The organism is Achromobacter sp. LC458 (assembly GCF_001005835.2).
Lineage (GTDB): Bacteria > Pseudomonadota > Gammaproteobacteria > Burkholderiales > Burkholderiaceae_B > Achromobacter > Achromobacter spanius_B.
In genome coordinates this window covers 1-57,671 of the sequence record NZ_LBHW02000010.1, presented here as the reverse complement: position 1 = coordinate 57,671, position 57,671 = coordinate 1, and the positions used below count along the sequence as shown (strand labels likewise).

Here is a 57,671-nt window from a genome sequence, read left to right as displayed (position 1 = left end):
TGCTGACATTCTCGCGCCGCGCGGCACAGGAAATGGACCGGCGCGTGGGCTCGGTGCTGCAACGCGTGATGAACCTGCGCGGCTCGCAACAGGCGCCGTCGTTGCCTTGGGCAGGCACCTTCCACGCCATCGGCGCGCGGCTGCTGCGCGACTGCGCACTGCGCATCGGCCTGTCTGAAGCCTTCACCATCCACGATCGCGGCGACGCCGAAGACCTGATGGGCATGGTGCGGCATGAACAAGGCTTGTCATCCACCAAATCCCGTTTTCCCTTGAAGGGCACCTGCCTGGCGATTTATTCGCGCGTGGTCAATAGCCAGACGCCGGTGGCCGACGTGCTGAAAACGTCATTCCCCTGGTGCGCACAGTGGGAAGAGGAATTGAAGACGCTGTTTCGCGGCTATGTGGCCGCCAAGCAGGACCAGCAGGTGCTCGACTACGACGACCTGCTGCTGTATTGGTCCGAGATGATGACCGACCCGGGCATCGCCGCCGATGTCGGCGCGCGCTTCGACCACGTGCTGGTCGACGAATACCAGGACACGAACCGCCTGCAATCCGCCATTCTGCTGGCCATGAAGCCCGACGGGCGCGGCCTGACAGTGGTGGGCGATGACGCGCAATCCATCTATTCGTTCCGCGCCGCCACCGTGCGCAACATCCTGGATTTTCCGTCGCAGTTTCCCAAACCCGCCCGCGTCATCACGCTGGACCGCAACTACCGGTCGACCCAGCCCATCCTGAACGCATCGAACGCCGTGATCGGCCTGGCCACCGAACGCTACGCCAAAGACCTCTGGACCGATCGCGTCTCGTCGCAACTGCCCGAACTGGTCACCGTCAGCGACGAGGCCGGACAGGCGCGCTGGGTCGCCGACCAGGTGCTGGCGCAGCGCGAGGGCGGCGCCACGCTCAAGTCGCAAGCGGCGCTGTTCCGCACGGCCAGCCATAGCGCCGCGTTGGAACTGGAACTGACCCGGCGCAACATTCCTTTCGTCAAGTTTGGCGGCCTGCGCTTTCTGGAAGCCGCGCACGTCAAGGATCTGCTGTCGCTGTTGCGCTGGGCCGAGAACCCGCGCGGACGCATGGCGGGTTTTCGTGTCGCGCAGTTGATGCCCGGCATCGGCCCGGCCACCGCCGGCAAGCTGATGGACGCCATGGCGGCCAGCCCCGAACCGCTGCGCGCGCTGCGCGAGTTCAAGCCCGGCGCGGCGGCCCAACAGGAATGGGGCGCGTTCGCCGACACCTATGCGGCGCTGTGCGACCCGGGCCTGCGTTGGCCCGCCGACGTGGACCTGGCGCTGCGCTGGTACGCCGGCCAGCTTGAACGCCTGTACGACGACGCGCGGGTGCGCAAGACCGACCTGGACCAGCTGGTGCGGCTGGCGGCGGGCTACCCGTCGCGCGAACGCTTTTTGACCGAGCTGACCCTGGACCCGCCCGACGCCACCAGTGACGAATCCGGCGCGCCGTCGCGCGACGAGGACTACATGATCCTGTCCACCATCCACTCGGCCAAGGGCCAGGAATGGAAGGCTGTCTATGTGCTGAACGTGGTCGATGGCTGCATCCCGTCCGACATGAGCACCGGCACCGCCGAAGAGATCGAAGAAGAGCGGCGCCTGCTGTATGTGGCCATGACGCGCGCCAAGGAACGGCTGCAACTGATCGTGCCGCAGCGCTTTTACGTGCACCAGCAGACGGGCATGGGCGACCGCCACGTGTACGGTTCGCGCACGCGCTACATCACCAACGCCATGCTGCCGCTGTTTGAACACCTGCCTCGGCCGCCCGCGCTGGGCGACCTGCCTGCCGGCGCGCCGCCCAAAGAGGCGCAGGCCCCGGCCATCGACGTGACCCGGCGGGTGCGCAACCTGTTCTCATAGCCTGCGCTATCATCAGCCGATGCCATAAGTTGTGCCGCAGGGCTCGCATTGCCAAAGGGTATCCATGTCTGCTGAAGAGAATTTCGCCGACGTCCACAAGGGCGAGGTGGTGGCGTCCATCGCCTATGTGAACGGCCGCCGCGACCGCGAAGTGCCCATCGATGAAGTCGGCCAGCACATCGGCCGGTATAGCAGCCAGAACACCGACCAACTAGGCGGCCCATCAGACGGCAAATCAGGCGGGCAATCAGGCGGATTAAGCCCCGGCCAACCGCCCGGCATGCTGTGGATCGGCCTGCGCAACCCCACGCCCGAATTGCTGGCCCGTGTCACCGGTGAATTGGGCGCTTGTGGCAAGAACCAGGAAGAGATGCTTGAACCGCATCGGCGGCCCAAGATCATCGATTACGGCAACATGGTTCTTATCGTGACCATCACCGTCGAGGTCGAGGCCGAACGGCCTGTCTTCGGCGAAACCCAGCTCTTGATCGGCGACGGCTTTCTGGTCACCGTGCGGCGCGGCGCCACGGCGGCGCACAGCCCGCTGCGCGAACGCCTGGAAGCGTCGCCCGACCTGCTCAAGCGCGGCAGCGACTACGTGGCCTCCGAAGTGCTGGACTGGCTGGTCGACCGCTACGTGGCGGCGGCGGGCAAGATCGAAAGCGTGGTCGAAGGCGCCGAACAGAAATTGCTGATCCGTGGCGCCAAGGATTCCGATATCCGCAGGCTGTACCGCCAGCGCCGCGACTTGCTGCGCATTCATACCGTGGTGTCGCCGATGGCGGAAATATGCCGTCGGCTGGCGCGCGTCGAGATGTCGGCCGTGGACGAGCATGCTCGCCCGTACTTCGGCGAGGTCGCCGACCGCGTGCTGCGCGTGGACGAGCTGTTCAACGCGTTGCGCGAATCGCTGGCGTTCGCCTTCGAAGCCAGCCTCATGATCGGCCAGGCGGCGCAGAACGACACGACGCGCAAGCTGGCGTCCTGGGCCGCCATCCTGGCTGTGCCCACCGCGATTGCCGGCATCTATGGCATGAACTTCGAATTCATGCCGGAACTGAAGTCGCCCCTGGGCTATCCCATCACGCTGGGCGTCATCGCGTCGATCTGTTCGGTGTTGTACTGGCGGTTCCGCAAGTCCGGCTGGCTATGAAAGGCGGGCCGGGAACAGCGCGCAACGCAGGCCGACACGCCAGCCCGGGCGGCAGGGGCGGCGAGAGGTCCAGCAAGGCAAGCGACCGGGACATTTTCCGCACGGTCGATTAACGAAAAACCGGGCCGCCTGTGGCACACTTGCCGCGTTTCTTACCTGGAGGCCGGCCGGTGCGTGGCAAACCCCCATTTCGCGGCGGCGGCAAGCTGACCGCCCTGATCGTTGCCTTGATTCTTGCGGCGGCGGGCGCCATCGTCAATTGGCTACAGCCGTCGGGGCAGGGCGATTCGCCCCGCCCGTCACGTCCGCCCTCGGCCGATGGGCGCTCGCCTGCGGCCGACGGCATTCCGCCCGGCAGCTACACGCTGACCGGCGCGATCGTCAACGTGGCCGATGGCGACACCGTCACGCTGCGCGCGCGCGATGGCCAGCGCCGCATCCGCATGGACAGCATCGATGCGCCTGAAGAAGGCCACGGCGCCGACCAGCCCGGCCAACCCTTTGCCGAAGCGTCCCGCAAGAATCTTGCGGATCTGGTCGCCGGCAAGACGCTGACCGCCCAATGCTACGAACAAGATCAGTACGGCCGCGACGTCTGCGCGCTGATTCTGGATGACGGCCGCTCGGCCAACCGTTTGCAGGTGCAGTCCGGCTACGCCTGGGCCTACACCGCCAGGCGCGGCGATTACCTGCGCGACAAGGCCATGACGGGCTTGCAACGCCAAGCCCAGGACGCCAAGCGCGGCTTATGGGCCAAAGAAGGCGCCATGCAGCCCTGGAAATGGCGCTATGACTGCTGGCGCCAGCGCCAGTGCGGGTGATGAGCGGCGGTCGCCGCCCCGTGCACCCGCTAGGGCATGCCTGGGTACTGGCTGCGTCCCGCCTTTGCTATCCTCTGTCGCAACGTTTTGAAGGGAAGGTTTCCATGCTTGCAATGAAGCGGCTCAGGGCGACAGCCATGCTGATGTTGCTGGCGCTGGCGGGCTGCTCTCAAGAAAGCCCCATCAACAGCCCGTATCCGTCCGGCGCCGAAAGCCAGAACACGCTTTATTCCGCGTTTGTCCAGCGTTCGCCCAAATACCTGGACCCGGCAAGCTCTTATTCCGGCGACGAAACCCCTTATACCTACAACATCTACGAGCCGTTGTACGGGTATCACTACCTGAAGCGGCCGTACGAGCTGGTGCCACGCGCCGCGCAGTCCATTGATCCGCCGCAGTATCTGGACGCCCAGGGCAAGCCCTTGCCCGCCGATGCGCCGGGCGAACAAATCGCCGAAAGCATCTACGACATCAAGATACGCCCGGGCGTGCGCTACCAGCCGCACCCCGCGTTCGCCCGCAAGACCGACGGCAGCTACGACTACTTCCCGATTTCCGAAGACGACCTCAAAGACAAGTACTACATCCCCGATTTTCCGCGCACCGGCACGCGCGAACTCACGGCGGACGACTACGTCTATGCGTTTCGCCGGCTGGCGAGCCCGCGCGTGGTGTCGCCCATCTATTCGGTGATGGCGGACCACGTGGTAGGCATGCAGGAATACGGCGACCGGCTGCGCAAACGCGACCGGGACTTGCGCCGCGATCTGCCCGGCGGTGGCGCCGCCTCGTGGCTGGACCTGCGCGACGCCGACGGCTTTACCGGCATCCAGGCGCTGGACCCGCACACGCTGCGCATTCGCGTCAAAGGCAAGTACCCGCAGTTCAAATACTGGCTGGCCATGACCTTCACGGCGCCCATCCCCTGGGAGGCCGACCGCTTCTACAGCCAGCCGGGCATGGCCGCGCATGACCTGTCGTTGAACACCTGGCCGGTCGGCACCGGCCCGTACATGATGGCGGAATCGTTGCAGAACCGTCGCCACGTGCTGGTGCGCAACCCCAACTTCCACGGCGAAGCCTACCCCTGCGAGGGCGCACCCGGCGACAAGGAAGCCGGCATGCTGGCCGACTGCGGCAAGCCCACGCCCTTTATCGACCGCGCCGTGTTCAGCCTGGAAAAAGAAGCCATCCCGCTGATCGGCAAATTCATGCAGGGCTATTACGACGTGCCGCAAATCGAACGCGGCGAATACGGCGTGGCCATGCTGGTGGCGGCGGGCGACAGCCAGGACAAGGCCAAGCAGTACCGCGAACACGGCATCCGCCTGCCCACCACGGTGGAAACCGCCAACTGGTACATGGGCTTTAACTGGCTGGACCCGGTGGTGGGCAAGGGCGACACGCCCGAGCAGGCGGAAAAGAACCGCAAGCTGCGCCAAGCCATCAGCATCGTGTTCGACTGGGAAGAATTCGTCACCGTGTTTGAAAACGATCAGGCGTCCGTGGCCCAAGGCCCGGTGCCTCCCGGCGTGCTGGGCTACCGCGATCCGCCTGAGGGCGTGAACCCGGTGGTCTACGACCTGGTTGACGGCAAGCCCGTGCGCAAGTCCGTCGACGTGGCCAAGCGGCTCTTGGCCGAGGCCGGTTACCCCGACGGCCGCAACGCCAAGACCGGCGCGCCGCTGGTGCTGTATTACGACGCCATGCAGGGCGGCGGGTCGAACCCGCGCTTTGACTGGATGCGCCGGCAGATGGCCAAGATCGGCGTGCAGCTGGACGTGCGTTCCACCGACTACAACCGCTTCCAGGACAAGATGACGCGCGGCGCCGCGCAGATCTTCCTGTGGGGCTGGAACGCGGATTACCCCGACGCCGAAAACTTCCTGTTCCTGCTGTACGGCCCCAACGCCAAAGCGCGTGGGGGCGGCGAGAACGCGGCCAACTACCAAAGCCCGGAATTCGACAAGCTGTTCGAACAGATGAAGTTCCTGGACGACGGCCCCCAGAAAGAACAGCTGATCGCCAAGATGGTGGCGGTGGTGCAGCGGGATGCGCCGTGGATGTTCGGCTATTTCCCGATGTCGGGCGGCGCCTATCAGCAGTGGGTCGGCAACGCCAAGCCCACGCAGATGGTGCGCAACACGCTGCAATACATGAAGATCGATCCCGCGCTGCGCCAGCAGAAGATCGATGAATGGAACGTCCCAAGATGGTGGCCGATCGGCCTGTTCGTGCTGCTGTTGGCGCTGGCGATCTGGCCTTCGTACGTGGCGCTCAAGCGCCGCGAACGCCAGACCGCCTTCGGCCCGGCGGTCCGCAAGGAGCATCAATCATGATCGGCTATGTGATTCGCCGGCTGCTGTATGGCGTGCTGATCCTGATCGGCGTCAACCTGTTCACCTTCATCCTGTTCTTTGCCGTGAACACGCCCGACGATATGGCGCGCCTGGCCATCGGCGGGCAGCGCGCCAGCCAGGACGCGGTGGAAAAATGGAAGGTCGAACGCGGCTACGACAAGCCGCTGTTCTTCAACGAGCGCGCGCAAGGCACGGCGCAACTGACCGACACCATCTTCTACCAGCGCTCGGTGCCGCTGCTGGCCATGGAATTCGGCGCATCGGACAGCGGGCGCGACATCGGCCGCGAGATCCAGACGCGCATGGGCCCCAGCCTGGCGCTGGCCGTGCCCACCTTCATCCTGGGGTTGTTCGTCAGCATCGTGTTTTCGTTGACGCTGGTGTATTTTCGCGCCACGCGGCTGGACTTTTGGGGCGTCGTGGTGTGCGTGCTGCTGCTGTCCATTTCCAGCCTGTTCTACATCATCGCGGGGCAGTGGGTGTTCGCCAAGCTGATGCGGCTGGTGCCGTTCTCGGGGTTTTCGGGCGGGCTGGACGTGGTCAAGTTCCTGGCGCTGCCGGTGCTGATCGCCATCGTGTCGCGGCTGGGTCCCGAGGCGCGCTTCTACCGCACGCTGTTCCTGGAAGAGATCGGCAAGGACTACGTGCGCACCGCGCGCGCCAAGGGCCTGGCCGAACGCGTCGTGCTGTTTCGCCACGTGCTGCGCAACGCGATGCTGCCCATCCTGACCAGCACGGTGGCCGCCTTGCCGCTGCTGTTCATGGGCAGCCTGATCGCCGAGTCTTTCTTCGGCATCCCGGGCCTGGGCAGCTACACCATCGACGCCATCAACGCGCAGGACTTTTCCGTGGTGCGCGCCATGGTGTTCCTGGGCGCCGCGCTCTATATCGTGGGGCTGATCCTGGCCGACATTTCCTACACGCTGGCTGACCCCCGCGTTCGATTCGAGTAGCCGCCATGCCCAAGATCGTCTTCCTTTGGACCGACATCGCGCTGTGGCTCATGGTGCTGGGTGCGCTGGCCTATGTCTGGCACGTGCGCCGCAGCCCCAACCTGCGCGCCACCTGGGGGCGCGTTGCGCGTGACACGCCGGCGATGTGCTCGGCCGTCATTCTTGCCGCCTTCACCGTGGTGGGGCTTCTCGATTCCGTGCACTATCGGCCACAACTGCCGCCCGCGCCGGGTGCCGCCGCCGACGCCGCGCCCATCTACGCGCCCGTGGTCAAGTCGGCGCTGGACGGCTTGTTGGCCGGCACGGTGTTGACGCAGCCCGAAAGAAATTACTCGCAGCCGTTGGCAGTGAAGCTGTTCCTGAAAGAAACGATGCTGGTCAACGACAAGCCGGTGCGCGATTTTCCGCGGTTGCGCGGAGCCGCCACGCATGTGACCGATCCGGATACCCAGCACGTGCCTGACGTGTTGACGCGCCTGGGCTGGGGCATGGCCGGCGGCTTGGCTGTTGCGCTATTGTCCGCCGCCGTGTTGTTTGCCTTGCTGGCGCGGCGCGCCCAGTCGGCCAGGCAGGCGGCGCATATGCTGCTGGGCGGCGATTCAGACGTGCCCTGGCGCGCCATGGCCATCACCTTCACGCTGCTGTGCCTGACGGCCGGGGCGCTGGCCGGCCTGTCCAGCGGCTACCACGCGCTGGGCACCGACCGCATCGGCAACGACGTGTTGTGGCAGGCGCTTAAAAGCATTCGCACGGCGCTAGTCATCGGCAGCCTGACCACCATCGCCATGCTGCCGCCCGCCATCATCTTCGGCATCGCGGCCGGGTATTTCAAGGGCAAGGTCGACGACGCCATCCAGTACCTGTACACCACCATCACGTCGATTCCCGGCGTGCTGCTGGTGGCCGCCTGCGCGCTGATGATGCAGGTGTATATCGACAACCATGCCGACCTTTTCGACACCTCCGTCGCCCGCGCCGACCTGCGCCTGTTCCTGCTGTGCATGATTCTTGGGCTGACCGGCTGGGCGGGCCTGTGCCGCCTGCTGCGCGCCGAAACCCTCAAGCTGCGCGAACTGGAATACGTGCAGGCGGCGCGTGCCTTTGGCGTGTCGCACTGGCGCATCATGACGCGCCACCTGCTGCCCAACGTGGCGCACCTGGTGCTGATTACGGTAGTGCTGGAATTTTCGGGGCTGGTTCTGTACGAGGCCGTGCTGTCCTACCTGGGCATCGGCGTGGACCCCAGCATGAATTCCTTTGGTTCGATGATTGACGGGGCGCGGCTGGAAATGTCCCGCGATCCCATGATCTGGTGGAGCCTGATGACCGCATTCCTGTTCATGCTGGCGCTGGTGCTGGCGGCCAACCTGTTTGCCGATGCGGTGCGGGATGCGTTCGACCCGCGCACGCGCCGCTACAAACCCAGCCGCATGGCGCGCCTGGGCGGCTGGTTTGGCCGCCGCCAGACGCTGGCCGCCGAGCCGCGCCCATCGAAGTCCGGAGAAGCCCCATGAGCCAGGATTCCATCTTGCTGGACGTGCGCGGCCTGGATGTGGACATTGCCGGGGAATCCGGCATGACGCATGCGGTCAAGCGCCTTGAGCTGGCCATTTCCCAACGCCAGACCTTCGCGCTGGTGGGCGAATCGGGCTGCGGCAAGAGCATGACGGCGCTGGCGCTGTTGCGCTTGCTGCCCGACGCGGGCCGCATCGTGGGTGGGCAGATCGACCTGGATGGCCAGGACCTGAACCGCCTGCCTGAAAGCGCGATGCGCGGGGTGCGCGGCGGCCGCATCGGCATCATTTTCCAGGAGCCGTCCACCAGCCTGAACCCGGTCATGCGCGTGGGCGACCAGATCATCGAAACGCTGACGGCGCATACGCCCCTGCGCGGCGCGGCGGCGCGCGCCCGCGCCATCGACTGGCTGCGCCGCGTGGGCATCCCCGAGCCCGAGCGCCGCGTGGACGACTACCCGTTTCAATTTTCGGGCGGGCAAAAACAGCGCGTCATGATTGCCATCGCCTTGGCGGCCGAGCCGCTGTTGTTGATCGCCGACGAACCCACTACCGCGCTGGACGTTACCGTGCAGGCGCAGGTGCTGGACTTGCTTGCCGATATCCAGCGCGAAATGGGCATGGCCGTGATGTTGATCACGCACGACCTGGCCGTGGTCAAGAACGTGGCGCATCACGTCGCCCTGATGCGTGGCGGTGAAATCGTGGAAAGCGCCAGCGCCGAAGAATTCTTCCGCGCGCCCAAGCATCCGTACGCACGGCAGTTGTTCGAAGCCATTCCCACGTTCGACAAGCGCGGCGCGCCGCTGTCCCAGCAAGGCCGCGAGGCCAGCGCGGGCAAGGCCGAGCGCGCCCGCCCACGCGCGCCCGGTAACGCGGGCGACCTGGTGCTGGACGTACAAGACCTGAAGGTGCACTACCCCGTGCGCAAGGGGCCGTTGCGGCGTGTCGTGTCCTGGGTCAAGGCGGTGGACGGCGTCACCTTTACGCTGCGCGCGGGCGAGACGCTGGCCTTGCTGGGCGAGTCCGGTTGCGGCAAGACAACCACCGGCAAGGCGCTATTGCGCCTGATCGACGGCGCGCGCATTTCGGGCCGCGCCATGCTGCAAGGCAAGGACTTGCTGAGCGCCGACCGCCGCACGCTGCGCGACCTGCGGCAAGACATCCAGATCGTGTTCCAGGACCCTTATGCGTCGCTGGATCCGCGCATGCGCGTGGGCGATATCCTGGATGAAGGCCTGGCATCGTTACGGCGCTCAATGAGCCCGCAAGCACGCGCCGCGCATGCCGCGCAGTTGATTGAACGCGTCGGCTTGCCGGCCAACACGCTGACACGCTACCCGCACGAATTTTCGGGCGGGCAGCGCCAACGCATCGCCATCGCGCGGGCGCTTGCCGTCGAGCCCAAGGTGCTGATCTGCGACGAACCCACGTCCGCGCTGGACGTGTCCGTGCAGGCGCAGATCCTGGACCTGCTGCGTGAACTCCAGGACGAGCTGGGCATCGCCTACCTGTTCATCACGCATAACTTCGGCGTGGTGGAATATCTGGCGGACCGCATCGCGGTCATGGACGGTGGCCGCATCGTCGAGCTGGGCGATGCCGATACCGTGCTGCATGCGCCGCGCCAGCCACTGACCCAGCGCCTGCTTGCGGCGGTGCCGCGCTTGCAGTTCGGCTCATAAAAAACGCGCCCTGATCCGCAAGGATGCAGGGCGCGTGGCAGGCTGGCGTCCGGGCAGGACGCCAGCCGCGTCACAGCTCGTGATGGGACGTCGGCGTTTCCAGCCAGACCAGCGTGTCGTGCCGCAAGGCGCGCACGCATTGCGCCAGGAAGGCATGCACGGTTTCCAGTTCGGTGGTGTCGTAGCGTCGCGCCATCAACATCACCGCGTCAGCGACCCACTGGCGTTCCTGCGCCAGATGCTGGCACTGTTCTTCGACCGGCCGGATCACGATCATCCGGCGGTCCAGCGGGTGGCGGCCACGTTGCACATAACCTGCCGCCTCCAGCCGGTTGATCAAGGCGGTGGCGCCGCCCGAGCTGATTCCCATCAGCTGTGCCAGTTGCCCGGTGGGCAAGGCGTCGAATTCCATCACTAATTCCAGCGCTTTCAGATCCGCCAGGGGGATGCCCAGCTTGTCTGCCAGGGCCGACTGGCACGCGGCGTTGTACACCGAGAACTGTCGACCCAACATCAGGGCGATATCGTCGAGCATGCCTGGGCGCAATTCATTCGTGCGGGATTCTGGCATAACAGTCACATGCTCATGGTGGGCGATCGTTTCTTGTTGCAGCATGATTTCGCTCCTAGGCGGATCAGTTGTTTACTTCTTGGCCAAGCCGCCGAGCAAACCGCCCAGCAACCCGCCGTTGGCAGCGCCACCCGAGGTGCCGCCCGCCGTTGAACCGCCGGTCAAGCTGCTGGTGACACCACCCAGCAAACCGCCCAGCAGACCCCCGTTACTTGCCGTGCCGGCACCCGCCGCACCGCCGGCTGCCGCACCGGCCGCGCCACCCGCACTGACGCCCGCACTGGCGCCCGTACCTGTCGTCGCACCGACCGACACGCCACCCGCCACGCCGCCGAGCACGCCACCCGCCACGCCGCCGAGCACGCCACCCAGCAAGCCGCCGCCGACCGCGCCGCCCGAGGCGCCGCCCGCCGATCCACCCGTGGCGCCGCCGGTCACACCACCCAGCAAGCCGCCGAGCAATCCGCCGTTGGCCGCGCCGCCCGCCGTTCCGCCCGTCGCGCCACCCACCGCACCCTTCACGCCGCCCAGCAAGCTGGTCACCGGTGCCAACAAACCGTTCACGCCGCCCGCCGCGGGCGTTCCGCCCACGCCACCGACCCCGCCGAGGATGCCGGTGATCGGGCTGAGCAGGCCGCTCGTACCGCCACCGGTCACGCCGCCCGTTATGCCGCCTGTTACGCCGCCCAGGCCCAGGGCGCCGGTCACCGACGCCACCGCGCCGGTCGCGTTGGCCAACGTGGAGCCCAGCGGATTCGTATTGCCCGGCGTGGCGTGAACCAGACCGCCCGCGCTGGCGACCGCGCCGCCCAGGCCCTGCAACACGCCGTTCAGGCCGGCCGTGTTACCCGGCAACGTACCGCCCGCGCCGGCCAGCGTGCCGCCCAGGCTGGTCAACAGGCCGGCCACCGGGGCGCCCAGCTGCGTTTTCGCGCCCACTTGCTGCGTCAGGTTGGTCACCGTGCCGGCGATCGGCGCAACGTTCATGTCAAGCGCGGCCCCAACGCCGCCCAGCGTCGGTTGCAGGCCCAGGGGCAGCACGTTGTCCACTGTTTTGCCAACATTGGACAGGGCCGGTTGCAGGACGGGGCTGGACGGGCCATCCAGCAGGCGCCCCGTCACGCCGCCCGCCAGTTGCATGACCGGATTGAGCAAGCCCCCTTGGCCACCCAGGCCGTCCGTCAGGGCGCCCACGGCGTTGGTGGCGTTGCCCAGCATCGTCGTCAGCGGCATGGGATTGGCGGGGTCCGCGTTCAGCAGATCGCCCGCGCCGCCTACGGTTTTGCCCAAACCGTCCACCAGACCACCCAGGCCGGAGCTCAAGCCTCCGGGCAGGCCGGCGCCCTTGATCGACGTGCCCAAATCGCTCACTGCGCCGCCTACTTGCGTCGTCACGCCGTCCACCGGAGCGCCCAGCCCGGTCGTGGCGCCCACTTGCTGAGTCAGCCCGACCACGGTGTTGACCACCGGTTCCACCGTGGGATCCAGTGCCTTGCCCACGCCGCCAAGCGTGGGGCCCAGATTCAGGGGCAACGTGTTGTCCACGGCGTTGCCGGTGTTGCCCAACGTCGTTTGCAGCAGGCCCGCCGTCACCGGATTGACCGGGGGATTGGGGTCGGTGCCGCCGGGAGTGCCCGGGTTGCCAGGGTTGCCTGGGTCAGTGCCACCGGGATTGCTGCCGCCCGGGTTGGTGCCACCGGGGTTCGTGCCACCTGGGTTAGTCGGGATATCGATGCCAGGCAGGCCGGCGGTTTTCTTGCTACCACCGCTGCTTCCGCACGCGGCTAGCGCGCTGACGACAGCAGCGGCCATGACGGTGGCGGTCAAAATGCGTTGAATGCGGCTGGCTTCAATCTTGGACATCATGGCGAGCTCCTCGGGTTGGTAGGTCAGGCGTGGAAACCGCCCGGTACCGCTCTACATGCATAATCCGTGCCAAGATTTTTCAAACGGACCCACATTGCACGGGTCCACGCATTTGAGGGCTAATAAAATCCTTTGTTTTCAATGCACTGGTGTGGATTCGAGGGTTTGTACCAGGCTTGGGAATTCGTCACTTTTGCGACCACAAAAAGCCTTCGAATGTTACGAATGGCCGGTTATCCGACGTTACGTTACGGGCGACGTTACGTAACGCGGTGTTGGGAACCGGCGCAAATAAAGGTCGTTTCAGCCTGCCGCAAGCGCGCAAAAAAAAGCGCCTGTCGGAGCAGGCGCCAAAGGGGTCGGGAATGCGGTGCGTCAGAACGCGTCGTAGAACAACGAATAGTTGGCGTTAAAGCGCACGTCGCGGTCGTTATTGACCGTGGCGGATCCGATCGGCTTGGCCACGTTGAAATCGAACAGATAGTATTTATCGTCCGTGAAGCGCAGCCCCAGCGCCACCGAGGACAGGTGCCGCTGGTTCAGCGCTTGCAAGCCCTTGTTGTTGTACCAAGTGCGCGCATAGTCGATCAGCGCATAAGGCTGGACGGCCGACAGGTATTCCCAGCCTGTGCCGAAGCGCCGGTTGATTTCGGCCGATACGCCCACACCCTTGTCGCCGCTTTGTTCCCCTTGCGGGTATCCCATTGCGTAGCGCCAGCTGCCAAAAGAGATTTGCTCGGACGAGGGCAATATATTGCTGGAATATTGCGCAGCGCCTGAAAACGTCAGGCCGAACTGGGCCGGCAGGGCGACGGTTTGTTTGGCGTTCAGGTTATAGCGGGCGAAATCCAGGTCCAGAATCGGCGTGGCGGAATAACCGTAATTGCTTGAGATATCCTTCTTCGCGCCCGCCGCATCAAAGCCTTTGGACACGCTGGCGGTTATGTCGGTTGTTTGGATTTCCGACAACTGTATATATCGTAATTCGATATTTGCAGCGCGTACCCGAGCGTCCTGTTGCAACCAGAGGTCGGCATTGCGCGATTCATATCGGTCTTTGGAATTGGCGGCGTACATGCCCACCGTGCCCGTCAGCGACCGCGTATTGCTCAAGAGGATCGGATAGCTGACCCCGATACCGATGCGGTCGTTCTTTACCCGTCGTTCAAACCCCAGATATTCGATCGCGTCGTCTTTGGGCTTGGCGTCATAGTGGTAACCATCCACTTTGATGGCCAAGCCGTCAGGGCCGATGGGCACGCTGATTTCGCCCATTACATATTTCACGTCGTCGGTATTGAAGGGCACCGCCGCGGTCAACTTGACCTGTTCGCCCAACGGGGTAAGGCTGCTGGCGCCCACATTGACCAAGGGCTGCATACCGGTGCCCAGGTCGGCCACGCCGCCTGTCAAACTGAAAGGATGCCGGGTCGCGTTCAATACCAGTTCGGTGGCGCCGTCAGCGCGGCGCGGTAAATCCAGGCTGGGCGTGAATTTCACACCTGGCACCGTGCGCATCAGGTTCAGCTGCCGCTCCAGCGTGGCTTGTTTAAGCGGACGTTCCTCTTTCAGCGGGCCAGCCAAGGTATCCAGGCGATCTTGTGCGTTACCGATATCGCCTTCGATGCGCACATTGCTGATAAACCCTTCCACCACGGTCACGACCACCAGCCCATTCGCGAATGTCTGGTTTTGTACTAGTGCAAACGAAAGGGGGTATCCCTTGTCGCGATATAGCTGCGTGATCTTGTCGACCTGCTGGACCAGTTCCCCCAGGCTGATTTCCTTGCCTGACAAGGGGCTGAGTATTGCGGAAACCTCGTCGAAGGGAATCGCGTGCACGCCGCTGACATCGAAATTGCGCGGCACGATGCGTTGGGCCAGCCGCGCCTGCAATGCCAGTTGCTCGGGGGTTGCCGTCTGCACGACGGGGGGCGGTTGTGTGGCGCCCGGCGGCCTTTCCAGCTGCGGGACCGCGTCGACGGGGTTGCCTCGCAAAGGGCCGTCGGCGCGCGCGGGGGCACCACAGAAAACCGTACAGATCAGGGCGAGGGTAAGCGAACTTGCCGGGTACGTACGTCTCATTGCCTAGTGTGTCTCTGTTTCTACCAACGCCGTCCCGATGAGTATTCGATATTGCGGGAATACTGAATAAAAATGGGGACGCAGTGTTGTAAAAGGTGCTTCAGTGCGTCGTAGGCAATATGGTGCCAGCGTACGGAGTTAACAACAAATTATTTCATTGTGACCAGTCGGGAACGGCAGGATTACAACATATTGAGATTCTCATGAAAGAAAATATTTAAGTTTTATAAGGGTTAACTAGGGGATTTTTATTAAGTTCACCCTAGTTTTGCTGTATTGGTTACATGTCGGTGGGCGTCGAGATGTGAATATACGTGTAAACCCTGATGTGTATTAAATGTTAATAGATAAGACTATATAAACGTTTCAAAACACATCGGTTATGAGCCACCGGGAGTCCACGAGATGGGCACGCATCACCCTAGTAATCATTGGCGCGATCAACCGATCCCGCTTTCCCTATTGCCGCTGTTTCACCGGGGCCGTTCGTGAACCCGGGCGATATTGTTCCGCTTTCGTTCAACGGCGGCCTGGTCGCCCTGTCGTTTCTGACAGCGGTACTGGGCTCGTACGTCGCCTTGCTGGCGGCGGCGGGCATTCGCACAGAAACCCAGGACGGCGACCTGCGCATCGGTTACATCATCATCGGCGCGGTAGCCATGGGCGGCGTGGGCATCTGGAGCATGCACTTCATTGGCATGCAGGCGCAGAACCTGCCGTTTGATGTCGGTTATCAGGTTGGCCTGACCATACTGAGTTTCTTCGTTGCCGCCGGGTTTTCCGGCTGGGCCTTCTGGTATGTCGGCCGCGAACGCTTCACCTTTGGCCGATGCCTGGTGGGTGGCATGGCCGCCGGCCTGGGCGTGGCCGCGATGCACTACCTGGGCATGGGCGCGATGCGCATGCCGGCCGTGCTGCTGTGGAATCTGCCCATTGTCGTTTTATCGGTGCTTATCGCCGTAATTGCCGCTTCGGCCGCGCTCTGGCTGGCGTTCAATACCCAGAACGAGTTTCAACGAGGCGGCGCGGCCATTTTGATGGCAGTGGCCGTTTGCGGCATGCATTACACCGGCGCGGCGGCCGGCACGGTTATCTGCTCGGCCCCCCGCGAGGCGTCCAGCCTGCAAATCGGCGGGGTGATGCTGCCGTATATCGCGTTTGTGTTGTCGGCGCTCATGTTGCTGATCATGCGTTGGCAGCTGCAACGCGCGTCGACCCGTTTCCGTTCGCGCATGGCGCAGCGTATCGACTCGTTTATTGAATCGGCGCCTGTGGCTGAACCAGGCAAGGCGCCCGGCTCCACATTGGGGCCGGGCTAGCAGGGCCCGGTATGCGTTCGGATGCTTTTCATTCGGACGCGAGAAATACCGGCAATAGGGGGTCGGCACCGCCACGCGGATCGGCTCAATTATCAATCGAGTGTTAGGAGCTCGACATGAAAGCGAAACTTGCGCAGTTCTGGAACGACGAAGACGGCATCACCGCCCTGGAATACGGGTTGATCGCGGGTCTGGTGGCGGTGGCCCTCATCGCTGCCGTGGGGACTTTCACCGACGCCCTGGGCACCATGTTCACGGGACTCGGCACCAAGCTCAATACCGCAGGCGGGGGTTGATGCCCTAGCGCGCTAACGCGTACCGCGATGACCCAATGTGTCGGGGCATGGCGGTACGTGGCTGAAGTCCGAGATTGTTTGCTTGACACGGGTTGCGCTCTTCTGGACGAGCGGGCCTGCCGTTGAATCTGCTTGATCAGAAGGTCCTGCCTTGTATCCAGGGGAAGTGCTGTGGCTGCTGTTGTTCGCATGCTGGAACGTGGTGCTGATCTACAACGATCTGCGCTATCGCCGCGTACCCAACACGTTGATCGTGGTGGGCTTCGTGGCGCAGCTGCTTTGGCTGCTGGCCGCCGCCTTCGTGCCTGGATGGACGTATCCGCCGCGCTGGACCGGGTGGTTGATGTGTGGGGCAGGGTTTTTGGCAGCCTTGCTGTTCTTGCCGCTTTGGGGCCGGCGCCTCATGGGCGCGGGCGACGTCAAGGCAATCGCCATCCTGGGGCTGTGGCTGGGTCTGGCGCCGCTGATCCTGGTGATGGTGCTGGCCAGTCTGCTGGCCGGCGTGCACGCGCTGGCGTATGTGGTGGTGTCGCGCTATTGGGCGGTGTCGCATCGGCTGCGTCAAATTCCGTATGCCATGTATCTGGGTATCGCCGCGCTCAGCGTGGTTCTTATGCCCTTGAATTCGCCCTGGTATTCGTGGTGTTCTTCCTGGTGCTCTACGGCATCCTGACCTACGGGCTGGTGTTTCTTGCACAGAATTCCGTCACGCTGGCCGCACAGGACGGCGCCCGCAAAGTCCTGCAATGGCAGGCGGGCACCACGTCGCTGGCCGCGCGCGCCAACGCAGGCCGCGACACCGCACTGAATATCGCATCCTGGATGGCTTCCATGTCGGCCGCGCCGATCAAGGTTGCGGTCTGCGGCAGCGGCGGCGCCTTGAGCAGCAGCGCGGGCGGCACGTGCAGCGGTCAGCCGCTGGCCGCCGACCAGATCGAAGTGACGGTGTCGTATGCCTACGGCGCGCATCCGTTGATCCCCTCGTTTCCGCTGTTGCAGACGATGTTGATGCCGTCCACCAGCGTGCTCAGCGCGCGCGCCACGGTTCATCTTGGCAACACGCTGGGCGTGGGAGGCTGACATGGCACTGCCACGAACCCGTTTTGCGCCAGCGCTGCGCCAACGCGGCATTGCCGCGCTTGAACTGTCGCTGACGCTGACCATGCTGCTGATCTTCATCTGCGCCGTGGTGGGCTACGGCGTGTTGTTCTGGATGCAGCAACAGTTGGCAGCCGCCGCCGGAGAGGGCGCCCGCGCCGCCGTGTACGCGCAGATCAGCGGCAGCGCCAACGTGCAGGGCGATGCCTGCTCGGCCGCCATGAGTGTTTTCTCGACCGGCTCGGCGGTGGCATGCGCGACCACGCGCGCGCCGTGCGCCTGGGCCGGGTCCGGCGGCGAAGTCGCCAATTGCGCCACCGTCGCCATGACCTACAACACCCAGTCCTGGCCGCTGCTGGCCACATTGCAATCGTTCATCGTCATGCTGCCCGGCACGAACAAGAACTGGGTACCGAGCAGGTTGTCGTCGAAAGCCATCGTGCAGATATCGCAAGGGACACCATGAGCAGTATTAGCAAGATCATTGCGGGCGTGTTGTTGGTGGCGGGCCTGGTGCTGGCCTTCCTGGCGTGGCGCCTGGCGTCGCATTCCGGTCCTCCGCCCGCCAATCCGTCACCGGTCGCCACCGCGCCGGCAGCGACGCCCGCGCCGCAAGTGACCTTGCACGATGTTGTCGTGGCCAAGGAAGCCATTGCCGCCGGCACGCGCATCGACGCCGCCAAAATGCTGACCGTCGCGCAATGGCAGGTGGCGCTTTCCAACAGCTTCAACACCCCGGCACCGCTGGAAGGCGCCGTGGCGCGCGTGGACATCGCAGCGGGTGACCCCATCGTTCCCAGCCTGCTGGCGCAGGGCCTTGCCAAGCAGCTCAAGCCCGGCGAACGGGCTGTCGCCATCGCGGTCGACGAAGTGGTCGGCGGCGGCAACCGCATTGCGCCCGGCGACCTGGTGGATGTGTTCTTCATGGTGGAAAAAGGCCAGGAAATCTCCGGCGGCCAGGCGCGCCTGCTGCAATCGCAGCTGCGCGTGCTGGCCTTTGGCAAAAGCTCGGTGGACGGTCCGGAAGAAAAATCCGTGCTGCAACAAGGCCCCGGGCAGCCGGCGCGCACCGCCGTGCTTGCGGTGCCGGTCGAACAGATCAATGAACTGATCCTGGCCAGCCGCGCCGGCCGTCTGCAACTGGCGTTGCGGCCCGTCGGCGATGACGCCGTGCCGGACGCCACGCTGTTCGCCAAGCGCGGCACGGTGTTGCCCACCCGCGCCGACCTCACCCCCGCGCAGCGTGAAGCCTTGCTGACCGGCCCAAACCGCGCCTTTGCGGGCGACAGCCTGGTGCAGCTTGAAGGCGCCACACCCGCGGCGAGAGCGCCCGCCAACCGCGTGTCGGCGCCCACTGCCGGCAGTGGCGGCGGCGGGGGCCGTACCGTTGAAATCGTGCGGGGAGACAAATCCGAGCGCGTTCGTTATTGAACTTGGCTGCGCGTGGCAGGTGCCGCCGCGGCTGGACCATTAGAAGCAACCAAATCCAGCACATGAAAAGATATCAGCGCACCACCATGATCTGCGTCCTGTCGGCCGCAGCGGCGATGACATACGGTGCCGTAAGCCTGGCCCAGGGCGCCGCGCCCTCGGCGGCGGCGAACGCACCGGTCCGTGATATCGCGGTGGCCGTCAAAGGCCAGCAATCGCTGATGCTTGACGGCGCCGCGCCCAGTCGCATTGCCATCGGCGACCCCGAGGTCGCCGACGTGAAAATCCTGCCGGCCTCCGGCAAGCGCGCGGGCTCGCTGCTGTTGTACGGCAAGAAGGCGGGCACCACGCAGTTGCAGATATGGACGGGCAACAGCCCCACGCCGCAGATCTGGAACGTGCGCGTGGCTACGTCGGTGCAGGCGGCGTTGGCCAGCCGCCGCGTGCAGGGCGGCCCCAACGTGGATATCGCGGGCGACCACGCGGTGGTGTCCGGCTACGCCGAAACCCCGCTGGCGCAGATCGCCGCCGCCAAGGCAGCCGCCGCCGCAGTGGGCGACAAGAACGTCGTGGACGTGTCCTCGGCCGGCGCGGGCGGCGTCGTGCAGGTCGAAGTCAAGGTCGTGGAAGTGTCGCGGTCAGTGATGAAGCAGGCAGGCATCAATTTCGCCGCCAGCAACGGCCCCTGGGCCGGCGCCAGCGCCGTATCCCCGACGGGGCTGGCCGCGCCCCTGGGGTTCACGCCGGGCGGCCCGATTGCCGCGGGCTTCTCGCTGTTCTATGACACGAACAATTTCGCGGCGCGCCTGCGCCTCTTGCAAAGCAACGGCATGGCGCGCGTGCTGGCGGAACCCACGCTGGTCGCCTTGACGGGTCAAAGCGCCAGCTTCCTGGCAGGGGGCGAACTGCCGATTCCCGAAGCGGGCGGCCTGGGCACCACCACGGTGACCTTCAAGCCATTCGGTATCGGCCTGACGGTCACCCCGACCGTGCTGTCGCGCGATCGCATCTCGTTGAAGGTGGCGCCAGAGGCCAGTGAACTGGATTACAGCAACGGCATCGCCATCAACACCAGCAACGACGCCAGCACCGTCATTCCCGCGCTGCGCACGCGCCGGGCGGATACCACGGTGGAATTGGGCGACGGCGAGAGCTTCGTGATCAGCGGCCTGGTGTCGCGCCAGACCAAGGCGATGGTCAACAAGGTGCCCATGCTGGGCGACTTGCCGATCATCGGCGCGTTCTTTCGCAGCGTGGACTACTCGCAAGAGGACACGGAACTGGTCATCGTCGTGACGCCGCGCCTGGTGCGCCCGATTGCGCGCGGGGTGACGCTGCCGCTGCCAGGCGGCCGTCAAGAAACAGCAGATTCAACTTTCAATGCCTGGGGCTATTACCTGATGGGCCCGGTAGGCGGGCAGCAAATGCCGGGCTTTTCACGGTGAGCAATATGAAGACACATGCCAGCGAGTGGGTTGGCCTGCAAAACGGCAAGCGGTTCCTGTTTTGCTCAAAAGGCGATGGCGTCGCCGCGCAGCTTGGACAAGCTTTGGGAGACATGGGCATGTTGACCCAGGAATCCCCAAGCATCGAAGAGTTGGCGCGGCGATTGACCGAGATCGGACCGCAGGTGGTTTTCCTGGACTTCACCCTGAGTGAGGACGAACCCGGAAAGCTGTTCAAATCCGCCGAGCTGGCACGCTTGCTCGCGCGTATCGCGCCGACCGTGCCGCGTGTGGCGGTCGGTTTCCTCAGCCAGCCTGAAGGCGCCATCGCGGCGCTGCGTGCGGGCGTCAGCGATTTCGTGGACCCCACGGTCGCACCCGAGGAAGTCAAGGAAGTGGTGCTGCGCCTGCTTGACGTGCCGGCCAGTGGTGGCCGCATGGACGGCTCGCGTCGCAGCGTCCTGTTGCTGGGCGCGCGTCCGGGCGTGGGGACCAGCACGCTGGCCGTGCATCTGGCCGGCATGGTGCAAGACCGCTTGAAGCAGGCGCACCTTGCGCGCGCCAGCGCCAACGGCGCCAAGCCCGTCAAGCCGGCCGAACAATCGGGCGCCATGCTGCCCCTGGCCAGCCGCGTGGCCTTGATGGACCTGGGCTGGCCGGTGGGCGATTGCCAGCTTTACCTGAACATCGGTAGCGACTTTGATTTTGCGGAAGCCGCGCGCAACCTGCGCCGGCTGGATTCCACCTTGTTGGGTTCGGCGATGGCCCACACCAACAACGGTCTGAGTGTGTTGGCGCTGCCGCGCGATCTATCCCAGATGCGCGACGTTTCGCAATCCGACTCCCTGCTGGTGTTCGAGCGCTTGCGCCAACACTTCGGCGTGGTCGTAGCGGATGCGGGCGGGTTCTCCAACCCGGAATTCGTGGCGGGCCTGGCTCGCTCGTCTCAACAGAACTGGATTGTGACCGACCAGAGCGTCGGGGCGTTGGTGTCGCTGGCCGGCCTGCTGCAAGAGCTGGAGCAACTGCATGTTGACCGCCGCAGCCTGGGCCTGATCGTCAACCGCTACGACGAACGCTACGGCATGACCGCGCAGCAGATTGCCGACCGCTTCCAACTGGATCTGGTGGGCACGTTGCCGGACCGCACGCTGGCCCTGATGGTCTGCACCAACCAGGGTCACCTGCTGCATGAAGAGGCCGAGCGCGACGTGTATGTGCGCGCGGTGCAGACGCTGGCGGAAAAACTCAGCGCGGAAGAGAACACCCCCGGCGGGCGGGCTAGCTGGCTGGCCACATGGCTGCCCGGTGTGCACCGCCGCATGATCGTCGGTTAACGGCAAGCTTCACGGGACGGCGGCGGAATCCGACATGATCATGACAGCGACCATTGAATTCGGCGGTGACGGCGACAAGGACTTTGCCTCGTCGAACCGCTTCCAGGAAGTCAAGACGGCGGCGTACGAGCACCTGCTGTCGCGCATCGAAGAACTGGGCGCGGAGTTCGGCCGCTGGGCGCGATCGGCCATCCAGGAGTTCGTCGATATCGAAGTCGCAAGCTTTGTACGCTTGCGGCGCGTGCCGATCAACGAAGGCGAAATGCGCCTGATCGCCGAGGCGCTGACCAAGGAACTGGCCGGCCTGGGGCCGCTGGAAGACCTGCTTGCCGATCCGGCCGTCGAAGACATCCTGATCAACGGTTACGAAAACGTGTTCGTTTCGCGGCGCGGGGTGCTGGCGCGCGAGACGCTGCGCTTTACCGATAACCAGCATGTGCTGCGCATCGTGCGCCGCATTCTTGCGCCTATCGGCCGGCGGCTGGACGAGTCCAGCCCCATGGTGGACGCGCGCTTGCCCGATGGCGGCCGGCTTAACGTGGTGATCGAACCCTTGGCCGTGGATGGCCCGATGGTGTCGATCCGCAAGTTTCGCCAGGACCCGCTCAAGCCCGCCGACCTGCTGACGCTGGGCACCTTTGACGAAGACATCTACCGGCTGCTGCATGAAGCCGTGAAGAACCGTTGCAACGTGCTGGTATCGGGCGGCACCAGCTCGGGCAAGACTTCGCTGTTGAATGCGCTGGCGTTCTTCATTCCGGAGACCGAGCGCGTGGTTACGGTGGAAGACACCGCCGAACTGTCGCTGAACCATCCGCACGTGGTGCGGCTGGAGTCGCGGCAGGGCGGCTTTGACGGCAGCGGCGCGGTCAGCATCCGCGAATTGATCCGCAACAGCTTGCGCATGCGGCCCGACCGCGTGGTGGTGGGCGAAGTGCGCGGCGCGGAAGTCATGGACATGCTGCAAGCGATGAACACCGGCCATGAAGGGTCGATGGCTACCATCCACGCGAACTCACCGCGCGAATGCCTGTACCGGATCGAAATGCTGGCGGGCTTTGCGGGATTTCAGGGCAGCGAAGACAGCCTGCGCCGTCAGATCGCCAGCGCGCTGGACTTCATCGTGCAGATCGGCCGGCTGTCTAACGGCAAGCGGCGCGTGCTGTCGGTGACCGAAGTCACCGGCATGGGCGACAACGTCATCTCGACGCAGGAACTGTACCGCCACGAAACCTTCACCACGCCCGAGGGCGAAGAAAAAGACCGCTGGAACTGGCTGGGCATACACCCGCACACGCCCAAGCTGGCGAAGCTGCGCAACGAGCAGCGCGTGAACGACAACCCGCCCGGCGACAACGATGGCGGCGGCGGCTTCTGGAGCCGGAGGCGCTGATGCAAGACGCTTTGATCCTGGGCGCGCTGGCGCTGGTGATGGCTTCGGGCGCGGTGCTGCTTTGGCGACATGCCAACAGCGGCGCCCGGCGCGCGGCCAGCTCTGCGTTCCTGGAGAACCAGCTCAAGCGCGGCCGCGAAACGCCGGAAGAAACGCCATTCGCCGAGGGCGGGCGCGCGATGCGCAGCGGGTTTTCCAGCTGGGACCGGCTGCTGTTGCTGGCCGGCGTGCGCCAAAGTCCGGGCTTCTATTTACGCACGGCGGTGCCCGTGGTGCTGGGCGCGGTGCTGGCCTGGGTGTTCCTGGGGCCGCTGTCGGGCGTTGTGTCCTTCGTGATGCTGGCCGTGCTGATGTACTTCCTGCTGTGGCTGCGCGCCGACAAGCGGCGGCGCCGGATGATTGCGCAGTTGCCCGCCTTCCTGGACAACATCGTGCGCCTGATCACCATCGGCAACAGCATGGGCGCCGCGTTCCAGACGGCCGCCGCCACCACCGACCAACCGCTGCTGGAAGTGGTGGAAACGGCGGCCAGCCTGAGCCGCTCGGCCAAGGAACTGGACGCGGCGCTGGTACAGGTGTCGCGCATGTATGGCTTGAGAGAGTTGTACATGGTGGCCGCCGTGGTGTCGCTGGCGATGCGCTTTGGCGGACGCAGCGACCAGGTGCTGGAGCGCATGGCCGCGTTCATGCGCGACGTGGCGCAGGCGCGCAATGAATTGTCGGCAAGCTCGGCGGAAGTGCGCCTGTCGGCGTGGATCCTGGCGCTGCTGCCGGTGGGAATCGCCGGCTTCATCATCGTGGCGAACAACAAGCTTTTCATGGGCCTGTGGGAAGACCCCTTGGGCTTCAAGATGCTGCTGACGGCGGTGGTGCTGCAAATTGGCGGCTGCTATTGGCTGTATCGCATGGCTAAGTCGATTTAAGGGAAGGCAACGATGCGGATGCTGCAATCCTGGGATGTCTCTACCGTGCTGGCGGCGGCGCTGATGCTGGTGGCCGCCGCGCTGCTGGTGCTGGGCGTCAGCATGGCGCGCCGGCTGCGCGGGCAGGGCCGTAGCCGTCAGGTGATCGATCAGGCGCTGGCCACGCGCCAGGGCGGTGCGGCCGCGGCCGCGGCTGCCGCGACGGCCGACACAAGCCGGGGCCGTTTTTCGTCGGCGGCGCGGGTGGCCGATGCGTTCGGCAAGCGCCTGAGCGAAGGGCGCCTGGCCGACACGTTGCTGGCCGCCGAAGACCGCAAGATGGTCGACATGGCGGGCTATGCCAATACCGGTACGGCACGCTCGCGCTTTGTCGCGGCGCGCTTCGGGTTGGCCATTGCGCTGCCCATCGTGGCGGTGGTGATCGACCTGCGCAAGCACCTGACCGATTCCTCGATGGGCGTCTTCATCGCCGCGTTCTTCGGCTTTGCCATCGGCTACATGCTGCCCAAATGGGTGGTCAGCCGCCGCCTGGCGCGCCGCAAGCGCATGGCCGGCGATGAGCTGCCGCTGCTGATCGACCTGCTGCGCTTGCTGCAAGGGGTGGGCTTGTCCATCGACCAGAGCATGCAGGTGCTGATCAAAGAGTTCGCGCAGGTCTTGCCGGTGCTGTCGTACGAATTGCGCCTGGCCTCTGAACTGTATGTGCGTGGGCGCACGCGCGAGCAATCGCTGGCGCGGCTGGCCACGGGGTTTGATAACGACGACCTGTCGGCCATTTGCCGGCTGATCGCGCAGGTGGATCAGCATGGCGGCGCCGTGCAAGAACCGTTGAACCGGTTCGGCGAACGCCTGCGCGACAAGCGCCGGCTGGAACTGAAAGAGAAAGTGGGCAAGACCACCGTGAAGATGACGGGGGTCATGATCGTGACGCTGTTGCCCGCCCTGTTGATCGTGACGGGCGGCGCGGGGTTTATCGCGGTATTGCGTGGCATGTCACGCATGGGGGGCATGTAATGGCGGGCGTGATCAAGAAGGGTGGGGGCAATAACGGCGGGGGCGCCTTGCGGTGGACCCTGGTGGCGGCGGCCGTGGCGGCCGGCGCGGGCTTGACCGGATGCAAGACCAATAGCGCGGAATCGGCGTGGCAGCTGATCCAGCAGCAACAGCAGGAACAGGCGCTGGCGCGCCAGAAGGAAGACGACGCGGACGCCAAGCGGCGTCCGAAAGGGCCCGAGATGATGCTGTCGCTGATTGCCGAGGCGCAGCGCCAAGAGCGTTATTTCGCGTCGCTGGCGTATATCGACGCGTATCAGCAGAAGTTCGGCAACGATGCGCGGGTGGCGGTGCTGCGCGCCGAGGCCTTGCGCCAGACCGGGCAGACGGCCATGAGCGAGCAAGCCTATCGCGCCTTGCTAGCCACCGATCAGGCGGCCGATGGCTGGCATGGCCTGGGCTTGATTGCCGGGGCGCGGGGGCAGTTCGATCAGGCCGCCGACGACTTTGCGCGCGCCGCCAAGCTGTCACCCATGGACGCGCGCATTCTGGGCGACCTGGGTTATGCGCGGCTGCGCGCCGGCGACCCGGCGGGCGCGCGCGTGCCCTTGGGGCAGGCGGCAGAGCTTGCGCCCGACAACGCCAAGGTGCTTGCCAATCTGGCGGTGCTGTTGCTGGTGGAAGGCGAGCCGGTGCGCGCGCAACGGCTGATGGACCAGGCCAAGCTTGGTGACGAGGCGCGTGGACAGGTGCTGCGCATGGCCTCGGACATCCGCGTGCAGCGGCCCCCGATGCCGGCATCCACGTCCACTTCTACGTCCACATCCGCATCGGTCGCCGTGCCCGTGGCGGCCGATGCGTCGACGACTCGCGTGTCCAGCGGCGGCGGCATTGTCCTGCCGGTGATGAGTCCGTTGATGGATGGCCTGGGCAATGGGCCCATCGTGCGCTAACCCGAATCAGGAACGATATCCATGTCCACGACCCGCTATTTCGCATCCCGCGCTTTGCCCTCGGCAGTGGCTTGCGCACCGGCACTTGCCTCGCCTGCTGCATCGCTTTTCGCATTGCCTTTCGCATTGCCTTCCGCGTTGAGCATCACGCTGACGGCAGCGCTGGCCGTGCTGGCGCCCATGTCGTCTTTGGCGCAGTCGAACGCGCCCTTGACCGGTGGCATGTCGGGCGGCGCAGCCGCCACTGCGCCCGCGCAGCCAGTGCCGCAAGCGCAGCTGCCCGCTCGGCCCGTGGTGCAGCAGGTGCAAAGCCCCATGCCGCAGCCGGGCACGGCGGCAACGACCCCGGCGACATCCACGACCCCAGGCGCCCAAAGCGCCCAAAGCGCCCAGGCAGCGCAGGCGGCCGCGCCCGAAGAAGCGTTTGGCGACGTCACCCGTGGGCTGCTTGCCGCGCAGGCCGATGGCCGCCGCGCAGGCAATGCCTTGCCCGTGCTGGGGCCCGTCTCTACGGCCGCGTGGAACCGCTATCTGGAGAGCTTCTCGCATCCCATCCCGGAATATTTCCAGAAGCGGGTCGAAACCAAAAACACCAACTGACCCGCGCCCACCCCGTTGCCAGCTGATGGCAACTTCAGGATTGCCCGATCATGCCTGCCCCAGTCCAACCCTTTTGTCGTGTGTCCCTGTCGCGCCAGCGCGGCAGCATGGCCGTCGCCGTGGTATTCGCGGTGTTGGTCGGCTTGGCGATGTTGGGCGTGGCGCAGTTGGGCTACGGCTACTACATGAAGCGCGAGATCCAGAAGGCAGCGGACCTGGCCGCCTTGACGGCCGTGCAGGTGCTGGGCATGGGCTCGGCCGCCGACTGCACCCGCGCCACGTCGGCCGGCAAGGCCTCGGCGCTGGCAAACGTGCCCAACATTTTCGACACCTTCACCGCGGCCGACATCACGGTGCAATGCAAGCTGTGGGATTCCACCCGAGCCGACGCCTCGGGCATGCACGTATTCGATCCGGCCAGCGGCCAGGCGCTGAATGCGGTGCGCCTGACCATCCGCAAGGAATTGGCCAGTTTGTTCGGCACCTTGGGCTTGAGCACCACCGTCTCGGTGAATGCGGTGGCGACCAATACTCAACCCGTTGCCGCCTTCATGGTCGGATCGCGCCTGTTGCGCTTGCAACGCGGCGGCCTGCTGTCGCAGCTGTTGTCGACGGTAGGCGCCACCCCCACGCAGCTGGACGTGCTGGACGCGGCCGGGTTGGCCAGCGTCAACATCACGCCGTCGGGCTTGCTCAAGGCGCTGGGCCTGCCGCTGTCGGTCGCCACGGGCGTGGGCACGCCGGCCGAGTTGGCCGCCGTCAATAACCTGACGCTGGGCCAATTGCTGCAAGCCACCCTTACCGTCGTCAACCAAAGCGGTACCGCGGGCGCCGATGTCGGCCTGGTCAGCAACGCCATCAACACGGTGCTGGCAGTGATGCCGCTGAACCTGCCGGTCAAGCTGTTCGGCAATGGCGGCGTGTTGAACCTGGCGGTGGTGGGCGGGGACGCGACCGGCGCGCTGTCGGCTAACGTCAACGCGCTGAACGTGCTGGAAACCGCGCTGGTGGTGGCCAACGGACAAAACCTGATCAACCTGGGGCTTAGCGTGCCGCTGCTTGGCGTGGACGCGCGCGTGCGCGTAGTCGAACCGCCCACGCTGGCTGTTGGCGGTATCGGCACGCAGGCCACCAGCGCGGGCATCCGCGTCTACCTGCGCGTCAGCACCAGCAATATTCCGCTGGTGGGGCCGTTGCTGGCGAACACGTTGGGTACCAAGGTCGATCTGCCCATCATCATCGATGTGGCGCAGTCCACCGGCACGCTGACCAACCTGTGCCAGGCGCCGCTGACCCAGCATCAGGCCACCATTGCCGTGACCTCGTCGTTGGCGAATATCTGCCTGGGGCGCTTTCCCGGCATGACGTCCAGCACCGACCAGACCGCCGCCAACTTCGTGTCACTGACCAACAGCTGCCAGCCCGGCGCGTTTGCGGCCATCCAACGCCATCAGGTGTTGAACGTGCTGGGCATTCTGCCGTTGACCGCCAAGGTGACCTTGCCCGTGTTCAATTCCACCGCGCCGGTGTCGGTAACGTTGACTGAGCCTCCGGGCACACCGTCCACACAGACCGTCACCGCCACGTCCGTGAACCTGGGTGCGCTGGCCTCGAACCTGTCCGACGCCGTCGTCGGCGGCATTTTGGGCGATCTGTACAGCACGGGAACCCCCCTGTCCGCCGCGGACCGCACGGCGCTGGCCACCAGCCTGGTGGGCGGGGGCGGCAGCAGCGCGGGCAAGTCGATCACGCAGGTCTACAACGACATGCAGTGGTCCACGACCGCGCTTAACCAGCTAAGCACCAGGCTGACCACGGGCGGCCTGACGGGCGTGCTGGGCGGCACGCTGCAACTGGTCGGCAACATCCTGACGTCCCTGCTGGTGGCGCCCCTGAATGACGTGGTGTGCGCGCTGGGGCTTACCCCCAGCGCCATCCGCACTTGCCGGATCAATTCGGTGGCCGCGCAGGCGCTCAGTGGAAGCTCGCAGGTGGGCGGGGTGCTGTCCATCGTGGTGAACCTCTTGCAGCCGGTGCTGGCACCCCTGTCCGCCGCGCTGCAACAGTTGCTGGACCTGCTGGGTATCAGCGTGGGCCAGACCGATGTGTCGCTGCTGTCCGTGGATTGCGGGCAGCCCCGCCTGGTGTACTGATGAAGATGACTTTGATCACCGTTCAATCCTTGCCGCCATGGTTGCTGCCATGACTCAGAAATTCGCCCGTGACGAGTTCGATCTGTACGTCTGGGAAGGCACGTCCGACATCGCCAGCCGCGCCGAGCGCTGCCTGGCCGGCATGGACGTGACGCTGGTGCGCGCGGACGTGGGCACCGCATTCCCGCCGCCGCGCGACCCAGGCCGCCCGGCCGTCGCCCTGGTGTCGGTGTCGGTCATGGGGGACAACCGGTTCAGCGGCTACGACTGGTTGTCGGCGCAGGCCATGCCGGTGATCTGGGTGTCCGCCGAAACGCGTGGCCGCGATCCTCGCTACTACCCGCCCGAATATTCCTACACCTTGCCGCTGTCGTTCACCACGGCTGACCTGCGCAAGCTGCTGTATGAATTGCTGGGCACGCTGGAGCAGTTCAGCCGGTCCGCGCCCAAGCGCGAGCAACCCCTGATTGCGGTGTCCGAACCCATGCGCGCGCTGCTGGCCGAAGCCGAGATGTTTGCCGATTGCCGCAGCAATGCGCTGATCCACGGCGAAACCGGCGTCGGCAAAGAGCGCATCGCGCGCTTGCTGCACGACCGCGCGGCCTGGTCCGATGGCCCCTTCGTGGCGGTCAACTGCGGCGCCATCCCGGAAGGCCTGTTCGAGGCGCATTTCTTCGGACATGCCAAGGGCGCGTTCACCGGCGCCGTGGGCGCGCACAAGGGCTATTTCGAACAAGCCAACGGCGGCACGCTGTTCCTGGATGAAATTGGCGACCTGCCGCTATACCAACAGGTGAAACTGCTGCGCGTGCTGGAGCAAAGCGCAGTGACCCGGCTGGGTTCCACCGTGGAAATTCCGGTGGATTTCCGCCTGGTCGCGGCAACCAACAAAGACCTGCGCGTGCTGGTGGGGCAGGACGAATTCCGGGCCGACCTCTATTACCGGCTGGCGGTGATCGAACTGCGCATTCCGAATCTTGAGCAGCGGGGCGGCGATGAAAAGATCGCCATCTTCCGCGCGTTGCTGGCTCGCCTGGGCTGCGACGGCGAGCCCCCGGAATGGCTGCTGGACCGCGTGGCGCGCACGCGCTACGCCGGCAACGTGCGCGAACTGTCCAACGTGGCCGAGCGCGTGGCCATCATGCGCCGGCAATTCGGCACCTGGGACGAATCGCGCATCGCGCGCATCTTCGATCAGATCGGGGAACCCCTGCGCGCCGCCAGCACGCTGTGCGAGCCACCGGTATTCACCGACGCCGAGCGGGCCGAACGCGCCCGCATCCTGGCGGCGCTGGACGTTAACGGCTGGCGCCGGCAAGACACCGCGAACACGCTGGGCATCAGCCGCAAAGTGCTGTGGGAAAAGATGCGCAAGCTGCATCTGGGCGGCGGGCAGGGCGAAACGGCGGAGGGCGTCGTGGAGGCCTCCTGATCCTGCAATTGGGGAAGCCCCCTAGGGGGCGACAGATCGTTCGCGGCCTATGTAAGCAGATCAACCGTGAGCGAAATAAATTGCTATAGTTCCGCAACGATTTTTTTGGGGAAGGCATGAACGTCCAATTTATCCGTGCCGCCACACGCATGGCGCTGTTAGGCACGGCGTTGTCCGGCCTGGCGGCGTGCGCCAGCGCTCAATCCGAAGCGCCACGGCCCACGGTTAAGCAGGTCGAAGATACCAAGGCGGCTGACGCCCCGGTAACCCCGCCCGTGACCCCGCCCGCAGCGCCCGCCCGGCCTGCGTCCACCGTGGCCGAACTGCAAGGCCTGATCCAGGCGCGCCAGGTGTCCGAGCTGCGCACGGCCTACAACGGCACGTATGGCGCCAGCCTGTTGTTCAAGCCCGACGACCTGACCTATTACGTGGCGCTGTTTCAACAGAAGGATTTTTGGCGCGTGCTGAAGACGGTGTCTGAAAAGCAGGCCGAATCCACCTACCGCGCGTTCGCCGCGCAATCGGCGGACCTGGCTGAAGTGGACATCAAGCGCATCAAGCTGCAAGCCGAATATGCGCATGCCGAAAAGCTGCTGGCCAGCCGTAGCGAGCAACTGAGCACGCTGCAAGCCGACCGCACGCTGCGCATGCAGCAGGAACAGCAAGTGGCCGCGCGCCAGGAACAGTCGCGCCAGGAAGCCACGGCGCTGGCCGACCAGCAAAAGGACGTACGCCAGCAACTGCGTGATTTGCAGCGCCAGATCGATGCGCTTCAGGCCCAGCAAGCCCAGATCGACGGCGGCACGGGCGCCAAGCGCGGCAAGTAATCGCGCGCTATTGCCAAGACGGGCCTGCGGGCCCGTTTTTCTTGGCCAGGCGGTAATGACCCCGCGCATTTCAGGGGATAGTGGGGTGGCTGGCCGGATACTTGTATTCTTGCCGCAGACCCCCATATGGCAACCATGGCTCTTAAAGTTTTTGACCTCCAGTGCGAACACAGCCACGTATTCGAAGGCTGGTTCGGCTCGCACGAAGACTACGACGCGCAACAGGCGCGTGGCCTGGTTACGTGCCCCGTTTGCGGGTCGGCCAGCATCACCAAGCGTTTGTCGGCGCCGCGCCTGAACGTGTCGCATCTGCACGCGCCGACCAGCCTGCCCGCCGTGCCCGCGGGCGCCTCGGACGCCGAGAAAATGGCCGCGGTGCAGGCCATCGTGATGAAACAGGTGCGCGCGTTGCTGCGCAACACTGAAAACGTCGGTCCGCGCTTCGCCGAAGAGGCGCGCCGCATCCACGAGGGCGACGCCGACGAGCGCCCGATACGCGGCACGGCCACGCCCGAAGAACGCGCCGCGCTGGTCGAAGACGGCATCGAAGTCATGGCCGTGCCGGACTTTCTGGACGACGAGCGCCTGCAATAACGCTTGCGGTGGTCAACAAAAAAAGCCAGGCCCGCGAATTGCGGGCCTGGCTTTTTCGTACCTGCTACCGGATCAGATTACTGAACGCGGCTGCGGTATTCGTTCGTGCGGGTGTCGATTTCGATCTTGTCGCCGATGGCGCAGAACAGCGGCACGTTCAGTTCGTAGCCGGTGTTGATCTTGGCCGGCTTGGTGACCTTGCCCGAGGTATCGCCACGCACGGCGGGTTCGGTGTAGGTGATTTCGCGAACGATCGTGGTGGGCAGTTCAACCGAGATGGCGCGGCCGTCGTAGAAGACCACTTCCACGGGCATCGCTTCTTCCAGGTAGTTCAGGGCGTCGCCCATGCTTTCCGCTTCGATTTCGTACTGGTTGTACTCTTCGTCCATGAAGACGTACATCGGGTCGCCGAAGTAGGAGTACGTGCACTCCTTGCGATCCAGTTGCACCACTTCGAACTTTTCGTCGGCCTTGTAGACCGATTCGCTGGCCGAGGCGGTCAGCAGGTTCTTGAACTTCAGCTTCACAACAGCAGCGTTACGGCCAGACTTGTTGTATTCGGCTTTTTGGACCACGAGGGGATCCTTGCCGACCATGACCACGTTGCCGACTCGCAATTCCTGAGCGGTTTTCATCGATAAAACTCCGGGGGGTAGGTGCACTCGCCGTGCTTGCAAAAAGCCGCATGGCTTGCGGCTTCCTGCACACCCCGGGAGGCGTCATAGTTGAGGCCCGACAAATCCAGGGCGACTCAGAAAACTCTCTATTCTAACGTTTCTTAGCCAAGTCTGCGCAAAAGTCGGCCAGATTTTCGGCCAGATCCGGCAGCGCGGCCTGGCTTGCATCCCAGGTTCGGGCGGCGTCCTGCCATGCCGCCCACGCGTCCGGCACCAGCGCCGCCGTCATGGCGGCCCGAGTTTCCCCAGTCTCTGGCTGGTTCCAGGCTCGGATCAAGGCTTGCGCGGTATCCGGGGCCGGATAGCGGGCCAGCCAGGCTTCCAGCTTTTCCAGATGCACGTTCTGGTCCTGGGGATAGATTTGCCACACCAGGGGGCGCGCGGCCCAGGCGGCACGGATGAACGAGTCTTCGCCGCGCACGAAATTCATGTCCGACAGCCACAGCACGCGGTCAAAGTCGGGCTGGGCCACGAAGGGCAGGCGCGCCAGCAAAGGGGCGCCGGGCGCTTGGCAGGCGGCCTCAAGGCCGGGGGCAACGCCCTCGGGCGCCAGCAGCACGCATGGCCGGGAGTCGGCCGCCAGGGCGCGGACCAGATCGCCCGCGGGCGCCGTGGGATAACAGAACAGCGATACCGTACGCGCGCCGTCCTGGCGGTGCGCGAGCACGGCGTCCGACACGCCCAGCGACCGTAAAAACCCGTTTTGCTGGTCGATAGACGATTGCAGCGCGTCACGTTCGGCGCTTAAACCCGGTTCGCGCAACAGGCCGCCCGTGGCCGCGGTGAACCCGGGAAAGAAAAAGTGTTTGACCAGCCCGTCCGGCCGCTGCGAGGGCAGGCCGTGGCAGCTTTCCACCCAGGCTTCGGCGCTCAGATATTCCAGGTTGATCCAGGCGGGATGCACCCGTTGCATGCTATGCAGAAACGCCTCGGGCGGGTCGCAGGCAAAGGCTTCGATGACCACATCCCGAGCGGTCAGGGTGGGATCGGGCGTGTCGGACCAGTGGACGATGTCCACGCCGGCCAGCGCTTGGCGCGGGGCGTCGGGCGCGATGCCCGGCTGAATGCGGGCAAAGCTGGCCAGGTCGTCTACCCACAGGCGCACGTCCCAGCCGCAGCCGCCAGCCAGCCGGCGCGCCAGCCGCCAGCAGACGCCGATGTCGCCATAGTTATCGACGACTCGGCAAAAGATGTCTGCTTGCATGGCGGCCTGGTGAAACTAGTGGAACTTTGCCGGCGCGGCTTCGGCGTCCTCGGGCAGTTCGGCGTGCACCAGTTCGCCCAAGGGGTTGGGGAAGTAGGGCGCGCCGCAGTCTTCGCAGTATTCCGCCGGCAGCACGCCGGGGATGCGGCGAAGTTCCGTCACGCCGTATTCCTTGAGCAGGGCGGCGATTTCGTCGACCACGTCGGGTTGGCCTTCGTCGGACGGCAGCTCTTCCTCTCGGCCATACAAAGGCCACACGCAGCCGTAGTAGACGTCGTTGCTGCTGCGCGCCGTGAAGCTGATGCGGTATTCGTCGATGCGGTTTTCGCCACAGCCGGCCACGACCGCGCGCAATTGCGAGGCTTCCAGGTTGACCGCGCCTTCCAGCCAACTGACGGCCGCGCGCAAGGACAAGGGGCGCACGCGGCGGTCGGCCTCGCGGTTGCTGACGTAGTAGGCGTCGGGCAGCAGGGCTTCGAAGCCGCAGCCGGGCATCAGGGCGGCCAGCGTGGGTTGCGCCTGGGCGGCCCATTGTTGCTGGCACGCATCGCGCGTGGCATCGGCGTCGCCCAGGCTTTCCTGCCAACGGAAGATCGGTGCGTTTTCAGGCACCGCCACCGCGCCGATGATGTAGCGCGTGTCGGCCAGCATGTTGGCGGTTTCGATCTCGGTGTTCAGCGCGGGCTTGGTGGTTTCCGCGCCCAGGGCTTGCGAGCCCAGGCGTTGCAGCCACTGCCAGGTTTCGCCGAACGTGCGCGGCATCTGGTCCACGCTGACCAGCACCGGCATCAGCGCGGTGCGCGCCTGGCTGGACAGCACGTGGCCGTGCAACTGCGCCAGCAGCGCCTGCTGGGCGCTGGCGGAAACGGGGCCGGTGGGGATGGCGTAGCGCGTCCAGGCGACGATTGGTGCAACGATCAGCAATACGTCGTACACCACGCCGTTTTTCTCGATCTTCATCGACTCGGACAGCGTTTCGGCCTGTTCGATCAAGACTTCGTAGGCGCCGATGTCGCTTTGCGCCAGGTGGTCCAGGGCCGCTTCCAGCGGGGCGTCCTGCCCAGCCTTGAGCAGCTTGGGAATCGCTTCGCCAAGCTGGTTCTCCCAAAACACGTCTTCAACGCGGCTGCCCGAGCGGTTAAGCGATTGGGCCAGCGCCACCAAACGGGTGGCGTCGCGGGTCATGCGGGGAGCGGATTGGCTGCGGGTTCGGGCCATAACTTCGAGGGACGTCCAGTAAGTGTGTAACGACGTAGTTTACCGCTCGCCGCCCATCGCGGCGTTGTCGCATTGGTTTCCGACTTCAGAGCCCCGCACAGCGCTGCCTGCGGGCGCATTGCCGGCATTGATGCCGTATCGGCAACAGAGCATCCCCCTGACGGGGGTTTATTGCTGATTGGGAATATTCGACAATTCCTCATCGAATTTGTCTACAGGAGGCTGCGCCATGCGTTGGCCTACGCTTTTTATTTCCCACGGCTCGCCAATGCTGGCCGTTGAACCCGGGCGCACCGGCCCCGTGCTGACGGCATGGAGCCAGGCGCAAGGCCGCAAGCCGCGCGGCATCCTGGTCGTGTCGCCGCACTGGATGGGCGAAGGGCTGGCACTGTCCACGCGCGACCGGCAAGTGGCGTGGCACGACTTTGGCGGTTTTCCGCCCGAGCTGTATGCGCTGCAATACGCGGCCCCCGGCTCGCCCGAACTGGCCGACCGTGTCCAGGCGGTGCTGGCCGAATCGGGTATCGCCGCCGATCGCGACCCGCGCCGCCCGCTGGACCATGGCGCGTGGGTGCCGCTGCGCTACCTGTACCCCGACGTTGATGTGCCGGTGGTGCAGCTGTCGCTGGACATGGGGCGCGACGCGGCCGGCCAACTGGCTTTGGGCCGCGCGCTGGCGCCGCTGCGTGATGAAGGCATTCTGATCATCGGGTCGGGTTCGCTGACGCACAATCTGCGCGATGTCCGCATGCCGCAAAGCGCGCCGCCCGTGTCGTACGTGCCAGGATTTCAGGCGTGGTACGCGCGTAACCTGGCCGAACACAACGTGCCGGCGCTGCTGGACTGGCAGGCGCAGGCGCCCGGCGCATTGCAGGCGCATCCGCACGACGATCATTTGATGCCGTTGTACGTAGCGCTGGGAGCGGGCGGCGACGATGCCCGCGCCACCCGCTTGAACGACGAAATTTCGTATGGGGCGTTGGCGATGGACGCGTATCAGTTCGACGATTGATGCTGCACGGCAGGGCAGAGGCGCGGATCTATCGCCCCGGCCCAGACCATAAAAAAGCCCCGGAACCGTCAAGGTTCCGGGGCTTTTGCATCGCGCCCCGACTGGGGGGCGCGTCGCGCGTCAGGCAGCCAGCAGCTGGCGCAGCACGAAAGGCAGGATGCCGCCGTGCTGGTAGTAATCGACTTCAATCGGCGTGTCGATGCGCAGCAGCACCGTCACGTCCTGCTTCGAACCGTCCTTGCGGGTGATCGTCAGCGTCACGTCCTGCATCGGCTTGATGCCGTTTTCCAGGCCCGAGATGTCGTACGTTTCTTCGCCGGTGATGCCCAGCGACTGCACGCTGTCCGTGCCCTTGAATTGCAGCGGCAGCACGCCCATGCCCACCAGGTTGCTGCGGTGGATACGTTCAAAGCTGCGCGTGATCACGGCCTTGACGCCCAGCAGTTGCGTGCCCTTGGCCGCCCAGTCGCGCGACGAACCCGTGCCGTATTCCTCGCCGCCGAATACGACGGTGGGGGTGCCCTGGGCCACGTACTTCATGGCCGCGTCGTAGATGGACATCTGTTCGCCCGTGGGTTGGAACAGGGTCTCGCCGCCTTCGAAGCGGCTGCCATCGGGCAACGACGGAATCATCAGGTTCTTGATGCGCACGTTGGCAAAGGTGCCGCGCATCATGATCTCGTGGTTGCCGCGACGCGAGCCATAGCTGTTGAAATCGGCCTTCATCACGCCGTTTTCCTTCAGCCACTTGCCGGCTGGCGACGTTTCCTTGATGGAGCCGGCGGGCGAGATGTGGTCGGTGGTCACGGAATCACCGAACACGCCCAACGCGCGCGCGCCCTTGACGGTGGGCATCGGGGCCGGCGTCATGTCGAAGCCTTCGAAGAAGGGCGGTTCGGCGATGTAGGTGGAGTCGGGCCAGTTGTAGGTATCGCCGGCCACGCCCTTGATGTTCTCCCACAGCTTGCCCGGGTTGCTCTTGACCTGGCCGTAGTTGGCCTCGAACACCTTCGGGTCCAACGCGTGCTTCAACAGCGCCTCGACTTCCTCGGACGTGGGCCAGATGTCGCCCAGCCAGACGTCGCCGTTCTTGCCACGGCCCACCGGTTCGGTCATCAGATCGCGCGTGACGGTGCCGGCCAGCGCGTACGCCACGACCAGCGGGGGCGAGGCCAGGAAGTTGGCCTTGATGTTCGGGTGGATGCGCGCTTCAAAGTTGCGGTTGCCCGACAGCACCGCCGAGCACACCAGGTCGTTGCCGATGATGGCTTCGTTCAGGTCGGGCGTCAGGTCGCCCGCGTTGCCGATGCACGTGGTGCAGCCGTAGGCGGCCACGTCAAAGCCCAGCTTTTCCAGGTAGGGCAACAGGCCCGTCTTGGTCAGGTAGTCGGTGACCACGCGGGATCCGGGGGCCAGCGACGTCTTGATGTGCTTGGGCACCTTCAGGCCGGCTTCCACTGCCTTCTTGGCCAGCAGGCCGGCGGCCAGCAGCACGTTCGGGTTCGACGTGTTGGTGCACGACGTGATGGCGGCAATCAGGATGTCGCCGTTCTTGATCTTGGTGCCGGCGCTGGTGGTGAACGTCTGGTTCAGCTTTTCGGCCGGCTGGTTGAAGCCGTTTTCGGCAACCGGCTTGGAGAACAGATCAATGAAGGTGTTCTTGACGTTGCCGATTTCGATGCGGTCTTGCGGGCGCTTCGGGCCGGCCAGCGACGGCGCGACGGTGGACAGGTCCAGCGTCAAGAGCTTGGTGAAGTTGATGTCCTGGGCGGCGGGGATGCCGAACATCTTCTGCGCCTTGAAGTAGGCCTCGAAGGCGGCGATTTCGTCTTCGGTGCGGCCCGTGCCACGGAAATAATCGATGGTGCGTTCGTCGACCGGGAAAAAGCCCATGGTTGCGCCGTATTCCGGCGCCATGTTGCCGATGGTGGCGCGTTCGGCCACGGTCAGGCTGGCGGTGCCTTCGCCGCAGAATTCAACGAACTTGCCCACCACTTTTTCACGGCGCAGCATTTCGGTGATGGTCAGCACCAGGTCGGTGGCGGTCACGCCGCCGCGCAATTGGCCCTTGAGTTCAACGCCGACCACGTCGGGCGTCAGGAAGTACACGGGCTGGCCCAGCATGCCGGCTTCGGCTTCGATGCCGCCCACGCCCCAGCCCACCACGCCAATGCCGTTGATCATCGTGGTGTGGCTATCCGTGCCCACCAGCGAATCGGGGTAATAGACATTGTTTTTCTTGTCCTGGTGCACGCCGCGCGCCAGGTATTCCAAGTTGACCTGGTGAACGATGCCAAAGCCCGGGGGCACAACACCGAACGTGTCGAACGCCTGCATGCCCCACTTCATGAACTGGTAGCGCTCTTGGTTGCGCTTGAATTCCAGCTTCATGTTCAGGTCCAGCGCGTCCTTGGTGCCGAAGTAGTCGATCATGACCGAGTGGTCGACCACCAGGTCGACCGGTACCAGCGGTTCGATGCTCTTGGGGCTCTTGCCCATCTTGTCGGCCACGGAGCGCATGGCGGCGATATCGGCCAGCAGCGGCACGCCGGTGAAGTCCTGCAACACCACGCGGGCAACCACGAACGGGATTTCATCTTCACGGCGGGCGTTGGCCTGCCAGTTGGCAAGCTGTTTGACGTGTTCTTCGGTGACCTTCTTGCCGTCACAGTTGCGCAGCACGGATTCCAAAACGATGCGGATCGATACCGGGAGCCGCTGCACATCGATGCCAAGCGACTTGCCCAGCGCCGGCAGCGAATAGTACTGACAGGATTTATTGCCGATCTTGAAGTTCTTGAGGGTGTCTAGAGTGTTGTGCGGCATGATGGACTCCGTGGTTTTGCCCGGCTTTTTTTACCCAAGCGCAGGCGGCATTTTCTGGCGTTTTTGCGCGTTTGTCATTGTAGGGGACACAAGCCCGCGCCCGACCGTATGTCTTATATCTTATATAAGACTTGGGCGGCACGTCAAAGTTCCGACCCGTCCGCACAAGACATATGGCTTTGCAAAACCCCTACTTTGGCGGACATGGCCCAAGCCCGCAAGACCCCATGGTTGTAGCAGGGCTTTCCTACAGCGGGGTTGCGCTGACATCGTGCTGACTATGCACGGCGTCGCCGTGCCGTCGCCATCGGCGCTCCCGGCCCGGACGCGCCCTGCCATCAGGCCAGAAAGCCGCGCAGCAAAGGCTCCAGTTCGCGCTTCAAGAAGTCCACCAACGCCCGCTGCGCGGTCGACGGGTAGGGCGTGGGCGACGTCAGGATGTACAGCTTGTCGCCCGGGCCTTGGGCCCGGTAGGCCGGCAACACCTCGCGCAGCCGGTTTGCTTCCAGGTCGGGTTGGACGATGTAGGCGGGCAGCAGGGCGACGCCCGCGCCATCGCGCGCGGCCTGGGCCAAAAAAGGGAAATATTCGGATTGCAGCCGTGGCGCCAGCTGGATCTCGTGCGTCTGGCCCCGGCGGCTCGTCAAGCGCAGCGTCGCTCGCGGCTTGGTTCCGGGCGGGCACAGGAAGTCCAGCCGGCTCAGGTCACGCGGGTGGGATGGCGCGCCCACGCGCTGCAAATACCCGGGCGCGGCGCACAGGTGCCATTTCACGTCGCCCAATTCGCGCGCGACATAGTCTTGCGGCGGCTGCGAGATCACCCGCAGCGCCACATCTATCTCGGACGAAATCAGGTCGCCGACACGGTTCGAGAACAGCACACGCAGGGTCAGACCGGGATGCTCCAGCGCGAAACGCACCAGCAGCGGGCGCAGGGCGTCCAGCTCGCCAAGCCCGGTCGGCAGCGACAGGCGGACATGGCCGGTGGGTTCGGCGCCCAGCTTCTGAAGCGCATGCCGCGCTGCTTCGACCTCGCGGGCCATCCGCGCGCCATGCTCGTACAGCACCGTGCCTTGCTGCGTCAGTTCCAGCCGGCGCGTGGTGCGCCGGATCAGTTGCGCGCCAAACGTGCGTTCCAGCTTTTGCAGATTGCGGCTGACATGGGAACGCGTCACTCCCTGGCGCAGGGCGGCTTCGCTCAGCGTGCCCGCTTCCACGATGGTCACAAACAGCTGGATCAGGTTCAGGTCTAGCGCGGGTAGGGCGGACATGGGGGGGAGGGGGGGCTATTGTTGCCTTGGAGGAAACAGAGTTTACCCAGACTGAAGGATTGTCGCGGTATCTGCGCGTTGATAATCTGGTCGCCATTGCGTATTGCAGTCACAACAAGGAGACAAACCATGGCCCAAAGCATGTATCGCAGCGACCTCTTCCGTGGGCGGCGCATCCTTATCACGGGCGGCGGCACGGGCTTGGGGCTGGCCATGGCCGAACGGCTGGCCGCCCTGGGCGCGACAGTGCATGTGTGCGGGCGCCGCCTGTCCGTGGTGGAAGAAGCGGCAGCCGGGCTGCAAGCCCGGTGCGGCGCGCAAGCCTACGCGCACGCTGTCGATATCCGCGACGCCGACGCGGTCGACGCCATGGTGCAAGGCATATGGGACACGCACGGCGGCCTGGACGGACTGATCAACAACGCGGCGGGCAACTTCATCAGCCCGACCGAAAAGCTCTCGGCGCGGGGATTCAACGCCATCGCCGACACGGTTTTTCACGGCACCTTCTACATGACGCAAGCCGTGGGCAAGCGCTGGATCGCTTCGGGCATGCCGGGCGCGGTGCTGTCGATTGTGGTGACCTGGGTATGGACGGGGTCGCCGTTTGTCGTGCCGTCGGCCATGTCCAAAGCCGGCATCGACGCCATGACCAAATCCCTGGCGGTGGAATGGGGCCGCCACGGCATCCGCTTGAATGCGATTGCGCCGGGCGTGATCCCGACCGAGGGCGCGACCGCGCGGCTGCGTCCCAACGGCGACGGTCAGGATGCGCTGACTCAGCAGAACCCCATGCGGCGCCTGGGCACGGGGCATGACATTGGCGAACTCGCGGCCTTTCTGCTCGCTCCGGACAACGACTGGGTCAATGGGCAGACCATTGCGCTGGACGGAGGCGACTATCTGGCCAACGGCGCGTATTTCAAGCAGTACTTCGATTGGTCCGACGAGGACTGGGCCGCAGCCCGCGCCGCCATCGAAGCCCGCACCGCGCAGGACAAGGCCCAACGCGCCGGGAAGCCGGCATGAGCGGCCACATCATCGCCGGCAATGTCAGTCTGACGCGTGATGTGCTGGTCGGCCGAGGCGAGCAGGTGGCGGCCGGCCTCGCCGCGAAGGGCGTGCGCGAAGGCGATGTCATCGCGGTGCTGCTGCGCAACGGCATGGCGTATCTGGAAATCATCCAGGCCTGCAAACGCCTGGGCTGTTATTACTGCCCCATCAATTGGCATTACACCGCCGACGAGGTCGCCTTCCTGGTAAGCGACAGCGGCGCCAGACTGCTGATCGCGGACGACGACCTGTGGCGACAGGCGCAAGGCGCGCTGCCCGCCGGCCTGCCCGTGTTGCGTGTGAGCGGGCCAACAGCGGGGGCGGGTGGGTCCGTCGCGGAAACCAGCGTCGACTTCGCCGACTACGACGCCTGGCGTGATGCGCAGCCGCGTTACGACGGCCCCTTGGTGGCGCCGCGTGGGCACATGGCCTACACGTCGGGTACCACAGGCCGGCCCAAGGGCGTAGTGCGCCAGCCATTTCCGATGGACCGTCTTGCCGACCATCTGGCTGCCGTCGAATCCGTGGTGGAACAGGCGTATGGCTTGCGTCCGGGCTGCCGCGCGTTATTGCCCGCGCCCATCTATCACAGCGCGCCCAGCGTGTTCGCGCAGGTCGCCTTGCGGGTGTGCGACACGCTGGTGCTGATGCCGCGGTTCGATCCGGTCGACGTGCTGCGCCTGATCCAGCAGCATCGCATCGACACCGTGTATCTCGTGCCGATCATGTACGTGCGCCTGCTGAAGCTGGACGCGCAGACGCGGGGTTCTTTTGACTTGTCGTCGTTGCGCTTCGTGGCCTCGACCGGGGCGCCGTGTGCGCCGGATCTGAAGCGCGCCATGATCGACTGGCTTGGTCCCGTTGTCCATGAAACCTACGCGTCCAGCGAAGCCGGCATGGTGACCGTGATCGACTCGCACGAAGCGATGGCGCGGCCCGGCAGCGCAGGACGCCCCATCGGCGCGGCGCAGGTACGCATCTATGCCGACGATGGCAGCCAGTGCGCTCCGGGGCAAATTGGCCATATCCATGTCCGCCAGCCCGCCTATGCCGACTTCACGTACCGCAACCACCCCGAGGCGCGACAGGCGATTGAACGCGATGGGCTGATCGGCCTGGGTGACCTGGGCTATGTAGACGCGGACGGCTATCTGTTCGTCTGCGACCGCGAGTCGGACATGGTGATATCGGGCGGGGTGAACATCTACCCCGCCGAAATTGAACACCACCTGACGCAATATCCCGGCGTGGCCGACTGCGCCGTGTTCGGCGTGCCCGACGCGGAATTTGGCGAGCGCCTGCTGGGCTTGATCCAGCCCGCGCCAAATGCCGATGTCGACGTGCAGGACGTGATGCGTTGGTTGGACAGCCGCATCGCCCGCTACAAAGTGCCGCGCGAGCTGCTGTTGCGCCCCGCGCTGCCGCGCGACGACAACGGCAAGATCGCCAAGCGCCGCCTGCGCGCCGAGTTCTGGGAAGGCCACGCACGCCGGGTCTAGGCGCGGGCACATCGATTTACCCCCGCGTGCGTACGTGCGCGGGGCTCGTACCAAGATAAGAGTCGCCAAAGACTCGGGAGACAAGCATGTTGAAGATCAACCGTTGGGTGGGCCGCGTCGCGGCCGCAGTGCTGCTGTGCAGCGGTGCCGTGTCGACGTCCGCGCCGGTGTGGGCGGCGACGTTTCCGGACAGGCCGCTAAAGCTGGTGGTGCCGTACACGCCGGGCGGCGCGGCCGACCAGTTGTCTCGCACGTTGGCCGAACGCCTGTCTCGCGAGTTGGCGCAACCGGTCGTTGTTGAAAACAAGCCGGGCGCAAACACCATGATTGCCGCTACTCAGGTAGCCCGCGCGCAGGCGGACGGCTACACCTTGCTGTTGGCCAGCAATGCCAGCATGGTGCTGAACCCGGCGCTTTATCGCAAAATTTCCTACAACGCCGAGCGCGATTTTCGCGTGTTGTCGGTAGTGGCCGAACTGCCGCTGGTGGTGGTCGCCAATAACCAGGTGCCGGCCACCACGCTGGCTCAGTTCGTGGGCTACTCCCAGGCGCATCCCGGCAAGCTGAACTATGCGTCCGTCGGCATCGGCAACCCGCTGCAACTGGCCACCGAACTGCTGAAGTCGCGCACGGGCATGGACGTGGCGCACATTCCCTACAACGGCAGTGCGCCCGCTTTGAGCTCGCTGATGGCCAACGACACGCAACTGATGGTGGACGTAATCAGCACGTCTTTGCCGCTGGTGAAAGAGGGAAAAATCAAGGCTTTGGCGGTGACGACGGCCGAGCGCCTGCCCGTGCTGCCGGACGTGCCGACGGTTGCCGAAAGCGGCTTCCCGGGTTTTCGCGCGGCGACCTGGTTCGGCGTGGCGGTGCCGGCGGGCACGCCGCCGCAAGAGACGACCGTGTTGCAGCAGGCCGTCAATAACGTGCTGCGGCAAGCGGAATTTCGTGAACGATTCCAGACCCTGGGCTTGGTAATCCAGGCGCCGCGCGATCAAGCCGAGACCGACGGCTATGTGCGCGATGACCGCCAGCGTTGGGGCGAAGTCATCCGGGCCAACAACATCAAGCTGGATTGATACGGCCCAGCTCAACCCCCAAGGGCGGCGCGGCCGGCCGCGCGGCGGGTTCGCGCTGCCCAGGGGCCGCGCGGCTCACGCCAGCAAGGCCGGCAGTTCAGCCGCTGCGATTTCCAGAAAGCGGCGCAAGGCCAGGGGCTCGCCACGGCGGGCTGGCATGATTGCGTAGATGCGCGAGGGCGCGGCCTGCCAGCCGGGCAGGATGGCGATCAGTTCGCCCCTGGCCAGCATGTTGGCGCACAGGTAGTGCGGCAGCAGGCCCACGCCCAGGCCCGCGCGCACCATGGACCGCAGCGTGGCCATGTTGCTGCTCAGGCATTTCGGCTGGAATTCCAGTGATTCTGTTTCGCCCGCCGGGCCGGTAAAGCGCCAGATCTGGCGACTGTCCTGCGTGGCGTGCGCCAGCAGCGGCAGCGCGGCCAGATCGCGTGGATGACGCGGGCGCGCCTGCGCCAGTGCCGGGGCGCCCACCAGGGTCAGCGGCACCAGCGCCAGCTCGCGACCGATCAGCCGGGAATCCGTCAGCGGGGTGCCCATTGCGCGAAACGCCAGGTCGTAGCCTTCGCCCACCAGGTCGATGATTTCGTCGCGCGTGTCCAGCAACACGCGCACGCCGGGATGCGCGATGCAAAAACGGGCCACCATTTCGCCCAGCAACGTTACCGCCAGCGGCGACGGCGCGGTGATACGCAACAAGCCGCTGGGTGTGTCGCCCATGGAGGCCGCCAGCTCAAACGCGGTGCGGGCCTCGCGCGCCACGGCTTGGGCGTGCACGTAGATCTGCTCGCCCATCGGGGTCAACGACACCCGCCGGGTATTGCGCTGAAGCAGGCGCACGCCCAGCCGCGCTTCCAGTTCGGCCACGCGCCGGCTCAGCTTGGAACGTTGCATATTCAACACACGCGCCGCTGCCGAAAATCCGCCTTTGGCGACGACTTCGCTAAAGAGCAGCAGGTCGTCCAGGTGATGAATGTGGGGGTACATAGAGGGGCAAGGCGCAAAAGAGGAGGCGGGCGCGGATTGTCCTGTACGGCATGACAAATATTCCTGAAATTGGCCTCTACTGTCCGCCAGGTGGAACGCATAAGCTCTGCGTCAGTCGGCGCCACCCCCTTTCACATTGGCGCGACCCACTCCAGGCAGCGCCTTTTTGACCATTCATCTTAGTAACGTCGCGGCGAGCCAGCCCGAATCGGCCGGCGATTGCTGCATCACGCGCACGTTTCGCCACACCGACTTTTCCCGTGGCTCATCCCCCGTCATCAGGGTCGACCATTTCGACATGACGGCCTCGGCCGCGCCGGCCCCGTGGCCGCCCGAGCCGCGTCCCGGCTGCTACGTCGCCACCTTGCTGCTGGAAGATACGCGGGGCAGCCTGCTCAGCCCCGGTGCCGACGGCGATGACCGGGACGTGCAGGCGGGCGACCTGCATTGGGCGCGGGCGGACGCCGGCGCTACCCGGGTGCGCCAGCCGGCTAACGGCGCGCGGCCCAGTGGTTGGCGGCTGAACGGCTTGCGTATTGTCGTGGGTCCGCTGGACGCGGCGGATGCGGGCAGCCCCGCGCCCGCGCTGATCCGGGGCTGGGAGATGCCGGTGATTCAGACTGACGCCGGCCGTATTCGCGTGGTGGCGGGCAGCCATGGGGGCTGGCAATCGCCGCTGGTGACGGCGGCATCGATGTTGGTCCTGGATGGGTGGCTGCGCCCGGGGGCGACGCAGCTGGTGCCGTTGCTGCCCGGCTGGAACGCCTGGCTTTACGTCGTGTCTGGTGAGCTGGGCGTGCGCGCGCGGCACCGCCGCACCGGCGCGCCGGCGTTGCCCAAGCAGATGGGCGGGGATCCCGACTTCGCCGTGTTGGACATGGGCTGCGCGCTGACGGCGTCCGCGTCCACGTGCGCATCCGCGTCGGCGGGCAATGAGGAAGGCGTGTTGGTATTGATGGCGGGCAGGGCGCCGGTGCACTTCGTGCTGGTGGGCGGGCCAGCAGGCGGGCCGGTGTCCGCGCGGGGTGTGTCCGCTGGCACAACTGCGGCGCCTGTCACAGCGAAGGCCAAAGCCACGGCCACAGCCACAGCCGGAGCCGAAGTCACAACCACATCCGCGGCCGCAGCCGCTGCCCCAGCCACAGCCAAAGCCACAGCCACAGCCAAAGCCAAAGCCACAGCCACAGCCACAGCCAAAGCCAAAGCCAAAGCCAAAGCCAAAGCCAAAGCCAAAGCCAAAGCCACGACCACGGCTGCTGTCGCAGGCCCAGCCGCTCCCACGACCACCGCCCGCACCATGCCGACCACCCCACGTCGCCGTGCCGGCGCCGACTCCGTCCCTACATGACCCTGATTCCATCAGGGCTGTTTGTTGCGTGACGGCAACGTCGCGTAAAAGCGAAAACGGGGACGAGTGAGAATGATTATCGATTTGATAATATTTGCGCCTTAAGACCTCAAGACCCCTGGGTGAACGGGCTCGGTCAGGGCCTGGTGCCAGGCTTTCGCGGTAGTGCCAGCTGATACGCCGTTTTCCGTGCGTCATTCCATCGGGATTGTGTGTTTCTCCGCGCGGCAACGCGCACTTACCGTCCCCTGACCCCGATATGAAAATTCGAACACTTGCCTGCGTGGCCGCAACGCTGCCGTGCATCAGCGCCGTCCACGCTCAAACCGCCACCCCCGTCCCTGCGCAAACCGGCACCGCCGGCGGCTCCGTTGTGTCGATGGAAGCGATCAAGGTCGAAGCCAGCGCCGACGCCTCGGCGGGCGGCTTGGCGGTGCCCTTTGCGGGCGGGCAGGTGGCCACGGGAGGCCGAGTGGGCATCCTGGGCACGCAAGACAACATGAGCACGCCGTTCAGCATTACCAGCTACACGAACGAGCTGATCCAGGACAAGCAGGCGCGCAGCGTGGGCGATGTCTTGCAGAACGATTCCGGCGTGCGCGTGGCGCGTGGCTTCGGCAATTTCCAAGAGTCCTACTTCATTCGCGGCTTCATCCTGAGTTCGGACGACGTGGCGTACAACGGCTTGTACAGCCTGCTGCCGCGCCAGTACATTGCCACCGAATTGTTCGAGCGCGTGGAAGTCCTGCGCGGTGCAACGGCTTTCCTGACGGGTGCAACGCCGGGCGGCGGCGGCATCGGCGGCGTGATCAACCTGGTGCCCAAGCGCGCGCCCAACGAACCGCTGACGCGTGTCACCACCGGCGTGGGCAGCGGCGGCCAGTTCCAGCTGTCGACCGACATCGCGCGCCGTTTTGGTCCCGACGACAGCACGGGCATTCGCCTGAACGCCGCGCAACGCAGCGGCGACACGGGGATCGACGACGAACATTCGCGTACCAGCCTGGTGTCCCTGGGTATCGACTGGCGGTCGGCGGATACGCGCTTGTCGGGCGATATCGGCTGGCAGGAAAACAAGCTGAAGCGGCCGCGTCCGAATGTGACGATGGGCTCGACGGTAACCACCGTTCCCGACGCCCCGGACGCCAGCTCGAACTATGCGCAGCCGTGGTCGTATTCCAATGAACGCGACGTGTTCGGCACCCTGCGCGCGGAGCATGATTTCAGCGACAAGCTGACGGGTTGGGCGGCATACGGCTTTCGCCGCAGCGATGAGGCGAATTCGCTGGGCAACGTGACGTTGACCAATGGCAGCACGGGCGCGGGCAACTTCTATCGCTTCGACAATACGCGCGAAGACAGCGTCAACACGGGTGAAGTGGGCCTGCGTGCCAAGCTGCGCACCGGCCCCGTCGGCCATGAAGTGGTGGTGTCGGCTTCCTTCTTCGATCTGAAGAAGAAGAACGCGTACATCATGGATTTCGGCAACACGTATCCGACGAACATCTACGATCCGATTTCGTACGACAAGCCGGCGTTCAGTGCCGGTGCTTTGCGGGGCAACGATATCGACAACCCCGCCTTGCAAGGACGCACGCGCATGAGCAGCTACGCCTTGGGCGACACGATGTCGTTCCTGGACGACAAGGTGCTGCTGACCTTGGGCATCCGCCATCAACGTATGTCGACTCGCAGCTATTCCTACGACAACGGGACCGGTAACGGGGGCAACGAAACGGGTGCATACGACAAGAGCCGAAATTCGCCGGCCGCTGGTGTTGTTTTTAAGGTGGCGCCAAGTGTCTCTCTGTATGCCAACTACATTGAAGCGCTAGTGCAGGGCGATACGGCTCCCGCGAACGCCAACGGCAAACCCGTACCCAACGTTGGTACAGTGCTGTCGCCCTATGTCTCCAAACAAAAGGAGATTGGCGCAAAGTACGAAGGCGACGGGCTGGGGGCGGGCCTTGCACTGTTTTCTACCGACAAGCCGCGGTCCGCATACAACGCCAACAACGAGCTGACGGCCTCCGGTAAAGACCGGCACCAAGGCGTAGAACTGACGGTCTATGGCGAGCCGATCCAGTCTGTTCGCGTTCTCGGCGGACTCACGTGGTTGGACGCCGAGCAGCGTTCTACCGGCAAGCCATCAATCGACGGCAACCGTGTGATCGGCGTGCCTCGCTTCCAGGCCAACATGGGCGTGGAATGGGATATCCCCGGCGTGCAAGGCCTGGCCGTCGATGGCCGTGTGGTCTACACCGGTTCGTCGTACGCTGATGACGCCAACACCCTGAAAGTCCCCGGCTGGACGCGCTTTGACGCCGGTCTGCGCTACATGACGGACGTCGACGGCCACGTCGTGACCCTGCGCGCCCGCGTTGAGAACATCGCCAATCGCAACTACTGGTCGTCGGTTGGCGGGTACCCCGGCAACGGCTACCTGGTCCTTGGCGGCCCGCGCACGTTCCTGCTGTCGGCCAGCATGGACTTCTGATCGCTGCACGACAAGTCACGCAAGCGAAAAAAATCCCGGCCCAGGCCGGGATTTTTTTGTTTTGGAAAGGGCGTCTCAATCGCCGATCACACTGCTTCCTGAATCGTCATATGCACTTGCAGGCCTGCGGATCGTCAAGTGCCGTACCCAAAAAAGGTGACGAGTTCCGGGCCTTTCACGCGGTGGTTATACCAATTTTTGTATAGAGATCAAGGCAAGCGCGGCAGTTGCTATCGGCTCACCACAACCACCCCCCACGCGTCAGGTCGCTTTCGCAGCTTTTGTATTGCGACGTGAATTTTTCCGCGCGTGCCTGCACCTTTTGCGACACCGTTTTCAACCATGCCTTGCGGTCGTAGCTGCGGTTGCGGTAGCCGGTCCAGCCTTCGTGGTAGTTCAGGTACTGCCCGTAGGCGTCCCACTTCGAGATGCCGTTGAGGCGTTGCGACTTGCTCATGTACCAGCCCATGAAGTCGAGCGCGTCGGCAAAGTCGTCGCGGCTTGAGCCCCAGCCGCCGGCTTCGCGCTTGTAGTCGGCCCAGGTTTCGTCCTTGGCCTGGGCGTAGCCGTAGGCGGAGCTGACGCGGCCCCAGGGGATGATGCCCAGGAAGTAGTAGCGGGGCGGCACGGCGTCCTGCTTGAAGGAGGATTCCTGGTACATCATCGCCATGGGCACCGGCACGGGCGCGCCCCATTTCTTCTGCACCTTCAGGGCGGCGTCGTGCCAGTCGGGCTTTTCTCGGAAGATCGCGCAAATGTTCTCGGGGTTCGATGGCGGCGCCGTGGCGCAGCCGGCAAGCGCCAGCAGTAGCAGCGGCGGCAGCAAAAGCCGGGTCATTGGCGGGCTTCCTCCTTGGGGTGGGGGCGCGGTTGAAGGCAGCGCCCGGGGTGTGACAACTGTTGACGGTGTCACAAGATACCGCGATTGTATGAAAACGTATCGCCGGAAAAGTTCCGTCCCTGAAATGGGTGGGCGGGCCTGGCTGGTCAATGGGAAGGACACCGGATAAGCCGCCGCCCGAAGCGAACGCCGGATTGCAAACGGCGCCAGATGGCAAACGGCCCCGGAGTGCTCCGGGGCCGTTGTCTGCGTGGAAAGCCGGCACAGAGACCGGCTATCGCATATGGCGTACACGCATAACGCGTACACGCATCAGGCTTACGCCTGAAAGGCTTACACCTCGATCACGTCGGCCACGTCCTTGTAGTCGGCGATCTTGTCGAAGTTCAGGTACTGGTAGATCTGGTCGCTGCTCTTGTTGATGACGCCCATGTCAGCCATGTACTCGTCCTTGGTCGGGATGCGGCCCAGCTTCGAGCAGATGGCGGCAAGTTCGGCCGAACCCAGGTACACGTTCGTGTTCTTGCCCAGGCGGTTCGGGAAGTTGCGGGTGCTGGTCGACATCACCGTTGCGCCTTCGCGCACTTGTGCCTGGTTACCCATGCACAGCGAGCAGCCCGGCATTTCCGTGCGGGCGCCGGCGGTGCCGAAGACGCCGTAGTGGCCTTCTTCGGTCAACTGCGTGGCGTCCATCTTGGTCGGCGGGGCCACCCACAGCTTGACCGGGATGTCGCGCTTGCCTTCCAGCAGCTTGGACGCCGCGCGGAAGTGGCCGATGTTCGTCATGCAGCTGCCGATGAACACTTCGTCGATCTTGGCGCCGGCAACTTCCGACAGCGTCTTGACGTCGTCCGGGTCGTTCGGGCAGGCCACGATGGGCTCGTGCACGTCGGCCAGGTCGATTTCGATGACGGCGGCGTATTCGGCGTCGGCGTCCGGCTCCAGCAGCTTGGGGTCCGCCAACCAGGCTTCCATGGCCTTGATACGGCGGCCCAGCGTGCGTTCGTCTTCGTAGCCGTTGGCGATCATCCACTTCAACATCACGATGTTGCTGTTGATGTATTCGATGATCGGTTCCTTGTTCAGGAACACCGAGCAACCGGCAGCCGAACGTTCAGCGGACGCATCCGACAGTTCAAAAGCTTGCTCGACCTTCAGGTCCGGCAGGCCTTCGATTTCCAGGATGCGGCCCGAGAAAATGTTCTTCTTGCCTTGCTTGGCCACCGTCAGCAGGCCTTGCTTGATGGCGTACAGCGGGATGGCGTTGACCAGGTCACGCAGGGTGACGCCGGGTTGCAGCTTGCCCTTGAAGCGGACCAGCACCGATTCCGGCATGTCCAGCGGCATCACGCCGGTGGCGGCGGCAAAGGCGACCAGGCCCGAACCGGCCGGGAACGAAATGCCGATGGGGAAGCGCGTGTGCGAGTCGCCGCCGGTGCCGACGGTGTCGGGCAACAGCATGCGGTTCAGCCACGAGTGGATCACGCCATCACCCGGGCGCAGCGACACGCCGCCACGGGTGCTGATGAATTCCGGCAGCGTGTGGTGCGTCTTGACGTCCACGGGCTTGGGGTAGGCGGCGGTGTGGCAGAACGACTGCATCACCAGGTCAGCCGAGAAGCCCAGGCAAGCCAGGTCCTTCAGTTCGTCGCGGGTCATCGGGCCGGTGGTGTCCTGGCTGCCGACCGAGGTCATCTTCGGTTCGCAGTAGGTGCCCGGGCGGATGCCCTTGCCGTCCGGCAGGCCGCAGGCACGGCCAACCATCTTCTGGGCCAGCGTGTAACCCTTGCCGGTGTCGACCGGGTCTTTCGGCAGGCGGAACAGCGTCGACGGGGCCAGGCCCAGTGCTTCGCGCGCCTTGCTGGTCAGGCCACGGCCGATAATCAGCGGAATGCGGCCACCGGCGCGCACTTCGTCGAACAGCACGTCGGACTTCACTTCGAATTCAGCGATGACTTCGCCGTTCTTCAACGCCTTGCCATCGTAGGGGCGCAGTTCAACGACGTCGCCCATTTCCATCTTGGACACGTCCAGTTCGATCGGCAGCGCGCCGGCGTCTTCCATCGTGTTGTAGAAGATCGGGGCAATCTTGTTGCCCAGGCACACGCCGCCAAAGCGCTTGTTCGGCACGAAGGGGATGTCTTCGCCCGTGAACCACAGCACCGAGTTGGTCGCCGATTTGCGCGACGAACCCGTGCCGACCACGTCGCCCACGTAGGCGACCAGGTGGCCCTTTTCTTTCAGCGATTCAATGAATTTGACGGGGCCGCGCTTGCCGTCTTCTTCCGGTTCGAACGCCGCGCCGTCGCGCTTGTTCTTCAGCATCGCCAGGGCGTGCATCGGGATGTCGGGGCGGGTCGTGGCGTCGGGCGCCGGCGACAGGTCGTCGGTGTTGGTTTCGCCAGGCACCTTGAAGACGGTGATGGTCAGGCTTTCCGGCAGTTCCGGACGGCTGGTGAACCATTCGGCGTCGGCCCAGCTTTGCATCACGGACTTGGCGTTGGCGTTGCCCTTGTCGGCCTTTTCCTTCACGTCATGGAAGGCGTCGAACATCAACAGGGTCTTTTTCAGCGCATCGGCGGCGATGGTGCCGATTTCCGCGTCATCCAGCAGGTCGACCAGCGGGCCAATGTTGTAGCCGCCGAGCATCGTGCCCAGCAGTTGCGTCGCCTTGGCACGGCTGATCAGCGCACAAGCTTCCTTGCCCAGCGCCACGGCGGCCAGGTAGGACGCCTTCACCTTGGCGGCATCGTCCACGCCGGCCGGCACACGGTGGGTCAACAGTTCGACCAGATTCTGCTCTTCGCCAGCGGGCGGGTTCTTCAGCAGTTCGATCAGTTCGGCGGTTTGTTTAGCCGTCAGGGGCAGCGGGGGAATCCCCAGAGCCGCGCGTTCGGCAACGTGTTGGCGGTAGTTATCCAGCATGTGAGGCCTGCTCAAAAGTCGGGTTGGAAGAAGGGTTGTCGGCCGGAATTGTAGAGGGAAGAGGGGGCGGCAAGCAAATGTCTTATATCTTATATAAGACTATGGTCCGTCCCTTGTTGTTGGGTGGCGACGTTGGGAAGCAGACGGCGCGCCGTTGCCGCCCGCAGCGAAGGGCGCCAGCCAGCAAAATGGCGGCTCGATGGCCGCCATTACGAATTCAATGCTGGACGGGCAGGCGCAATCCTAGCGCGTGGCTACGTCATAAACGACGGCAACCCGGGCAAAATTGCCACCAAATTGCTTCACGTCCATTTCGAACGGGGCGCTGTCGCCCGGCTTGAGCTTGGGCAGGCGCAATTCCTTGAACAGGGCGCCCGACAGCTTGTCCTGGGCGTCGTACAGGCTGACCCAGACCCGCACGTTTTCCACGTCGACCTGATCCTCGTTGCGAACGCGGCCGTGAACCGTGACGTATTTGTAACGATAGCGATAGCTGAAATTCAGCGTGCCGGTGCCGATCCCGGCCTCGGTGTTTTCAACCGTGACGGCCAGTTTGGGACGCGGGCCGGGCAGGGCGGCGCGTTTGGCCGGCAACCAGTTGGTCTTGACCTCGGTCACCCGTTCGAAGCTGCCGCCCGACAGCATCACCGGCACCCGCTCGCCGGGGTAAAGGTGCGTGGGCAAGGTCCATTCCTGGCGCAGGTTCAACGGTCGAGAGCCGTCAAACGCCGAAATTTCAACGCGGGGCGACAGGGCAATGTCGGTGGTGCTGGTGTTGGACAGCTCCGCGAACATCACCGGCCGCTCGATTTCATCCAGCAGGCGGCGTGGCGCCGACAAGCTGAATGCCTTCGGGTCGAACAACGCGAAGTTCGGGTCCAGCAGTTCTTCGGTGGACAGACGCACGTGGTCAATGACCCGCACATTCGCGGGGCTGACGCGGTGCATGCGGCTGGTGGAAGCGGTTTCCTTGGGCGCATCCTCTGCCGGCTTGGCCACGGCCGTGTTGGCGGACCCGGCCGGCGTTTCATGCCCCAGCTTGTTCGCCACCCAGGGGCCCACGGCGGTGTACCGGGTCAGCGCCACGCCGGCCGCCGCCAGCATCAGCAGCACCAGTGCGGTTTTGGCTGGCCAGGCAAGCGGCTTGGATTGGGAACGGTCAGCTTTCACTTTGCACCATGTAGTCGTAGGACGCGACCTTGTCGTCGCCAAGCATTTCGCAGCGCACGTCGAACGCCGTCATGGCGCCCGACGCCAACGCGCCGGCGCTGCCATAGCCGTTGCCGGTGCCGATCAACGCGCCGTCCTGGCCGTACAGCAGCACGGTGATCTGCGCGGCGCCGGCCTCTTTGGCGCCGTCGTTCTTGAGCAGGCCGACCAGGCGATACGCGCCATCGTTCTTTACCAGCTGCACCTTGCTGGCGGACACGTCGTTGTTCTTGCCGCGCGCCGGCGTCGGCGTGGCGACCTGTAATTCGTAGCGCGAGTAGGCTTTTTCAGGGGCCGAGATCAGCACCGGCGCGTATTCGCCCGGTTCCAGTGACCGTGGCGATGGCGTGGAGAGGGTCGACGTCAGCGTCAGGTCGCCCTGGAAGAACGTTGCCGTGACACGCGGCACGTCGATCTTCTTGCCCGTTTCGTTGCGCATGATCATCACCAGCTGCTTGCGGCCGCGGATCTGGACTTCGCGCACGTCCGTGAGTTTGACCAGCGACGCGTCAATGGGCGGGGCGACGGGCGTTGGGCGGTAAGGGGTCGACGGGCTGGACGTCAGCATCGACGCCACCAGCGGCACGAAAATCACCGCAACCACTACCAGCACGATGGCCGCCAGCGCACTGGGCTTGATCTGCGCTAGCCTGGCCGGCTGCTGCATGCCGCGCAATATCTTTTCAAGCCGCTGGGCAACGTCGTCCTCCACCAGCGTCAAGGCGTGGCAATGGTTGCAGCGGTATTCGTTGGGGGCCAGTTTGGTGAATTGCGCGCTGCCGCAAGTGGAGCAGGTCAGCGTGACCGTGTTGATCGTCGTGTGTTTTGGTGTCATGCGTTTGGCGTCATGCGTTTGGCGTCATGCTGGCGGAGCGTGCATGGGGGACGGACAGGGCGGCAAGGATAGCGGCAGCGCGCCGGGGGCGGGGTGCAGGTGCGCTTCTAGTTGTGACGATATGTGCCAAAAGCGACGCCCCGCCGCCTTATCGCGACAAACGAACGCTGTTCGTCCGGGTGATATCATCGCCGCGACAAAAACCCGGCCCCACGCATGAGCATTTCCCATCACCTGCTGTTTCTGGCCTGCGTGGCGCTGGCCACCTATGCCCAGACCATGACCGGCTTCGCGTTCGGGCTGGTGCTACTGGGTCTGTCCGGCGTATTTCAGCTGGCCTCGGTGGCCGAAGTGGCCAACGTGGTCAGCGTGCTGTCGCTGGTGAACGCCGCCGTCACGCTGGCGCGCGCCAAGCCGCAAGTGAACTGGTCGCTGATGCGCCCGGCCATGGTCGCCAGCCTGGTGGGCGTTGCCGTGGGTGTGGCCGCGCTGACGTGGATCAGCGGATCCATGACGGTCCTGCTGCAACTGTTGCTGGGCATCACCATCCTGGCCTGCGCGGTGCTGCTGGTGGCGCGCGCCAAGCCATTGGAACGCTTGTCGTCCAAGGCGTCCTTTTTGTTCTTCGGGGGCATTTCGGGCGTGTTGGGCGGCCTGTTTTCCAGCGCCGGCCCGCCGATGGTGTATCACCTGTATCGCCAGCCCTTGCCGCTGGCGTCCATCCGCAACAGCCTGCTGGTGCTGTTCTCGCTCAATGCCGTGGTGCGGCTGGCGCTGGTGACGGGGCAGGGCCACTTCATGGCGTCGTCATTCTGGCTTAGCGTGCAGGCGCTGCCCGTGGTGATCGGGGTGACGTGGGTGGCGCGGCGCTACAGCACGGCGGGCTCCATGAAGACCGTGAAGCGGATGGTGTTCGTGCTGCTGCTGGCGGCCGGCATGGGCCTGATCGTGCCGGCGGCGCGGATACTGGCGGCCGGGTAGCCGCCAGGGGCGCATGGGGCAACGGCGCGCGGCACTTGCGCGTGCTGCCGCTGACCGGGCTTGGCCACCGCTGATTACGCGTGGCCGCCGCTGATGTAGCGTTCCAGTTCGTGGATGATGAATTTCTGTTCGCTCATGATGTCCTTGACCAGATCGCCGATGGACAGCAGGCCGATGAGCTTTTCGTTGTCGATGACCGGAAGATGGCGGAAATGCCGTTCGGTCATCATGGCCATACAGTGCTCACGCGTGTCGCCCGGGCCCACGTAATACACCGAGTCGGTCATGATGTCGCGCACCTTGGTGCTGCGAGACGAGCGGTCTTGCAGGACGACTTTGCGGGCGTAGTCGCGCTCGGACAGCATGCCCAGCACCGTATCCCCTTGCACGACCACCACTGCGCCGATGCTGCGTTCGGCCATGGTCTTGATGGCGTCGAACACCGAGGAATCCGGTGAAACCGTCACGACGGCATTGTTCGACTTTTCCCTGAGAATCTCAGCCACTGTTTTCACGATGTGCTCCCGGATCGCTGACAAGGTTCAAACGCCAACCGCGCGTCGCGCCCTTGGATAACGGCCAGGGCGCCGCGGCGCGGTCATGCTCCATCCTAAGCCTGCTGGCCACCTTGCCGCAAGCGGGGCCTATTTGGCCGCCTTGGGCCGGAAGGCGTGGGCGGCCACTTCGCGCAGGTTGCGCGCGGCGCTGCGTTCGGCCCCCGGGTTCCATGCCAGCGAGATCCCGATCGACGCATCCGCCGGAAAATCGGCAAGCGTTTTGGTGACCACGTTGGGGCTGGGGTGGCGGCGGGCGCCGGCCGGCACCAGCGCCACGCCCAAGCCGCTTTCCACCAGGCTCAACAGGGTTTGCACCTGCACGGCTTCCTGCGCGATGCGGGGCGTGAAGCCGCGCAGCTGGCAGGCGTTGATGGCGGCCATGCGCAGGCCGGCCGCCTCGGTGGCGGTGTACATGATGAAGGGTTCGTCGGCCAGGTCGGCCAGCCGGATGCGGCCGCGGCGGGCCAGCGGATGGCTGTTGTGCACGGCCAGCACGAAATTTTCGGTGGTCAGCGGCGCCAGCCGCACGCGCGAGCCCATGGCCACCGGCACACGCACGATGCCCACTTCCAGCGCGTCCTCGGCCAGGTCCTGCATGATGCGTATCGAGGTGGCTTCGCGCAGCACCACTGTCACGCCCGGATAGCGTTGGCGAAACAAGGGCAGCACGCGCGGCAAGATGGCGTGCGTGGCGGATCCGACGAAACCGATACGGACGGTGCCGCCTTCACCGACAGCCCCAGCACGGGCAGCCAGCCGGAATTGCTCGGCATGAAACAGCGCGCGGCGCGCTTCATCCAGCGCCGCCAGCCCGGCCTCGGTCAGCTGCACGCCTTGCCGCCCACGCACGAACAGCGGCACACCCACCATCTCTTCCAGCTTGCGGATCGACACCGACAGCGGCGGTTGCGACATATGCAGCTTTTCGGCCGCGCGGTGAAAGTTCAGCGTGTCGGCAAGCACCAGAAATTGCTGCAAGTGGCGAAAGTCCATGGAAGGGGTCCAGGGCGGCATGGGCTTTCGATGATACGTGCTGTGTGTCGCGATGTGTGTGATGTGGTGTGTGGTGCTGTGTGTCGCGAATGTGTGCGGTGCTGCGTGTGGCGATGTGTGTGATGTGGTGTGTGGGGCTTGGTATCGCGCGGTGTGCCGTGCGGTGGATCGCCGCCGGCATCCGGGCTATCCCTTGCGGTATCGCCGCGTCAGGCTTGACCCTGCGACACGCGGCGGATGAGGTCCAGTGCACTGTCTTCGCCTTGCAACGCATGGGCGCCGATGTGTGCATGCCAGAAGGATTCCGACCCCGCCGCCAACCGCCAGTCGCGCAGGCGGCGCGTGTAAAGCTGCAAGTCGAATTCGGCGGTGACGCCGATGGCGCCATGCACCGCGTGGGCGATGTCGGCCACCCGCGGCGCAGCCTGGCTGGTTCGCGCTTTGCCGACGGCAGCTTGCATCGCACCGGGCATCACGCTGGGCATCACACCGGGCATCGCACCGGGCGTCGCGCTGGGCATCGCGCTGGGCATTGCACCGGGCATTGCACCGGGCATCGCGCTGGGCCTCGCGCCGGGCATTGCACCGGGCGTCGCACCGGGCGTCGCTGCCGGCATCGCGCTGGGGATCGAACCGGGCGTCGCACCCGGCATCGCATTGGGCAGCGCACCGGCCATCACTCGGGGCATATCGCCGGGCTGCGTGACCTGGCTTTGAAACGCCAGCTGCGCGGCCATGTTCGCTGCCCACACCTCTTCGGCCATCACGCTGATCTGTTGCTGCACCGCCTGGAAGCGGCCGATGGACTTGCCGAATTGAGCCCGTGTGTTGGCGTAGTCCAGGGTCATCGCCAACACGCGCTCCATTGCGCCGGCCATCAGGCCCGCGTAGGCCGTGGCGGCCAGCAGGGCCAGGGCATCCGGCGTATCGGCCGCGCGCTGCCCGTTGTGCCCGTTGTGCCCGTCCTGCCC

The 57,671-nt window shown here is 65.0% G+C and carries 47 protein-coding genes (1 of these 47 running past the window's edge); 31 read left to right on the top strand and 16 right to left on the bottom strand.

From position 1 onward, the window contains the following. From YH64_RS10835 to YH64_RS10805, 7 genes are all read left to right on the top strand, one after another. A protein-coding gene (locus tag YH64_RS10835; protein WP_046804101.1) for an ATP-dependent helicase crosses the window boundary here: on the top strand, positions 1-1,886 show its 3' portion. The gene continues 250 nt to the left of window position 1, outside the view; the window shows 1,886 of its 2,136 coding nt (coding positions 251-2,136); its start codon lies beyond the left edge, outside the window; the stop codon is at positions 1,884-1,886. 64 nt (positions 1,887-1,950) lie between these two features. Continuing rightward, a complete protein-coding gene (locus YH64_RS10830) occupies positions 1,951-3,039 on the top strand; it encodes a magnesium and cobalt transport protein CorA (protein WP_046804100.1) in 1,089 nt (362 codons plus the stop codon). A 170-nt stretch (positions 3,040-3,209) separates the two neighbouring features. Next, positions 3,210-3,860, top strand: coding sequence for a thermonuclease family protein (locus YH64_RS10825; RefSeq protein ID WP_046804099.1), 651 nt, complete (start codon positions 3,210-3,212; stop codon positions 3,858-3,860). 104 nt (positions 3,861-3,964) lie between these two features. Further along, positions 3,965-6,199 (top strand): ABC transporter substrate-binding protein, encoded by a 2,235-nt coding sequence (locus YH64_RS10820; protein WP_046804098.1) that lies wholly within the window; start codon positions 3,965-3,967, stop codon positions 6,197-6,199. Beyond that, positions 6,196-7,173 (top strand): ABC transporter permease, encoded by a 978-nt coding sequence (locus tag YH64_RS10815; RefSeq protein ID WP_104144273.1) that lies wholly within the window; start codon positions 6,196-6,198, stop codon positions 7,171-7,173. The genes YH64_RS10820 and YH64_RS10815 overlap by 4 nt, the downstream gene beginning before the upstream one ends. A 5-nt stretch (positions 7,174-7,178) precedes the next feature. Then, complete coding sequence (locus YH64_RS10810) at positions 7,179-8,687, top strand: ABC transporter permease (protein WP_046804096.1); 1,509 nt, start codon at positions 7,179-7,181, stop codon at positions 8,685-8,687. Beyond that, positions 8,684-10,372: an ABC transporter ATP-binding protein gene (locus YH64_RS10805; RefSeq protein WP_046804095.1), complete on the top strand. Its 1,689-nt coding sequence runs from the start codon at positions 8,684-8,686 to the stop codon at positions 10,370-10,372. Before YH64_RS10810 ends, YH64_RS10805 begins: the two co-directional genes overlap by 4 nt. Before the next feature lie 70 nt (positions 10,373-10,442). On the opposite strand, the gene YH64_RS10800 is transcribed toward YH64_RS10805, so the two are convergent. The 3 genes from YH64_RS10800 to YH64_RS10790 form a co-directional block, all read right to left on the bottom strand. Next, the gene (locus tag YH64_RS10800; RefSeq protein WP_046804094.1) at positions 10,443-10,988 is read right to left on the bottom strand and encodes a MarR family winged helix-turn-helix transcriptional regulator; all 546 of its coding nucleotides are present in this window, start codon (positions 10,986-10,988) and stop codon (positions 10,443-10,445) included. 27 nt (positions 10,989-11,015) lie between these two features. After that, complete coding sequence (locus YH64_RS10795; RefSeq protein WP_046804093.1) at positions 11,016-12,809, bottom strand: collagen-like triple helix repeat-containing protein; 1,794 nt, start codon at positions 12,807-12,809, stop codon at positions 11,016-11,018. A 375-nt stretch (positions 12,810-13,184) separates the two neighbouring features. After that, positions 13,185-14,894: a ShlB/FhaC/HecB family hemolysin secretion/activation protein gene (locus YH64_RS10790; RefSeq protein WP_143215331.1), complete on the bottom strand. Its 1,710-nt coding sequence runs from the start codon at positions 14,892-14,894 to the stop codon at positions 13,185-13,187. A 488-nt stretch (positions 14,895-15,382) separates the two neighbouring features. On the opposite strand from YH64_RS10790, the gene YH64_RS10785 reads away from it, so the two are divergent. The 17 genes from YH64_RS10785 (at position 15,383) to YH64_RS10705 (ending at position 31,688) form a co-directional block, all read left to right on the top strand. After that, positions 15,383-16,213, top strand: a complete 831-nt coding sequence (locus YH64_RS10785; protein ID WP_046804091.1) for an MHYT domain-containing protein — start codon at positions 15,383-15,385, stop codon at positions 16,211-16,213. 116 nt (positions 16,214-16,329) lie between these two features. Continuing rightward, on the top strand, positions 16,330-16,509 hold the full coding sequence (locus YH64_RS10780; RefSeq protein WP_046804090.1) for a Flp family type IVb pilin: 180 nt from the start codon (positions 16,330-16,332) through the stop codon (positions 16,507-16,509). 151 nt (positions 16,510-16,660) lie between these two features. Continuing rightward, positions 16,661-17,182 (top strand): prepilin peptidase, encoded by a 522-nt coding sequence (locus tag YH64_RS10775; protein ID WP_046804089.1) that lies wholly within the window; start codon positions 16,661-16,663, stop codon positions 17,180-17,182. Beyond that, positions 17,152-17,589 carry a TadE/TadG family type IV pilus assembly protein gene (locus tag YH64_RS10770; protein WP_370512734.1) on the top strand — a complete coding sequence of 146 codons (438 nt, stop codon included), beginning with the start codon at positions 17,152-17,154 and terminating at the stop codon, positions 17,587-17,589. The genes YH64_RS10775 and YH64_RS10770 overlap by 31 nt, the downstream gene beginning before the upstream one ends. Before the next feature lies 1 nt (position 17,590). Continuing rightward, positions 17,591-18,073 (top strand): TadE/TadG family type IV pilus assembly protein, encoded by a 483-nt coding sequence (locus tag YH64_RS10765; RefSeq protein WP_046804087.1) that lies wholly within the window; start codon positions 17,591-17,593, stop codon positions 18,071-18,073. Next, a complete protein-coding gene (gene cpaB, locus YH64_RS10760) occupies positions 18,070-19,038 on the top strand; it encodes a Flp pilus assembly protein CpaB (protein WP_046804086.1) in 969 nt (322 codons plus the stop codon). Before YH64_RS10765 ends, cpaB begins: the two co-directional genes overlap by 4 nt. 62 nt (positions 19,039-19,100) lie before the next feature. Further along, positions 19,101-20,483, top strand: coding sequence for a type II and III secretion system protein family protein (locus YH64_RS10755; RefSeq protein ID WP_143215330.1), 1,383 nt, complete (start codon positions 19,101-19,103; stop codon positions 20,481-20,483). Further along, entirely contained in the window at positions 20,480-21,820 is a 1,341-nt protein-coding gene (locus tag YH64_RS10750; RefSeq protein ID WP_046804085.1) for a MinD/ParA family protein, read from the top strand. The genes YH64_RS10755 and YH64_RS10750 overlap by 4 nt, the downstream gene beginning before the upstream one ends. Before the next feature lie 34 nt (positions 21,821-21,854). Beyond that, complete coding sequence (locus YH64_RS10745) at positions 21,855-23,213, top strand: CpaF family protein (protein ID WP_046804084.1); 1,359 nt, start codon at positions 21,855-21,857, stop codon at positions 23,211-23,213. Continuing rightward, positions 23,213-24,136 carry a type II secretion system F family protein gene (locus tag YH64_RS10740; protein WP_046804083.1) on the top strand — a complete coding sequence of 308 codons (924 nt, stop codon included), beginning with the start codon at positions 23,213-23,215 and terminating at the stop codon, positions 24,134-24,136. The genes YH64_RS10745 and YH64_RS10740 overlap by 1 nt, the downstream gene beginning before the upstream one ends. Positions 24,137-24,148: 12 nt before the next feature. After that, the gene (locus YH64_RS10735; protein ID WP_046804082.1) at positions 24,149-25,150 is read left to right on the top strand and encodes a type II secretion system F family protein; all 1,002 of its coding nucleotides are present in this window, start codon (positions 24,149-24,151) and stop codon (positions 25,148-25,150) included. Next, complete coding sequence (locus YH64_RS10730; RefSeq protein ID WP_082134422.1) at positions 25,150-26,082, top strand: tetratricopeptide repeat protein; 933 nt, start codon at positions 25,150-25,152, stop codon at positions 26,080-26,082. The genes YH64_RS10735 and YH64_RS10730 overlap by 1 nt, the downstream gene beginning before the upstream one ends. A 180-nt stretch (positions 26,083-26,262) precedes the next feature. Next, positions 26,263-26,682: a DUF3613 domain-containing protein gene (locus YH64_RS10725; RefSeq protein WP_046804190.1), complete on the top strand. Its 420-nt coding sequence runs from the start codon at positions 26,263-26,265 to the stop codon at positions 26,680-26,682. A 50-nt stretch (positions 26,683-26,732) separates the two neighbouring features. Further along, complete coding sequence (locus YH64_RS10720; RefSeq protein ID WP_255444311.1) at positions 26,733-28,835, top strand: TadG family pilus assembly protein; 2,103 nt, start codon at positions 26,733-26,735, stop codon at positions 28,833-28,835. 49 nt (positions 28,836-28,884) lie between these two features. After that, positions 28,885-30,267, top strand: a complete 1,383-nt coding sequence (locus YH64_RS10715) for a sigma 54-interacting transcriptional regulator (RefSeq protein WP_046804189.1) — start codon at positions 28,885-28,887, stop codon at positions 30,265-30,267. Between the two features lie 116 nt (positions 30,268-30,383). After that, positions 30,384-31,094, top strand: a complete 711-nt coding sequence (locus tag YH64_RS10710; RefSeq protein ID WP_046804080.1) for a DUF2968 domain-containing protein — start codon at positions 30,384-30,386, stop codon at positions 31,092-31,094. 135 nt (positions 31,095-31,229) lie between these two features. Next, positions 31,230-31,688 carry a DUF1178 family protein gene (locus YH64_RS10705; RefSeq protein ID WP_046804188.1) on the top strand — a complete coding sequence of 153 codons (459 nt, stop codon included), beginning with the start codon at positions 31,230-31,232 and terminating at the stop codon, positions 31,686-31,688. Between the two features lie 77 nt (positions 31,689-31,765). On the opposite strand, the gene efp is transcribed toward YH64_RS10705, so the two are convergent. The 3 genes from efp to YH64_RS10690 form a co-directional block, all read right to left on the bottom strand. Beyond that, positions 31,766-32,323: an elongation factor P gene (gene efp, locus YH64_RS10700; protein WP_046804079.1), complete on the bottom strand. Its 558-nt coding sequence runs from the start codon at positions 32,321-32,323 to the stop codon at positions 31,766-31,768. Between the two features lie 133 nt (positions 32,324-32,456). Then, on the bottom strand, positions 32,457-33,569 hold the full coding sequence (gene earP / locus YH64_RS10695) for an elongation factor P maturation arginine rhamnosyltransferase EarP (RefSeq protein WP_046804078.1): 1,113 nt from the start codon (positions 33,567-33,569) through the stop codon (positions 32,457-32,459). Positions 33,570-33,584: 15 nt separating this feature from the next. Further along, a complete protein-coding gene (locus YH64_RS10690) occupies positions 33,585-34,787 on the bottom strand; it encodes a DUF2863 family protein (protein WP_046804077.1) in 1,203 nt (400 codons plus the stop codon). 229 nt (positions 34,788-35,016) lie between these two features. Here YH64_RS10690 and YH64_RS10685 point away from each other — a divergent pair, with 229 nt between their 5' ends. Beyond that, positions 35,017-35,799 carry a class III extradiol ring-cleavage dioxygenase gene (locus tag YH64_RS10685; RefSeq protein ID WP_082134420.1) on the top strand — a complete coding sequence of 261 codons (783 nt, stop codon included), beginning with the start codon at positions 35,017-35,019 and terminating at the stop codon, positions 35,797-35,799. Positions 35,800-35,919: 120 nt separating this feature from the next. On the opposite strand, the gene acnA is transcribed toward YH64_RS10685, so the two are convergent. Together acnA and YH64_RS10675 are read right to left on the bottom strand one after the other, a co-directional pair. Continuing rightward, positions 35,920-38,625 (bottom strand): aconitate hydratase AcnA, encoded by a 2,706-nt coding sequence (gene acnA / locus YH64_RS10680; protein WP_046804075.1) that lies wholly within the window; start codon positions 38,623-38,625, stop codon positions 35,920-35,922. Positions 38,626-38,963: 338 nt separating this feature from the next. Next, a complete protein-coding gene (locus YH64_RS10675; protein ID WP_046804074.1) occupies positions 38,964-39,896 on the bottom strand; it encodes a LysR family transcriptional regulator in 933 nt (310 codons plus the stop codon). Between the two features lie 141 nt (positions 39,897-40,037). On the opposite strand from YH64_RS10675, the gene YH64_RS10670 reads away from it, so the two are divergent. From YH64_RS10670 to YH64_RS10660, 3 genes are all read left to right on the top strand, one after another. Next, positions 40,038-40,925, top strand: coding sequence for an SDR family oxidoreductase (locus YH64_RS10670; RefSeq protein WP_046804187.1), 888 nt, complete (start codon positions 40,038-40,040; stop codon positions 40,923-40,925). Beyond that, complete coding sequence (locus tag YH64_RS10665; RefSeq protein WP_046804073.1) at positions 40,922-42,448, top strand: AMP-binding protein; 1,527 nt, start codon at positions 40,922-40,924, stop codon at positions 42,446-42,448. Before YH64_RS10670 ends, YH64_RS10665 begins: the two co-directional genes overlap by 4 nt. A gap of 86 nt (positions 42,449-42,534) precedes the next feature. Beyond that, positions 42,535-43,530: a tripartite tricarboxylate transporter substrate binding protein gene (locus tag YH64_RS10660; protein WP_046804072.1), complete on the top strand. Its 996-nt coding sequence runs from the start codon at positions 42,535-42,537 to the stop codon at positions 43,528-43,530. Positions 43,531-43,605: 75 nt separating this feature from the next. On the opposite strand, the gene YH64_RS10655 is transcribed toward YH64_RS10660, so the two are convergent. Beyond that, positions 43,606-44,514, bottom strand: a complete 909-nt coding sequence (locus tag YH64_RS10655) for a LysR substrate-binding domain-containing protein (RefSeq protein ID WP_046804071.1) — start codon at positions 44,512-44,514, stop codon at positions 43,606-43,608. 166 nt (positions 44,515-44,680) lie between these two features. On the opposite strand from YH64_RS10655, the gene YH64_RS30180 reads away from it, so the two are divergent. Both YH64_RS30180 and YH64_RS10645 read left to right on the top strand, forming a co-directional pair. Beyond that, entirely contained in the window at positions 44,681-45,862 is a 1,182-nt protein-coding gene (locus tag YH64_RS30180) for a hypothetical protein (RefSeq protein ID WP_052945976.1), read from the top strand. A gap of 259 nt (positions 45,863-46,121) precedes the next feature. Further along, positions 46,122-48,359 (top strand): TonB-dependent siderophore receptor, encoded by a 2,238-nt coding sequence (locus YH64_RS10645; protein WP_046804070.1) that lies wholly within the window; start codon positions 46,122-46,124, stop codon positions 48,357-48,359. 238 nt (positions 48,360-48,597) lie between these two features. Here the strand turns inward: YH64_RS10645 and YH64_RS10640 are convergent, their stop codons facing one another. The 4 genes from YH64_RS10640 to YH64_RS10625 all read right to left on the bottom strand — a co-directional run bounded on the left by YH64_RS10640 (position 48,598) and on the right by YH64_RS10625 (position 54,169). Then, positions 48,598-49,197: a lipoprotein gene (locus tag YH64_RS10640; protein ID WP_046804069.1), complete on the bottom strand. Its 600-nt coding sequence runs from the start codon at positions 49,195-49,197 to the stop codon at positions 48,598-48,600. 336 nt (positions 49,198-49,533) lie between these two features. Continuing rightward, positions 49,534-52,125, bottom strand: coding sequence for a bifunctional aconitate hydratase 2/2-methylisocitrate dehydratase (acnB, locus tag YH64_RS10635; protein ID WP_046804068.1), 2,592 nt, complete (start codon positions 52,123-52,125; stop codon positions 49,534-49,536). Positions 52,126-52,368: 243 nt separating this feature from the next. Further along, positions 52,369-53,295: an FxLYD domain-containing protein gene (locus YH64_RS10630; protein ID WP_046804067.1), complete on the bottom strand. Its 927-nt coding sequence runs from the start codon at positions 53,293-53,295 to the stop codon at positions 52,369-52,371. Next, on the bottom strand, positions 53,285-54,169 hold the full coding sequence (locus YH64_RS10625) for an FxLYD domain-containing protein (protein WP_046804066.1): 885 nt from the start codon (positions 54,167-54,169) through the stop codon (positions 53,285-53,287). Before YH64_RS10625 ends, YH64_RS10630 begins: the two co-directional genes overlap by 11 nt. Before the next feature lie 216 nt (positions 54,170-54,385). Here YH64_RS10625 and YH64_RS10620 point away from each other — a divergent pair, with 216 nt between their 5' ends. Then, a complete protein-coding gene (locus YH64_RS10620) occupies positions 54,386-55,150 on the top strand; it encodes a sulfite exporter TauE/SafE family protein (protein WP_046804065.1) in 765 nt (254 codons plus the stop codon). Positions 55,151-55,224: 74 nt separating this feature from the next. Here the strand turns inward: YH64_RS10620 and YH64_RS10615 are convergent, their stop codons facing one another. The 3 genes from YH64_RS10615 to YH64_RS30505 form a co-directional block, all read right to left on the bottom strand. Then, positions 55,225-55,665, bottom strand: a complete 441-nt coding sequence (locus YH64_RS10615) for a CBS domain-containing protein (RefSeq protein ID WP_046804064.1) — start codon at positions 55,663-55,665, stop codon at positions 55,225-55,227. A gap of 129 nt (positions 55,666-55,794) precedes the next feature. After that, positions 55,795-56,700, bottom strand: a complete 906-nt coding sequence (locus YH64_RS10610) for a LysR family transcriptional regulator (RefSeq protein ID WP_046804063.1) — start codon at positions 56,698-56,700, stop codon at positions 55,795-55,797. A gap of 209 nt (positions 56,701-56,909) precedes the next feature. Beyond that, the coding region (locus YH64_RS30505) for an acyl-CoA dehydrogenase family protein (RefSeq protein ID WP_255444305.1) at positions 56,910-57,671 on the bottom strand (762 nt) is incomplete at its 5' end.

Excerpts from the sequence above, each read along its gene's own strand:
- YH64_RS10620 (WP_046804065.1), top strand. The coding sequence starts at position 54,386 with ATGAGCATTTCCCATCACCTGCTGTTTCTGGCCTGCGTGGCGCTGGCC.
- YH64_RS10665 (WP_046804073.1), top strand. The coding sequence starts at position 40,922 with ATGAGCGGCCACATCATCGCCGGCAATGTCAGTCTGACGCGTGATGTG.
- efp (WP_046804079.1), bottom strand. The coding sequence starts at position 32,323 with ATGAAAACCGCTCAGGAATTGCGAGTCGGCAACGTGGTCATGGTCGGC.
- YH64_RS10805 (WP_046804095.1), top strand. The coding sequence starts at position 8,684 with ATGAGCCAGGATTCCATCTTGCTGGACGTGCGCGGCCTGGATGTGGAC.
- YH64_RS10780 (WP_046804090.1), top strand. The coding sequence starts at position 16,330 with ATGAAAGCGAAACTTGCGCAGTTCTGGAACGACGAAGACGGCATCACC.
- YH64_RS10625 (WP_046804066.1), bottom strand. The coding sequence starts at position 54,169 with ATGACACCAAAACACACGACGATCAACACGGTCACGCTGACCTGCTCC.
- YH64_RS10755 (WP_143215330.1), top strand. The coding sequence starts at position 19,101 with ATGAAAAGATATCAGCGCACCACCATGATCTGCGTCCTGTCGGCCGCA.
- YH64_RS10810 (WP_046804096.1), top strand. The coding sequence starts at position 7,179 with ATGCCCAAGATCGTCTTCCTTTGGACCGACATCGCGCTGTGGCTCATG.
- acnB (WP_046804068.1), bottom strand. The coding sequence starts at position 52,125 with ATGCTGGATAACTACCGCCAACACGTTGCCGAACGCGCGGCTCTGGGG.
- YH64_RS10640 (WP_046804069.1), bottom strand. The coding sequence starts at position 49,197 with ATGACCCGGCTTTTGCTGCCGCCGCTGCTACTGCTGGCGCTTGCCGGC.
- YH64_RS10790 (WP_143215331.1), bottom strand. The coding sequence starts at position 14,894 with ATGAGACGTACGTACCCGGCAAGTTCGCTTACCCTCGCCCTGATCTGT.
- YH64_RS10670 (WP_046804187.1), top strand. The coding sequence starts at position 40,038 with ATGTATCGCAGCGACCTCTTCCGTGGGCGGCGCATCCTTATCACGGGC.
- YH64_RS10725 (WP_046804190.1), top strand. The coding sequence starts at position 26,263 with ATGTCGTCTTTGGCGCAGTCGAACGCGCCCTTGACCGGTGGCATGTCG.
- YH64_RS10745 (WP_046804084.1), top strand. The coding sequence starts at position 21,855 with ATGATCATGACAGCGACCATTGAATTCGGCGGTGACGGCGACAAGGAC.
- YH64_RS10715 (WP_046804189.1), top strand. The coding sequence starts at position 28,885 with ATGACTCAGAAATTCGCCCGTGACGAGTTCGATCTGTACGTCTGGGAA.
- YH64_RS10610 (WP_046804063.1), bottom strand. The coding sequence starts at position 56,700 with ATGGACTTTCGCCACTTGCAGCAATTTCTGGTGCTTGCCGACACGCTG.
- cpaB (WP_046804086.1), top strand. The coding sequence starts at position 18,070 with ATGAGCAGTATTAGCAAGATCATTGCGGGCGTGTTGTTGGTGGCGGGC.
- YH64_RS10720 (WP_255444311.1), top strand. The coding sequence starts at position 26,733 with ATGCCTGCCCCAGTCCAACCCTTTTGTCGTGTGTCCCTGTCGCGCCAG.
- acnA (WP_046804075.1), bottom strand. The coding sequence starts at position 38,625 with ATGCCGCACAACACTCTAGACACCCTCAAGAACTTCAAGATCGGCAAT.
- YH64_RS10690 (WP_046804077.1), bottom strand. The coding sequence starts at position 34,787 with ATGGCCCGAACCCGCAGCCAATCCGCTCCCCGCATGACCCGCGACGCC.
- YH64_RS10735 (WP_046804082.1), top strand. The coding sequence starts at position 24,149 with ATGCGGATGCTGCAATCCTGGGATGTCTCTACCGTGCTGGCGGCGGCG.
- YH64_RS10765 (WP_046804087.1), top strand. The coding sequence starts at position 17,591 with ATGGCACTGCCACGAACCCGTTTTGCGCCAGCGCTGCGCCAACGCGGC.
- YH64_RS10645 (WP_046804070.1), top strand. The coding sequence starts at position 46,122 with ATGAAAATTCGAACACTTGCCTGCGTGGCCGCAACGCTGCCGTGCATC.
- YH64_RS10730 (WP_082134422.1), top strand. The coding sequence starts at position 25,150 with ATGGCGGGCGTGATCAAGAAGGGTGGGGGCAATAACGGCGGGGGCGCC.
- YH64_RS10660 (WP_046804072.1), top strand. The coding sequence starts at position 42,535 with ATGTTGAAGATCAACCGTTGGGTGGGCCGCGTCGCGGCCGCAGTGCTG.
- YH64_RS10740 (WP_046804083.1), top strand. The coding sequence starts at position 23,213 with ATGCAAGACGCTTTGATCCTGGGCGCGCTGGCGCTGGTGATGGCTTCG.
- YH64_RS10685 (WP_082134420.1), top strand. The coding sequence starts at position 35,017 with ATGCGTTGGCCTACGCTTTTTATTTCCCACGGCTCGCCAATGCTGGCC.
- YH64_RS10795 (WP_046804093.1), bottom strand. The coding sequence starts at position 12,809 with ATGATGTCCAAGATTGAAGCCAGCCGCATTCAACGCATTTTGACCGCC.
- YH64_RS10705 (WP_046804188.1), top strand. The coding sequence starts at position 31,230 with ATGGCTCTTAAAGTTTTTGACCTCCAGTGCGAACACAGCCACGTATTC.
- YH64_RS10815 (WP_104144273.1), top strand. The coding sequence starts at position 6,196 with ATGATCGGCTATGTGATTCGCCGGCTGCTGTATGGCGTGCTGATCCTG.
- YH64_RS10655 (WP_046804071.1), bottom strand. The coding sequence starts at position 44,514 with ATGTACCCCCACATTCATCACCTGGACGACCTGCTGCTCTTTAGCGAA.
- YH64_RS10820 (WP_046804098.1), top strand. The coding sequence starts at position 3,965 with ATGCTTGCAATGAAGCGGCTCAGGGCGACAGCCATGCTGATGTTGCTG.
- YH64_RS10675 (WP_046804074.1), bottom strand. The coding sequence starts at position 39,896 with ATGTCCGCCCTACCCGCGCTAGACCTGAACCTGATCCAGCTGTTTGTG.
- YH64_RS10830 (WP_046804100.1), top strand. The coding sequence starts at position 1,951 with ATGTCTGCTGAAGAGAATTTCGCCGACGTCCACAAGGGCGAGGTGGTG.
- YH64_RS10800 (WP_046804094.1), bottom strand. The coding sequence starts at position 10,988 with ATGCTGCAACAAGAAACGATCGCCCACCATGAGCATGTGACTGTTATG.
- YH64_RS10710 (WP_046804080.1), top strand. The coding sequence starts at position 30,384 with ATGAACGTCCAATTTATCCGTGCCGCCACACGCATGGCGCTGTTAGGC.
- earP (WP_046804078.1), bottom strand. The coding sequence starts at position 33,569 with ATGCAAGCAGACATCTTTTGCCGAGTCGTCGATAACTATGGCGACATC.